This is a genomic window from Pseudomonas trutticola BRTCR10 (assembly GCF_056155105.1).
Genome location: NZ_CM149552.1, coordinates 2,263,907 through 2,320,072 on the forward strand (window position 1 = coordinate 2,263,907; position 56,166 = coordinate 2,320,072).

The following is a 56,166-nucleotide window of genomic DNA, read 5'->3' on the forward strand; positions in this document are numbered from 1 at the left end:
CAGGCGGCGCATTTTGCTGATGGTGTCTTCCAGATTCTGAATGACGATGCCTTCGGTGATTTCCAGCTTCAGCAGCGTGCAGGGCAGGCCGTGGCTGGTCATGCTGTGTTCGATGCGTTCGACGAAGTCGTTCTGGCGGAACTGGCGTGGACTGATATTCACGCACAGGCTGAAGTCGAAAGGGTTGATCAGGTCTGTGGCGATCAGTTGTTTGAACGCCTCGCAGGCTTCGTCGAGGATCCAGGTGCCCACTTCCAGGATCAGGCCGCTGTCTTCCAGCACTTTGATGAACTCGGTCGGCGATTGTGCACCGAGCTCCGGGTGATTCCAGCGCACCAGGGCTTCGGCGCCGATGATGCGGTTGTCCCGTGCGTCGACCTGTGGCTGGAAATGCACCTTGAATTCGCCACGAGACAAGGCCAGGCGCAAGTCGGTCTCCATGCGCAGCCGTTCGCTGGCCGCTTTCTGCATGGTGTTGTGATACATCTGCGTGGTGTTGCGCCCGGAATCCTTGGCCCGGTACAGGGCGATGTCGGCACGCTTGAGCAGGTCGGTCGGGGTCGAGCCGTGGTCGGGAATCAGTGCCACGCCGATGCTCGGCGTCACTTGCAGGCGTTGACCGTCTAGGAACATCGGCTCCGAAAGCAATTCACGGATGGTGTCGGCCAGTTCGCGCACCTGCGCGCTGACTTCGTTGCGCGAGCCTTCCAGGCCGCTGAGCAGCACCACGAACTCATCGCCGCCCAAACGGGCGACCGTATCTTCCATGCGCACGCTGGCTTCGAGCCGTGCGGTGATGATCTTCAGCACCGTGTCACCGACCGGGTGGCCAAGCGAGTCGTTGATGTGTTTGAAATGGTCGAGGTCAAGAAACAGCAGCGCACCGCGCAGGTTGTGGCGCTTGAGCAGGGCGATCTGCTGGCTCAGGCGATCCATCAGCAGCGCACGGTTGGGCAGGTTGGTCAGCGGGTCGTGGTAGGCCAGATGGCGAATCTGTGCTTCGGCGTTTTTCAGCAGGCTGACGTCGCGGGCGGTCAGTAGCAGACATGCCGTTTCATTCAGGGTGATCGGTTCGACCGACACTTCCAGCGTCAGCAATTCCCCGCGCTTGTTGCGCCCGAGCATTTCCTGATGGTGCACGCGGCCCTTGATCTGCAGTTCGGCCAGCAGCGCAGAACGTTGTTTCTCCTCGGCCCAGATGCCGACCTGATACACGGTTTTGCCGACCACCTCATCGGCGCGATAGCCGGTGAGGCGACAGAAACCGTCGTTGACCTCCAGATAGCGTCCGGTATCGCGTTCGGTGATGGTGATTGCGTCCGGGCTTGAGTGAAAGGCCTTGGCGAACTTCTCCTCGCTGGCCTTGAGGGCGGCCTCCGAGCGTTGCTGCTGCGTGATGTCGCGCAGGGTGGTGACAATGCAGGGCTGATTGCCGACGCTGATCTGCCGGCTGGAAATCACGCAGGTCAGCGACTGGCCATCCTTGTGCTGAACAATAATCGCGACATTGCTCAGGCCTTGTTCGCGGATCACCCGTTCGATGCGTTGCAGACTTTTCGCCGAGGCGTCCCACAGGCCGATGTCTTCGGCGGTGCGGCCGATCACGTCGGCGGCGCTCCAGCCGAAGGTCTGGGTGAAGCTTGAATTGATTTCGATGAATTCGCCGCTGTCCTGCCGTGTCACGCAGATCGGGTCGGGGCTGACCTGGAACAGCGTGGCAAATTTCTCTTCGGACGCCACCAGCCGCTGTTCGCGCTCGACCTGATCGGTGATGTCCAACAGCGTGCCGGCCATGCGCAGCGGCGCACCGTTGTCGTCGCGATAGAGGCGTGCACGGCTTTCCAGATAGCGTGAGCTGCCGTCCGGCAGTTGCACACGATACGTCAGCTGGTAATTGCCCGCCGGACCTTCACGCAGGCTGCGATAGGCGTCGCGCATGCTGTCGCGCTCTTCGCCGGGCACGCCTTCGAAAAACTCGTCGAACGATTCATGAAACGGTATCGGCTCCAGCCCGTGCAATTGCGCGGCGCGCGCCGAGCCATAGAGCATGCCGCTGGGGATGTGCCAGTCCCAGGTGCCCAGCTGCGCCGAATCCAGCGCGAGGTCGAGGCGTTCCTGGCTGTCTTTCAGGGCGTGTTCGGCGGCTTTGCGCTCGGTGGTGTCGAGGAAGGTGCTGAGCAGATACGGCTGGCCTTCGAGCTCGACTTTCTGGGCGCTGAGAATGCCGTCGTGAATCTGCCCGTTACTCTCACGAAACTGCACTTCCATGCTGACCAGTTCGCCCTTGGCCTTGGTTTTCTTGACCAGTTCGGCGCGTTGCTCGGGGTGCACCCACAGGCCCAGCTCCAGAGTGGTGCGGCCAATCGCGCTCTGCACCGGCCAGCCGAACAGGCTTTCAAAATACTGGTTAGCCTCGCTGATCAGGCCGTCTTCCTGGCGGGTGAGCAAGACCATGTTCGGGCACAGGTGAAACAGGGTGGCGAAACGTTTCTCCGAGCTGCTCAGGGCCTGTTCGCGTTGACGCTGGTGGGTGATTTCGCGAATCACCCCGATCATTCGGGGGCGGCCGTTTTTGTCCGGAAGCAGGCTGCCGTTGATCTCCAGCCAATGCAGGCTGCCATCGGGCCAGCGGATGCGGTGATGCATCGCCTGTTCCAGCGGCGCGCCGGCAATCACCGCATGGAAGGCGCGGACGGTTTTCGCGCGGTCTTCCGGCGGCAGCAAATCGAGGTATTCAAGATCTTCCGGCAGCGGCTGGCGCGGATCGAAGCCGAACAATGCCTGGGTGCCCCGTGACCAACTGATCTGCCCGCGCTCGATGTCCCAATACCAGGCGCCGAGCCGAGCGCCGTTGAGCGCAGCGAGCAATTGCGGCGCGCTCTCCCAGCTCTGCTCGGAACGTCGCGGGTCAATGGCTTGAATGCGCGGCATCGGCGGAATTCGGTCAACAGATTTCGGCATCGTTAACAGGCCTTGAGCGGTGGTGGCATTTTAGGCACAGGGACAGCGGCTCTATAGGAGTAGCACAAGTTAGCCCAGAGTCCCTGGCAGATCGATTTGAGCATCCAGCAAGGCCATAAAAGCTCTTGCCGCATTCGATAGCGTCCGTTCGGTGTGCACGATATAGCCTAGCTGGCGACTGAGCTGTATGCCCGGCAAAGCGATGCTTGCCACCTGATCATCGAGCATGGTGCGCGGTAACACGCTCCAGGCCAGGCCGATGGAGACCATCATCTTGATGGTTTCCAGATAGTTGGTGCTCATGGCGATGTTCGGCGTCAGCCCCTGGGCCTCGAACAATCGTTGGACAATATGGTGTGTAAATGTGTTGCCGCCGGGGAAAACCGCCGGATGACCGGCAATGTCCGCCAGACTGACGGCGCCATTGCTGATCAGCGAATGCTCGGGGGCGACCACGAAATCCAGCGGGTCGTCCCAGACCGGCGTGGCTTTGACCAGCGTGTGCGGCTCCGGCGCCAGGGTAATGACCGCCAGCTCCGCACGGCCATGGAGAATTTCCTCGTAGGCCACTTCCGAATCGAGGAACTGAATATCCAGCGCGACTTGTGGGTAGCGGCGGGTGAATTCCCTTAATAACGGTGGCAAACGGTGCAGGCCGATGTGGTGACTGGTGGCCAGCGTCAGCCGGCCGCTGACTTCACCGGTCAGATTGGTCAGCGCCCGACGGGTGTCGTCCAGCACATTGAGAATCTGATAAGCCCGCGGCAGCAGGGCGCGGCCGGCTTCGGTCAGGCCGACTTCACGACCGAGGCGATCGAACAGTCGCACCTTCAGTTGTTGCTCCAGTCCGGCAATGCGCTTGCTGATGGCCGGTTGCGTCAGGTGCAGCCGTTCGCCGGCGCCGGAGAAGCTGCCGGTCTCGGCAATCGCGATAAAAGCGTTGAGGTTGGCCAGATCCATGGTTGTATTCCAGTTGGTTATCCAAAGCATAAAAAATATGAATTTGAGTTATTTAATCTAACCCCATAGGATCGGCCTCACAAGCCAAAGGGTTATTGATAAGCCCAGGGCATAGAAACAAGCTGATGAGGAACCGTCTGATGGCCGGCAAAACGCTCTACGACAAGCTCTGGGATTCGCATTTGGTCAAGCAGCGCGACGATGGCTCGGCGCTGATCTACATCGATCGTCACATCATCCACGAAGTGACCTCGCCGCAAGCCTTCGAAGGCCTGCGTCTGGCCGGGCGCAAGCCTTGGCGCATCGATGCCAACATCGCGACCCCGGACCACAACGTACCGACCACGCCAGAGCGCAAGGGCGGCATCGAAGCGATTGCCGATCAGGTCTCGCGTTTGCAGGTTCAGACCCTCGATGACAACTGCGATGAATACGGCATCGTCGAGTTCAAGATGAACGACATCCGCCAAGGCATCGTCCACGTGATCAGCCCGGAGCAGGGCGCAACCTTGCCGGGCATGACCGTGGTCTGCGGCGACTCGCACACCTCGACTCACGGCGCTTTCGGCGCGCTGGCTCACGGTATCGGCACTTCCGAGGTCGAGCACGTGCTCGCCACCCAGTGTCTGGTCGCCAAGAAAATGAAAAACATGCTGGTGCGCGTCGAAGGGCAATTGCCGTTCGGTGTGACCGCCAAGGACATCGTCCTCGCCGTGATCGGCAAGATCGGCACCGCCGGCGGTAACGGCCACGCCATCGAATTCGCTGGCAGCGCAATCCGCGACTTGTCTGTTGAAGGCCGCATGACCATCTGCAACATGTCCATCGAAGCTGGCGCCCGCGTCGGTCTGGTGGCCGCGGATCAGAAGACTGTCGATTACGTGAAGGGCCGTCCATTCGCCCCGAAAGGCGCGGAATGGGACATGGCCGTCGAAGCCTGGAAAGACCTGGTCTCCGACGCCGATGCCAAGTTTGACACCGTGGTTGAACTGGACGCCGCGCAGATCAAGCCGCAAGTCAGCTGGGGCACTTCCCCGGAAATGGTTCTGGCCGTTGATCAGAACGTGCCGGATCCGGCCAAAGAGATGGATCTGGTCAAACGCGACTCGATCGTCCGCGCCCTGAAATACATGGGTTTGACCGCCAATCAGGCGATCACCGACATTCAACTGGATCGCGTGTTCATCGGTTCCTGCACCAACTCGCGGATCGAAGATTTGCGCGCTGCGGCAGTCATCGCCAAGGGCCGTAAAGTCGCTTCGACCATCAAGCAAGCAATTGTGGTGCCGGGTTCGGGTCTGGTGAAAGCGCAGGCTGAAGCCGAAGGTCTGGACAAGATTTTCCTTGAGGCCGGTTTCGAATGGCGTGAGCCGGGTTGCTCGATGTGCCTGGCGATGAACCCGGACCGTTTGGAGTCTGGCGAGCATTGCGCCTCGACCTCCAACCGTAACTTCGAAGGCCGTCAGGGCGCCGGTGGCCGTACCCACCTCGTCAGCCCGGCCATGGCGGCTGCGGCAGCGGTGAACGGTCGTTTCATCGACGTTCGTGAATTGATTTAAAGGAGCGCAGCATGAAAGCTTTTACTCAGCACACTGGTCTTGTCGCGCCTTTGGATCGTGCCAACGTCGACACCGACCAAATCATTCCGAAACAGTTTTTGAAGTCGATCAAGCGCACCGGTTTCGGTCCGAACCTGTTCGACGAATGGCGTTACCTCGATGTCGGCCAGCCGTATCAGGACAACTCCAAGCGTCCGCTGAACAAGGACTTCGTGCTCAACGCCGAGCGTTACCAAGGCGCCAGCGTGTTGCTGGCCCGGGAGAACTTCGGTTGCGGCTCCAGCCGTGAACATGCGCCATGGGCGCTGGAAGAGTACGGTTTCCGCAGCATCATCGCGCCGAGCTACGCCGACATCTTCTTCAACAACAGCTTCAAGAATGGCTTGCTGCCGATCATCTTGAGCGACGCTGAAGTCGACGAGTTGTTCAAGCAGGTTGAGGCCGAGCCGGGTTATCAATTGCAGGTCGATCTGCAGGCGCAGACCGTGACCCGCCCGGATGGCAAGGTGTACAGCTTCGAGATCGACGCGTTCCGTAAGCACTGCCTGTTGAATGGTCTGGACGATATCGGTTTGACCTTGCAGGACGGTGATGCGATTGCGACGTTTGAGGCCAAACATCGGGTGAGCCAGCCGTGGTTGTTCCGCGACGCGTGATTGATTCGAGATTGATGTAGTCGGGGCCGGCCCCATCGCTGGCAAGCCAGCTCCCACAGGGATTTGCGGTGTTCACAAAACCTGTGGGAGCTGGCTTGCCAGCGATGAGGCCGGAACAGACACCACAGGATCAAAGGAAGTCCCCATGACCAGCACCGCCCAGCACAGTCAGGTTGTACAGAAGCAATTCGGTGAACAGGCCGCCGCCTACCTGAGCAGCGCCGTTCACGCTCAAGGCACCGAATTTGCGCTGCTACAGGCCGAACTGGCCGGGCAGTGCGAGGCGCGGGTGCTGGATTTGGGTTGCGGCGCCGGCCACGTGAGTTTCCACGTCGCACCGCTGGTCAAGGAAGTGGTCGCTTACGACCTGTCGCAGCAAATGCTCGACGTGGTCGCTGCCGCTGCCGTTGATCGCGGCATGAGCAACATTGTCACGGTCAACGGCGCCGTCGAGCGTCTGCCGTTTGCCGATGGCGAGTTTGATTTTGTGTTCAGCCGTTATTCGGCGCATCACTGGAGCGATCTCGGTGTGGCACTGCGCGAAGTGCGCCGGGTGCTGAAACCGGGCGGTGTGGCGGCGTTTGTTGACGTGTTGTCACCGGGTAGCCCGCTGTTCGACACTTACCTGCAAAGCGTCGAAGTGCTGCGCGACACCAGCCATGTGCGCGATTATTCCGCTGGCGAGTGGTTGCGTCAGGTCAGCGAGGCCGGGCTGCATACCCGCAGCACCACGCGGCAGCGTCTGCGCCTGGAGTACAGAAGTTGGGTCGAGCGCATGCGTACACCCGAAGTGATGCGCGCGGCGATCCGCCAGTTGCAGCAGTCGATGGGCAACGAAGTGCGCGAATATTTTGAGATTGATGCCGATGGCTCGTTCAGTACAGATGTAATCGTGCTGATGGCTGAACGCTGAAAGAATTTTTCCGGGCGTGCCGGTTAACGGCGCACCGACTGAAGACACGAGGAAAGCATGAGCAAGCAGATTCTGATTCTCCCAGGTGACGGTATTGGTCCGGAAATCATGGCCGAAGCGGTCAAGGTGCTGGAGCTGGCCAACGACAAATACAGTCTGGGCTTCGAGCTGAGCCATGACGTGATCGGTGGCGCGGCCATCGACAAGCACGGCGTGCCGCTGGCTGACGAAACCCTCGACCGTGCCCGCGCTGCCGACGCCGTGCTGCTGGGCGCGGTGGGCGGCCCGAAATGGGACACCATCGAGCGCGATATTCGTCCTGAACGCGGTCTGCTGAAAATCCGTGCGCAATTGGGTCTGTTCGGCAACCTGCGTCCGGCGATTCTCTATCCGCAACTGGCTGACGCTTCGAGCCTGAAGCCGGAAATCGTTGCCGGTCTGGATATCCTGATCGTGCGCGAGCTGACCGGCGGCATTTACTTCGGCGCGCCACGCGGCACCCGTACCCTGGAAAATGGCGAGCGTCAGTCCTACGACACCCTGCCGTACAGCGAAAGCGAAATCCGCCGCATTGCCCGCGTCGGTTTCGACATGGCCATGGTTCGCGGCAAGAAGCTGTGCTCGGTGGACAAGGCCAACGTGCTGGCGTCCAGCCAACTGTGGCGTGAAGTGGTCGAGCAAGTGGCCAAGGATTACCCGCAAGTCGAACTGAGCCACATGTACGTCGACAACGCCGCCATGCAACTGGTGCGCGCGCCGAAGCAGTTCGACGTGATCGTCACCGACAACCTGTTCGGCGACATCCTGTCCGACGAAGCGTCGATGCTCACCGGCTCCATTGGCATGCTGCCGTCGGCCTCGCTGGATTCGAACAACAAGGGCATGTATGAGCCTTGCCACGGTTCGGCGCCGGACATCGCCGGCAAAGGCATTGCCAACCCGCTGGCAACGATTCTGTCGGTGTCGATGATGCTGCGTTACAGCTTCAATCTGCACGACGCGGCCGATGCCATCGAGCGAGCCGTCAGCGTCGTACTCGACCAGGGTCTGCGCACCGGCGACATTTATTCGGCCGGTTGCACCAAAGTCGGTACGCAGGAAATGGGCGACGCAGTAGTCGCCGCGCTGCGGAATCTGTAATCTCTCGGGCCCGCTGCGAAATTCAATACAAAGCAGCGGCCCACTTTTCAAGAAGGTGTAGTTGCGATGAAACGTGTAGGTCTGATCGGTTGGCGCGGCATGGTCGGTTCCGTGCTCATGCAGCGGATGCTGGAAGAGCAGGACTTCGATCTAATCGAGCCAGTGTTTTTCACCACTTCCAATGTCGGTGGCCAAGGCCCGTCCGTGGGCAAGGACATTGCTCCGCTCAAGGACGCTTACAGCATTGAAGAGCTGAAGACCCTCGACGTGATCCTGACCTGCCAGGGCGGCGACTACACCAGCGAAGTATTCCCGAAGCTGCGCGAAGCCGGCTGGCAGGGTTACTGGATCGACGCGGCCTCGAGCCTGCGGATGAACGATGACGCGGTGATCATTCTCGATCCGGTCAACCGCAAGGTCATCGACCAGCAACTCGACGCGGGCACCAAGAACTACATCGGCGGTAACTGCACCGTCAGCCTGATGCTGATGGGCCTGGGCGGTCTGTTCGAAGCCGGTCTGGTTGAGTGGATGAGCGCCATGACCTATCAGGCGGCTTCCGGTGCCGGCGCGCAGAACATGCGTGAACTGATCAAGCAAATGGGCGCGACCCACGCCGCTGTCGCTGATCAACTGGCCGATCCGGCCAGCGCGATCCTCGACATCGACCGTCGCGTTGCCGAGGCCATGCGCAGCGATGCGTACCCGACCGAAAACTTCGGCGTACCGCTGGCCGGCAGCCTGATCCCGTGGATCGACAAGGAACTGCCGAACGGCCAGAGCCGTGAAGAGTGGAAGGCCCAGGCCGAGACCAACAAGATCCTCGGTCGCTTCAAGAGCCCAATCCCGGTCGACGGCATCTGCGTGCGCATCGGCGCCATGCGTTGCCACAGCCAGGCGCTGACCATCAAGCTGAACAAAGATGTGCCGATCGCCGATATCGAAGGGCTGATCAGCCAGCACAACCCTTGGGTCAAACTGGTGCCGAACCAGCGCGAAATCAGCATGCAGGAGCTGAGCCCGACCAAGGTCACCGGCACCCTGAATGTTCCGGTCGGCCGTCTGCGCAAGCTGAACATGGGTTCACAATTCGTCGGTGCCTTCACCGTCGGCGACCAACTGCTGTGGGGCGCGGCCGAACCGCTGCGTCGCATGCTGCGGATTTTGCTGGAGCGTTGATCGCTTGAAGCAATGAGAGAGCCCGTGCCTTGTGAGAGGTGCGGGTTTTTTTATGCCTGGGATTCTCGGGTGCCTGTACAGGCCTCATCGCTGGCAAGCCAGCTCCCACAGTGATCGGTGTTTTCCACAGATTTTATGCACACCACAAAACCTGTGGGAGCTGGCTTGCCAGCGATGAGGCCAGTAGCTGCGGCACAAATCCCCGGCAGAAATTGCCTGTGCGCCAGTCACCCGGTAAAGTGCCGCTCCCCCCGTTTCGCCAGAGGCTCGCACCATGACCCAGACCCTAGATATTGCCGTGATCGGCGCCACCGGTACTGTCGGCGAAACCCTCGTACAGATTCTTGAAGAGCGCGACTTCCCGGTCGGCAATCTGCACCTGTTGGCCAGCAGCGAATCCGCCGGCAGTTCGGTGCTGTTCCGCAACAAGAACGTGCGTGTGCGTGAAGTCGACGAGTTCGATTTCAGCAAGGTCAAACTGGTGTTCTTCGCCGCCGGCCCGGCGATCACCCTGAGTTATGCCGCGCGTGCCCATGCCGCCGGGTGCTCGCTGATTGATCTGTCGGGTGCTTTGCCGGCCGATCAGGCGCCGCAAGTGGTGCCGGAAGCCAATGCCGATGTGCTCGCTGGTTTGAAAGCGCCGTTCCAGGTCAGCAGTCCAAGCCCGTCTGCCACCACGCTCGCCGTGGTGCTGGCGCCGTTGCTCGATCTGATCGACCTGCAATACGTCAACGTCACCGCCAATCTGGCCGTTTCCGCTCAGGGTCGCGAGGCCGTCACCGAGCTGGCGCGTCAGACTGCAGAGCTGCTGAACATGCGCCCACTGGAGCCGACATTCTTTGATCGGCAGATGGCCTTCAACCTGCTGGCTCAGGTCGGTACGCCTGACGCGCAAGGCCACACGCTGCTGGAAAAGCGTCTGGTGCGCGAGCTGCGCCAAGTGCTGGCGCAGCCTTTATTAAAGATTTCCGCAACTTGTGTTCAAGCCCCGGTGTTTTTTGGCGATAGCTTTAGCGTGACCTTGCAGTCAGCGCAGGCCGTCGACCTGGAAAAGGTCAACGCCGCACTGGAAGATGCACCCGGTATCGAGCTGGTCGAAGCCGGCGATTATCCGACCGCAGTCGGTGACGCGGTAGGGCAGGACGTTGTCTATGTCGGTCGGGTGCGCAGCGGTGTCGACGACCCGGCGGAACTTAATCTGTGGCTGACGTCAGATAACGTACGCAAAGGCGCCGCCCTTAACGCTGTGCAGGTGGCCGAATTGTTGATAAAAGACCTGCTGTAAAAGATACTTGGCAACAATTTGTCGACTGATTCTAGGTGAGCGCTATGCTTGCCCGCAGCACTCGATAACGTTTCACCCTCCGGGACTTTCCGGGGCATCAAAGAAATGATCGCGCGCGACATCTGTCGTCGTCGCGCGCAATGCCTTACGGCAGCGGTATTCAACATCTTCTCGCTGGCCGAGGAACGTTCAAACAAAGGATGAGGCTATGGTTCAAGTTCGCAAACTGGTGTTAGCAATAGCGGCCGCCTCGGCGCTGTCCTCCGGTATGGCGCATGCCCTCGGGCTCGGGGAGCTGACCCTGAAGTCGACCCTGAACCAGCCGCTGGTGGCTGAAATCGAGCTGCTCGACGTCAAGGATCTCACCGCTGCCGAAGTGGTGCCGAGCCTGGCTTCCCCTGAAGATTTCGCCAAGGCCGGCGTTGATCGCCAGGCCTTCCTCAACGATCTGACCTTTACCCCGGTGCTCAACGCCAGCGGCAAAAGCGTGCTGCGCGTCACGTCGAGCAAGCCGCTGTCGGAACCGATGGTCAAATTCCTCGTGCAGGTGATGTGGCCCAACGGCCGTCTGCTGCGCGATTACAGCGTGCTGCTGGATCCATCGAAGTTCTCGCCGCAGACCGCTGATGCGGCCGCGCAACCGGCGCCGTCGCAGACTATTGCCGCGCCGACCACGGGCGCCACGCACCCGACTCAATACACCACAACGCCACGCGACACCTTGTGGGAAATCGCCGCGAAGGCGCGTACCGGCGGTTCAGTGCAGCAGACCATGCTGGCAATTCAGGCGCTGAACCCCGATGCGTTTATCGGTGGCAACATCAACCGGCTGAAAACCGGTCAGGTGCTGCGTCTGCCCGATTCGGTGCAAAGCACTGCGCTGCCGCAAACCAAGGCAATCGCTGAAGTCGCGGCGCAGAACGAAGCCTGGCGTCAGGGCCGTCGTTACGTGGCCAAACCTGGCACCGGTCAGCAGCAGCTCGACGCGACCAATCGTGGTCGCGCCAACACCGGCGCCGCGCAGAACACCAGCGACAACCTGAGCCTGGTCTCTGCCGAAAGTGCCAAGGCGCGTGGCAAAGGCCCGGCGGGCGATGCCAAGGCGTTGAGCAACAAATTGGCAGTGACTCAGGAAAGCCTCGACACGACTCGTCGTGACAACGAGGAACTGAAAAGCCGCATGTCCGATCTGCAAAGCCAGTTGGATAAGCTGCAAAAACTGATCGAGCTGAAGAACAATCAACTGGCGAAGATGCAGGCTGAAGGGGCGGGCGCTGCGCCTGCTGCGAATGCCGCTGTTGCACCGGTTCCGGCGATCACCGCTGAACTGGCCGCAACACCGCCAGCAACGCCGGCAGAAGCGGCCTCGCCGACGCCAGAATCCGCCATTGCGCCGCCGGTCGATACACCCGCTGAAACGCCGGTGGTCGAGCCCAAGCCTGTGGTCGATGACGAGAAGACGTTCAACGAGCTGCTGACCAATCCGATCCTGCTGGGTCTGATCGGCGGCGGTGCAGTGGTTCTGCTGCTCTTGCTGTTGCTGCTGGCCCGTCGTCGCAAAGCCCAGCAGGAAGCCGAGAAGCATCTGCGCATGGCTCGCGCCCTGTCTGAAGAGCAAGAGTTCTCGGCTGAACAGGATCTGCCGGAAAGCAGCTTCGAGGGTCTGGAAACTCCGGCCGCCAGCGTCAAGCTCAATACGCCGGCTCCTGCTTCAACTCCAGCTCCGATCGTTACGCCAGTGGTCATGGCTGAACCGATTGCCGCGCCACTGGTGGCCCCGGCCGCCGAGCGCTCGGATGACGTGCTGGACAAGGCTCAGTCGCACATCAATGCCGGTCGCTTGAATCAGGCTGCTGCGCTGCTGGAAGAGGGCGTCAGCCTTGAGCCGCAGCGTAGCGATCTGCGCCTGAAGCTGATGGAAGTCTACGGTCAGCAAGGCGATCGCGATGCGTTCGTCGGTCAAGAGCGTCAACTGGTTGCCAACGGCGACAACTTCGCCAAGGTCGAAGAGCTGAAAAGCCGCTTCCCGGCCATGGCTGTTGTGGCCGCTGCCGGTCTGGCTGCCGCTGCTGTCGCTGCCGAGCTGGACGCACAGTACGTCAAGGACTTGCTGCTGGATGAGCCGGAAGTAGCGGAGCCCGCTCCGGCGCCGGTCGAAGATGATCTGGACAGCGCGTTCGACCTGAGTCTGGACGATCTCGACAACATCACCCCGGTCACCCCTGAGCCCGTGGTCGAGCCGCAAGCGCCAGTCGAGCTGGACGAGTTCCCGTCGGACGATGACCTGAGCTTCGAATCGGTGCTGCAACAGCAGACCGAGATCAAAGAAAATCTTGACGATCTGTCGGACTTCGACCTGGATCTGGACCTCGGTGCCGAGCCGGCTCCAGCGGTTGATCTGGCGGACGATGACTTCCTGCTGGATCTGGACGAAGGTGTTAAGGATCTGCCGCCAGTCGAGCCGCCGGTCGTCGCTGACGTGCCGCAGGATGATCTGGAGCTGCCGGCCGACTTCGATCTGTCGCTGGCCGACGAAATGGACAGCAATCCTGCGGCTGAACCTGATGCGTTCGCTTCTGAACTGGATGACGTCAACGCTGAGCTGGATCGTCTGTCGCAAAGCATCGCCGAGCCGACCTTCACCGAAGCCGATGCGGCTATCGGTGATGATCTGGGCGAAGACGATTTTGACTTCCTTGCGGGTACTGACGAAGCCGCCACCAAGCTCGATCTGGCCCAGGCCTACATCGACATGGGCGACAACGACGGCGCGCGCGACATCCTCAACGAAGTGTTGACCGAGGGTGACGAGAAGCAGCGTGGCGAAGCCAAGGAAATGCTTTCGAATCTGGCTTGATTCAGCGGTAACAAAAAAACGGCAGCCATTGAGGCTGCCGTTTTTGTTTGGGCTGGATGCTGTTTTGCCTGAGCTATCGCAATCGCTGGCAAGCCAGCTCCCACAGTTTTGGCGGCGCACGCAATTTCCGTGGGAGCTGGCTTGCCAGCGATGGCGCCAGATCAGACGACAGAGAACTCTCTGGCATCCACTGACCACGGCCCTATAATGCTCGCCTTTGCAAAAACAGCAGGCTGTCTCACCTTGGCAAACATAGATAACCCGGCCGCCGAAATGGCGCCCGACGGCTTTTACCGCGTCGCGCTTGGCGTTGAATACAAAGGCTCGCGCTACAGCGGCTGGCAGCGTCAGTTGACCGGCGTGGCCACGGTGCAGGAAGAGCTCGAGAAAGCCTTGTCGAAAGTCGCCAACTCGCCGGTCTCGCTGCAGTGCGCCGGGCGTACCGACGCTGGTGTGCACGCCTGCGGCCAAGTGGTGCATTTCGATACAACGGTTGATCGTTCGCTGAAAGCCTGGGTCATGGGTGCCAATATCAATTTGCCCCACGACATCAGCGTCAGTTGGGCGCGAGTGATGCCGGCGCATTTTCATGCTCGGTTCAAGGCCATCGCCCGGCGTTATCGCTACGTGATCTACAACGATCAGATTCGTCCGGCGCACCTCAACGAAGAAATCACCTGGAACCACCGCCCGCTGGATGTCGAGCGCATGGCCGAGGCCGCGCAATATCTGATCGGGACCCATGATTTCAGCGCCTTCCGTGCCGGTCAGTGCCAGGCCAAGTCACCGATCAAGAAGATGCACCACCTGCGCGTGACCCGCCACGGCAAGATGATCGTGCTCGATATTCGCGCCAACGCCTTCCTGCATCACATGGTGCGTAACATCGCCGGCGTGCTGATGACCATTGGTGCCGGCGAGCGACCGGTCGAGTGGATGAAAGAGGTGCTGGAGAGTCGCGAGCGCCGCTCCGGGGGTGTAACAGCGCATCCTTACGGGTTGTATCTGGTGCAGGTCGAGTATCACGACGAATTCCCGTTGCCCGAGCGTTTTATCGGGCCACATTTCCTTACGGGTTTCTCCGAACTTGACGGCTGACGCCCTCGAACGCTTTTGTTACCATCCGGGACTTTCCCGGATTTTACCTTGGAGTTTTTCTCGACATGTCAGCCGTTCGCAGCAAGATCTGCGGGATTACCCGCATAGAAGATGCGCTGGCAGCCGTCGAAGCCGGGGCTGATGCGATCGGGTTCGTGTTCTACGCCAAGAGTCCGCGTGCGGTAAACGTGCAGCAGGTGCGAGCGATCATCAAGGCGTTGCCGCCGTTTGTGACTACGGTGGGCCTGTTCGTCAACGCCAGTCGCTGTGAGTTGGGCGAGATTCTCGATGCCGTGCCACTGGATCTGTTGCAGTTCCACGGTGATGAATCGGCAGAGGAGTGCGAAGGCTGGCATCGTCCGTACATCAAGGCGCTGCGAGTCAAGGCCGGCGATGACATCGCTGCGTCCGTCGATGCATACCCAAGCGCCAGTGGCGTGCTGCTCGACACTTATGTCGAAGGCGTGCCCGGCGGAACCGGCGAGGCCTTCGACTGGTCTTTGATTCCGCAAGGTTTGAGCAAGCCATTGATTCTGGCGGGCGGTCTGACCCCGGAAAATGTCGCAGACGCTGTGGCCCGGGTGAAACCCTACGCCGTCGACGTCAGTGGCGGGGTAGAAGCGAGTAAAGGCATCAAGGATCACGTGAAGGTTCGGGCGTTCATCGACGCCGTACGCAAAGCTCCATATTGATGTGACGGCTGGCAGTCTGCCGCCGTCCATCAATGCACTTGCACAAAGCAGGCGCGGCTGAGGGTTTGTGAGCAGTACGCAGGTCATGTTTCGCGCTGACCGTGGCTGTTCACCCATCATCGCCACACACATGAATTTAGCTGAAGGGCATACGCGGGGCTGCGAACCAGAGCGTTCGGGCCGCCGGTACTGGAGAAAGAAAGCATGAGCAACTGGTTAGTAGACAAACTGATCCCTTCGATCATGCGTTCGGAGGTCAAGAAGAGCTCGGTGCCTGAAGGTCTGTGGCACAAATGCCCGTCCTGCGAGGCTGTGCTGTACCGTCCGGAGCTGGAAAAGACCCTGGATGTTTGCCCAAAGTGCAACCACCACATGCGCATCGGCGCACGTGCACGCATCGACATCTTCCTCGATGCCGAGGGTCGCAACGAACTGGGCGCCGATCTGGAGCCGGTTGACCGTCTGAAATTCCGCGACGGCAAGAAGTACAAGGATCGCCTGACCGCTGCCCAGAAGCAGACCGGCGAGAAAGATGCGCTGATCTCCGTCAGCGGCACTCTGCTGGGTATGCCGGTGGTGGTTTCAGCGTTCGAATTCAGCTTCATGGGCGGTTCCATGGGCGCCATCGTCGGCGAGCGCTTCGTTCGCGCTGCCAACTACGCGCTGGAAAATCGTTGCCCGATGATCTGCTTCGCCGCTTCCGGCGGTGCGCGCATGCAGGAAGCCCTGATCTCGCTGATGCAGATGGCCAAGACTTCGGCTGTGCTGGCGCGCCTGCGTGAAGAAGGCATTCCGTTCATCTCCGTGCTGACCGACCCGGTCTACGGTGGTGTTTCCGCCAGTCTGGCGATGCTCGGTGACGTGATCGTCGGTGAGCCGAAAGCCCTGATCGGCTTCGCTGGTCCGCGTGTGATCGAGCAGACCGTTCGCGAAAAACTGCCGGAAGGCTTCCAGCGCAGCGAGTTCCTGCTGGAACACGGTGCGATCGACATGATCATCCATCGTCAGGAGCTGCGTCCGCGCCTGGGTAACCTGCTGGCACAAATGACCGGCAAGCCGACGCCGAAATTCGTCGCCGCGCCGATCGAGCCGATCGTCGTTCCACCGGTGCCTGCCAACGTATGATCGAGCGCACCCTTGGCGAGTGGCTCGCCTACCTGGAGCAGTTGCATCCGTCCGCCATCGACATGGGCCTGGAGCGTTCGCAACAGGTAGCGTCCCGCATGGGGCTGGGCCAGCCGGCGCCTCGGGTGATTACGGTCACCGGCACCAACGGCAAGGGTTCGACCTGCGCGTTCGTGGCTTCATTGCTGCGCGCGCAGGGCCTGAGCGTTGGTGTCTACAATTCCCCGCACCTGCTGCGTTATAACGAGCGGGTGCAGCTCAATGGCGTCGAAGCCACTGACGCGCAGCTGTGCGAAGCCTTTGCTGCGGTCGAGGCCGGGCGCGGCGAAACCTCCCTGACTTACTTCGAAATGGGCACCCTGGCGGCGTTCTGGCTTTTCCAGCAAGCCGGACTTGACGCCGTGGTGCTGGAAGTCGGTCTGGGTGGGCGTCTGGACACGGTCAACGTGGTCGATGCCGATATCGCACTGGTTACCAGCATCGGTGTTGATCACGCCGATTATCTGGGTGATACCCGTGAATCCGTGGCTTTCGAGAAAGCCGGGATTTTCCGCCATGGCAAACCGGCCTTGTGTGGTGACCTCAATCCTCCGCAACCGTTGCTCGACAAGGCGCGGGAACTGGCTTGCCCGTTCTTCCTGCGCGGGCGTGATTTCGATCTCGGTATCACCGATCAACATTGGCAGTGGCGCGGTATCGACGCGCAGGGTCAGGTTGTCGAGCTGCACGATTTGCCGCTGCTCGATCTGCCGATGGAAAACGCCGCGCTAGCGTTGCAGGCCTATCTGTTACTCGATTTGCCATGGGAGGCGCAACAGATTATTGCGGCTCTGCAGGGGACTCGCGTAGTCGGACGTCTGGATCGCCGTTCGTTCGAATTCGAAGGCAAGCGCCTGAACCTGCTGCTGGATGTGGGTCATAACCCGCACGCGGCGGAGTATCTGGCCCGCCGTCTGGCCTCGCGACCGCCGGTCGGCAAGCGTCTGGCGGTGTTTGGTCTGCTGGCGGACAAGGATCTGGATGGTGTTGTCGGCGAATTGAATGCTAGTGTCGAGCACTGGGCCGTAGCGCCGCTGGATTCGCCGCGCGCTCGTCCGGTTGCAGAATTAGACGCTGCATTGCAGAACCTTGGCGCATCGGTCACGTCTTACGACAGTGTTGCCGCCGCTCTGGAAGGGCAGTGTGCAGTCGCAACCAGTGACGACGAGATTCTGTTGTTCGGATCATTTTATTGTGTCGCCGAGGCCCTTGAATGGTTGGCCCGGCGCTCCACGGAGGAAGCGGCAAATGGCTTTGCTGGATAAAGCGTACAAGCAGCGCATGGTCGGTGCCCTGGTGCTGGTGGCGCTGGCGGTGATCTTCCTGCCAATGCTGTTTTCCCGCCAGGATGAGCAGCGTCAGGTGACTGTCGATGCGCCCGCCGCGCCGCACGCACCTGTCGTGCCGCAAGTGCAGATGGAAACCGTGGCCGTTCCCGAGCCGCAGGCCTTGCCGCAAGAGCCGGTGCCGACGGATGAAGACGTCGCAGAAGACACTGCGCCTGCTGTCCCGGTTGCTCCGACGCCAGCGCCCGCTGCCCCCATCGCCATCGTCAAGCCTGCAGCGCCGCCTGCGGTGGCCAAGCCGATTCCGGCGCCTGCGCAGCCTATCGCCGCTGCATCGTCCAGGCCTGACACCACGCAAAGTCGCGTCGATGCCAACGGTCTGTCGGTCAGCTGGTCGGTGCAACTGGCCAGCCTGTCGAGTCGCGCCAGTGCTGAAAGCCTGCAGAAAACCCTGCGCAGCCAGGGTTATAACGCCTACATCCGTTCTGCCGATGGCAAGAACCGGGTGTTCGTTGGTCCACTGATCGAGCGCGCCGAAGCCGATCGTCTGCGTGATCTGTTGGGTCGTCAGCAGAACCTCAAGGGTTTTGTCGTGCGCTTCCAGCCCGAGCGCGGCTGAAAACTATCACTTCGATTGAAATGCACTGAAAATCGCAGCTTACCGACAGCCATGCGCTCTGCTAAAATGCGCCGCCTTATCCGTCTGTAGGCTGCACTGTGCCATTTACCTGGGTTGACTGGGCGATCGTTGCAATCATCGCCATCTCCGCTTTGATCAGTTTGAGCCGCGGCTTCGTCAAGGAAGCATTATCGCTGGTGACCTGGATCATCGCAGGAGTCGTCGCCTGGATGTTCGGTGGCTCACTGTCCGAGTACCTCGCCGGATACATCGAAACCCCATCGGCTCGCGTGATCGCGGGCTGTGCCATCATGTTTGTCGCCACACTGATCGTGGGCGCAATGATCAATTATCTTATCGGCGAGTTGGTTCGCGTCACCGGGTTGTCCGGGACCGATCGATTCCTCGGCATGGCCTTCGGCGCTGCGCGTGGCGTGTTGCTGGTGGTCGTGGCGGTCGGGCTGTTGAGCCTGGGGCCGGTACAGCAGGACGGGTGGTGGAAAGAATCACAGCTCGTGCCAAAGTTTCTATTGGTCGCCGACTGGTCCAAAAACCTGATTCTCGGGTGGAGCAGTCAGTGGCTTGCCAGCGGAATCAGCGTACCCGCTGATATTCCGTTCAAGGAGCAACTCTTGCCGTCGGCCAAAACGCCTCAGTGAGTGTTGTTCAGTTCAGATCCATTAAGTAGGGGTTGCGTCGCATGTGTGGCATCGTCGGTATCGTCGGTAAGTCGAACGTCAATCAGGCGCTGTATGACGCGCTAACCGTGCTCCAGCACCGCGGCCAGGACGCTGCCGGTATCGTGACCAGCCATGATGGCCGGTTGTTCCTGCGCAAGGACAATGGCCTGGTGCGTGACGTGTTCCAGCAGCGTCACATGCAGCGTCTGGTCGGCCACATGGGTATCGGTCACGTCCGTTACCCGACCGCGGGCAGCTCGACTTCGGCCGAAGCCCAACCGTTTTACGTCAACTCGCCTTACGGCATTACCCTGGCGCACAACGGTAACCTGACCAACGTTGAACAGTTGGCCAAAGAGATCTATGAATCCGATCTGCGTCACGTCAACACCAGTTCCGACTCGGAAGTGCTGCTCAACGTGTTCGCCCACGAGCTGGCTCAGCGCGGCAAGCTGCAGCCGACCGAAGAAGACGTGTTTGCCGCCGTGACCGACGTGCACAACCGTTGCGTCGGTGGTTATGCGGTAGTGGCCATGGTCACCGGTTACGGCATCGTCGGTTTCCGCGACCCGCACGGCATCCGCCCGATCGTTTTCGGCCAGCGTCACACCGACGAAGGCGTCGAGTACATGATCGCCTCGGAAAGCGTTTCGCTGGACGTGCTCGGTTTCACCCTGATTCGCGACCTGGCACCGGGCGAAGCGGTCTACATCACTGAAGACGGCAAGCTGCACACCCGTCAGTGCGCGACCAATCCGTCCCTGACTCCATGCATCTTCGAACACGTCTACCTGGCGCGTCCGGATTCGATCATCGACGGCGTGTCGGTCTACAAGGCCCGTCTGCGCATGGGTGAGAAGCTCGCCGAGAAGATCCTGCGCGAGCGTCCGGAACACGACATCGACGTGGTCATCCCGATTCCGGACACCAGCCGCACCGCAGCGCTGGAGCTGGCCAACCATCTGGGCGTGAAATTCCGCGAAGGTTTCGTCAAGAACCGTTACATCGGCCGGACCTTCATCATGCCGGGCCAGGCCGCTCGCAAAAAGTCGGTACGCCAGAAGCTCAACGCCATCGAGCTGGAATTCCGCGGCAAGAACGTGATGCTGGTCGACGACTCGATCGTACGCGGCACCACTTGCAAGCAGATCATCCAGATGGCCCGTGAAGCCGGCGCGAAAAACGTCTACTTCTGCTCGGCGGCTCCGGCTGTACGCTTCCCGAACGTCTACGGCATCGACATGCCGAGCGCTCACGAACTGATCGCGCACAATCGTTCGACTCAGGACGTGGCGGATCTGATCGGCGCTGACTGGCTGATCTATCAGGACTTGCCTGACTTGATCGAAGCGGTGGGTGGCGGCAAGATCAAGATCGAGAACTTCGATTGCGCAGTGTTCGATGGCAAGTACGTCACCGGCGACGTCGACGAGGCTTACCTGAACAAGATCGAACAGGCACGCAACGATGCCTCGAAGGTCAAGACCCAAGCGGTCAGTGCGATCATCGATCTGTACAACAATTGAGTGATTACCGGCCCTGAGGGGCCGGTTTTGTATCTGACTTTTATTTTTCGAGAACAGGGCAAGGAGTGACAGCATGAGTCAGGAATGGGATGCCGGTCGGCTGGACAGCGACCTCGAAGGCGTAGCGTTCGATACCCTGGCCGTACGTGCCGGTCAGCACCGTACGCCGGAAGGCGAGCACGGTGATCCGATGTTCTTCACCTCCAGCTACGTGTTCCGCACCGCCGCCGATGCGGCCGCACGGTTCGCCGGCGAAGTGCCGGGCAACGTTTACTCGCGTTACACCAACCCGACCGTGCGTGCGTTCGAAGAGCGCATTGCCGCGTTGGAAAGCGCCGAGCAGGCGGTTGCTACCGCCACTGGCATGGCCGCGATCATGGCGGTAGTGATGAGCCTGTGCAGCGCCGGCGATCACGTGCTGGTCTCGCGCAGCGTGTTCGGTTCGACCATCAGCCTGTTCGAGAAGTACTTCAAGCGTTTCGGTGTGGAAGTCGATTACGTGCCTTTGGCCGATCTGTCAGGTTGGGATGCGGCAATCAAATCCAACACCAAACTGCTCTTTGTCGAGTCGCCTTCCAATCCGCTGGCTGAATTGGTGGACATCACCGCGCTGGCAGAAATCGCTCACGCCAAAGGCGCGATGCTGGTGGTCGACAACTGCTTCTGCACGCCTGCGTTGCAGCAGCCGCTGAAAATGGGCGCGGACATCGTTGTGCACTCGGCAACCAAGTTCATCGACGGCCAGGGCCGTTGCATGGGCGGCGTGGTGGCCGGTCGTAGCGAGCAGATGAAAGAAATTGTCGGTTTCCTGCGCACCGCCGGCCCGACCCTGAGCCCGTTCAATGCGTGGATCTTCCTCAAGGGTCTGGAAACCCTGAACCTGCGGATGAAGGCGCACTGCGCCAACGCTCAGCAACTGGCCGAATGGCTGGAGCAGCAGGACGGTATCGAGAAAGTGCACTACGCCGGCCTCAAGAGCCATCCGCAGCATGAACTGGCCCAGCGTCAGCAGAAAGGCTTCGGTGCCGTGGTGAGCTTTGAGGTCAAGGGCGGCAAAGAGGGCGCCTGGCGCTTTATCGATGCGACTCGTCTGATTTCGATCACCGCCAACCTCGGCGACAGCAAAACCACCATCACCCACCCGAGCACCACATCCCACGGTCGTCTGGCGCCTCAGGAGCGTGAAGCGGCGGGCATTCGCGACAGCCTGATCCGAATCGCGGTCGGTCTGGAAGACGTCGCCGACCTGCAAGCCGATCTGGCGCGCGGTCTGGCAGCGCTGTGATCGAGTTGTCCACTCCGAAAGCGGCTACCCATGGTCGCGTTGCACTGGTCACGGGTGCTGCGCGCGGTATCGGTCTGGGGATTGCGGCGTGGCTGATCAGCGAAGGCTGGCAGGTGGTGCTGACGGATCTGGATCGTGCGCGCGGGTCGAAAGTGGCGAAGGTGCTGGGCGAAAACGCCTGGTTCATCGCCATGGATGTGGCGGATGAGGGGCAGGTCGCGCTTGGCGTGGCCGAAGTGCTGGGGCAGTTTGGTCGTCTCGATGCGTTGGTGTGCAACGCAGCCGTGGCCGATCCGCATAACATCACTCTGGAAAGCCTTGATCTGGCTTACTGGAATCGAGTGCTGGCGGTGAACCTCAGTGGCCCGATGTTGCTCGCCAAGCACTGTGCGCCTTATCTGCGGGCGCACAACGGGTCGATCGTCAATCTGGCGTCGACTCGGGCCGGGCAGTCGGAGCCGGATACCGAGGCTTATGCAGCGAGCAAGGGTGGATTGTTGGCGCTGACGCATGCGTTGGCGATCAGTCTCGGGCCGGAGATTCGCGTCAATGCGGTCAGTCCGGGCTGGATCGATGCGCGGGATCCGTCGGCGCGTCGTGCCGAGCCACTGGCGGATACCGATCATGCTCAGCATCCGGCGGGCAGGGTAGGGACGGTCGAGGACGTGGCGGCGATGGTGGCGTGGTTGTTGTCGCGCAATGCCGGGTTTGTCACCGGGCAGGAGTTCGTCGTTGACGGCGGCATGACCAAGAAGATGATTTACAAGCAGTGAGAGCCAGCTGCAAGCGTCGAGCTGCAAGTTGAAGCGAGATCGCGGTGTCTCTGCTTTGGATGTTTATGCTTTTGCTTGCAGCTTGAGACTTGCCGCTAAAAACTGTTTTTGAAAAAAACTTCAATCCTGCTATTGACTTAGGTTCGCTACCTGCGTAAATTTCGCGGCCTCGGAGATGCAAACGGGTGATTAGCTCAGCTGGGAGAGCGTCTGCCTTACAAGCAGAATGTCGGCGGTTCGATCCCGTCATCACCCACCACTCCCCGAGATACTTGCGTAAGCAAGAGCGTAGGCTGAAAGTGCCTGCACCGACGCGCAGCGGTAGTTCAGTCGGTTAGAATACCGGCCTGTCACGCCGGGGGTCGCGGGTTCGAGTCCCGTCCGCTGCGCCATATTTTACGAGTCAGACTTGTCTGGCTCGCGATTGCAAAGCACCGAAGCTTTCAATCAAAACGAGTTACTTGAGCGCAAGCTCAAAGCGATACGCAGCGGTAGTTCAGTCGGTTAGAATACCGGCCTGTCACGCCGGGGGTCGCGGGTTCGAGTCCCGTCCGCTGCGCCATATCTGCTTCAAGGACCACTGAACGCCTTGAAGCACCGAAGTCAGCTTCGCTGAGTCGGATCCGATAGCAAAGACCCTGGTCGAAAGACCGGGGTTTTTTGTGTCTGAAATTTGGCTTTTCCTCTTTTCCTCCCTCCTTAATCCAGCGCAAATCTCTGTGGGAGCGAGCCTGCTCGCGAAGGCGTCGGCACGTTCAAAATCAGTATTGGCTGGAAGAACGGTTTCGCGAGCAGGCTCGCTCCCACAAGGGGGTCGATATGTTCAGCGATCTGCTGCGGTGCCACGTCGCATTGATTTTTTGATTCTTTAGTCAAATTTTTGTAACTGGTTGTTTGCTGCGAGCCCAGAAACCTTTAAAGTTAACCTTTCGGTCAGCTTTGCACTGTCAACACAGCTCTTTGCTTCGCCAGAAAGAGCTTCTGCAAGACTCGAGATTCCCAGTAGATAACCAGAAGGGCGGACGTATAACCGCCCAGAGGATGATCCATGTCCAACCGTGAAATATCCCGGCGCTCGTTCCTCCAGGGCGGGCTGGTGGCGGGTGTGAGCGTCACGCTCACGCCGCTCAGCAGTCAGGCGCTGGCTGCCTTGATGGAAAACAGCGTCACCGTGCCGTCCGAGAAGTGGCTCGGCAACAACGGCAAGGCGCGCCAGCGTAACGATGCCTTGTCGAAGGTCTGCGGCAGCAAGGTGTTTGCCCGCGACATCCGTTCCAAGGACATGCCGGGCTGGCCCGAGCAGCAAGGCCACGCCATGTTGCTGAAAACCATCAAGGCCGATCGTATCTACGACGGCTACGATTTGTCGTGGCTCGGCGCCGACTTGCAACCTGACCGCATCGTCACCGCTGCAGACCTGGACAAGGACGGTATCGTCTTCCCGGAGGAACACGCGCCGGACCCATTGCTGCCGGTCGGCAAAGTGCCGATGTTTATCGGTCACCCGGTGGCGATCCTGATCTGGAATGACTTCGAGCGTTTCCGTCAGGCCAAGAACAAACTCAAATTCAACGACAAAGCGATTCGTTACGGTGCCCAAGTGCCGTACTACGAAGGCGACCCGTATGGCAGCTTCCGCTACGTGCGCGTGGGTGGCCCGACCTCGGCCGACGAAGATGAGTTCGCCAGCCTCAAGGACTCGATCCTGTTCCCGATGCTGAAAAACCGTCGTCCGGTGTGGAATTCCCAGCCGAACCTGCACGGCAACCTGACCGAGCGCGGTTTGTTCTACGCCGACCGCATGAAGAAAGAGATCGACACGCCGCCGGACAACTGGCTGGTGTTCGACGAGCGCTACAAGACCCCGTCGATCGAACCGGCCGCGATGGAGCCGGACAACGGCAACGGCTGGTACGACCCAGCGACCAAAACCCTGCACTTCGTCGTGGCCACTCAGTGCCCATTGGAAGCGGCGACCGAGACCGCGAAAATGATCGCGCCGTCGCGCTTCGGCCTGGCCAATCTGAACATGCACCCGGGTTACACCGTGGGTTACGGATCCAAAGACCACAACATCTTTGTCTATTACGCAGCCCTCGCGGCGCTGTATGGCGCCGGTGTACCGATTCGCCTGGCGAACGACCGCTACGAGCAATTCCAGAGTGGTATCAAGCGTCACCCGTTCGACATCCGCTACCAGTTGGCCGTGGACAAGAACGATTACAGCTTCAAGATCTTCCGCGCAGAAATGAGCGTCGACGGTGGTGGCCGGATCAACTACAGCCCGTCGGTAGCCGCCGTTGGTGCCACGGCTGCGCAGTCGATCTACTACATGCCGCAGAACGATCTGCAAGTCACTGCTTACCACTCGCGTGGTGTTGAAGCCGGCTCGATGCGCGGCTACGGCACTCTGCAAAGCATGGCGTCGACCGAAATGATGGTCGACGAAATCGCCAATCGTCTGGGGGTCGACGCGATCGACCTGCGCCGCAAGAACGCCCTGCGTTCCGGCATGAAAAACACCCAGGGCGCGATCCCGGCCGGTGCGTTGCGCCTGCACGAGATCCTCGACAAAGCCTCGGTGCACGAAGTCTGGAAGAACCGCGACGCGATCAAGAAACAGCGCGAAGCCGCCGACCCGGACAACTGGTACGGCGTCGGTTTTGCCATCTGCCAGAAAGACTTCGGCACCGGTTCCGAAGCGCCGATGGCCAGCATCGAGTTCACCGCTGAAGGTCGCATCAGCCTGCGCCACATCGGTATCGAGATCGGCACCGGCATGTCCACTTCGCAAGCCTTGGTGGTCGCCGATTTCCTCGGCAACCCGGCGCACGAAGTGAAGACCGGCGAAACCGAATGGAAGGAAATGCAGCTGATCACCAGCGGCAACCCTTACATCATGACTCAGGCCGAACAGGACAACCTGCTGCGCAACCCGCGCTGGGTCGGCAAATTGGCTTCGGCCTCGTCGGCGACCAACTCGGCCTACTACTTCAGCCACGCCACCCGTGAAGCGGCGCGTGTGTTGTTCAACCACGGCTTGTGGCCGGCGGCGCTGGAGATCTGGCGTCAGGGTCCGTTCGGTGGCCAGGCCAACCCTTACGTGGTGCGTCGCGAAGATGCGCATTGGGTCGACGGCAAACTCACCGCCAACGGCATGCAGCCGCTGAGCTTCGAAGAATTGGCCAAGCGTGCTCACGAGCGCGGTCTGGTCACCGCTGCCACGGTGCACGGTTTCAACCGTTGGAGCTGGGCTGAGGCCGAATACAGCATCGACGGCGTGAAAGAGCGTCTGCCGCTCGACGGTCTGGCGGTGAAGTACGGCGATGGCGCACCAAAAGCCAAGCAAGCGCTGATGAGCACTGCCGGTTTCCACCTGCTCGATCGCCAGAACATCAGCTATCCAGCCACTCAGCTGAACAACGCTGCCGTGACTTACTACAGCCCGGTCGCGACGCTGGTCGAACTGAAGGTCAACAAAGGCTCGGCGGAAGTCGAAGTGCTCAACCACCATTCGTGGGTCGAGTGCGGCCGTGTGCTGGTCGAAGAGCTGGTCAAGGGTCAGATGGAAGGCGGTATCGCCATGGGCATCGGTCACGCCTTGATGGAAGAAATGCCGCTGTACGAAGGCGGACCGGGGGAGGGTGACTGGAACTTCAACCGTTATCGCCTGCCGATGGCGCGCCACGTTGCGGTGTGGAAACAGACGTCGGAGATTCTCCCGGCGCTGTCGCCAAGCGACCCGTCCAAAGGCATCGCCGAAGTGGTGATGATCCCGATCGTCGGTGCCATCGGTAACGCCGTGGCGCACGCCATCGGTAAACGTGTTCGCGATCTGCCTATCACTGCTACGCGCATCAAGGAGGCCCTCAATGGCTAACCGTCCGCTTCAACTGACCCTCAATGGTCAATCCGTCGGCCCGGTGGACATCCCTGATGACCTGCCGATGATCGACTACCTGCACGAATACAAGAACCTCACCGGTTCGCGCCTGGGCTGCGGCCAAGGCATCTGCCACGCCTGTGTGGTGATCGTCGATAACCCTGACGGCACCAGCGAAGAAGTGCGCACCTGCATCACCGGCGCGCATTACTTCGAAGGCAAGAAAGTCCGCACCATCGAAGGTCATGCAAGCCGCGATGAGCAGGGCCAGGTCACCGAGCTGAACCCGATCCAGCAACGCTTCGTCGACGAATTCGCTTTCCAGTGCAGCTACTGCGCGCCGGGCTTCGTCAACGCCGCGACCGTGCTGGTGGAAAAGCTGCAACGCCAGCCGATCGTCAAAAGCAAACTGGAACAAGTCATCGAGGACAGCCTCGGCCACCACGTCTGCCGTTGCACCGGGTACGTGCGTTATTACAACGCCACCCGCAACGTGCTGACCGATCTCGGCCTGGTCAAGGAGGGTTAAGCATGAAGCTATTACTGACCCGCCTGACCCTGGCGGTCGGGCTGGCTGCGCCGCTGGTATTTGCTCACGCTGATGATCAGGTCAAGCGCGGCGAGTATCTCGCTCGCGCGGCTGACTGCATGGCTTGCCATACCGCTCCGGGTGGCGCGCCATTTGCGGGTGGTCTGCCGATCGTGTCGCCGTTCGGCACGATCTACGGCACCAACATCACCCCGAGCAAAGAACACGGTATCGGTTTGTATAACGATGACGAGTTCTTCGCTGCGCTGACCGAAGGCAAGCGTCGCGATGGCGCGAACCTCTATCCGGCGATGCCGTATACCTCGTATCACCTGATGCCGCGTGCAGATTCGGATGCGATCCATGCGTACCTGAAAACCATCGAGCCGATCGAGCGCCCAGCCCCGGTCACCAGCCTGAGCTTTCCGTTCAACGTGCGTCCGGGCCTGATCGGCTGGAACATCATGTACGGCAAAGCGTTGAAACTGGAGCCGGCGGAAGGCAAAAGCGACGCCTGGAAACGCGGCCAGTACATGGTCGAAGTCCTCGGCCACTGCGGTGAATGCCACACGCCACGCGGCCTGCCGGGCGCGATGCAGTTGGATAAACGCCTCACTGGCGGCATTCTCAATGGTTATCTGGCACCAAGCCTTCTGGCCACCGATCTGGCCGCTCGCGGCTGGAATGAGCAGGATCTGAGCACGTTCCTCAAGCACGGCATGAGTGCGCAGGGGACGATGTTCAACGAGATGTTCCCGGTGTTCCACAACAGCACTCAGGGCCTGAACGATACCGATCTGGCAGCGATGGCAACTTTCCTGCTCGGCGATAAACCGCCGGCAGCCAAAGAACTCGTCGAAGTGCCCGTGGACAAGCTCAGCGCGAGTGCCCAGCGCGGCCGTCAGGAATACTTGAACGTCTGCGCCGGTTGCCACGCCGCCGGTGGCGAAGGCAAACCGCATATCGCCGTGGCCATGCGCGGCAACACCACGCTGCGCCTGGAAGATCCGCGCAACCTGCTGCGGGTGATCGAGGACGGTATCGGCGAACAGAAGTTCGCAGGCTTCGAGCACATGCAACCAATGCCGGGTTTTGCCGACAAGCTCAGTCCTGAACAGCTGACAGATCTGCTCAACTACCTGCGTCAGGGGTGGGGTGGCCAGTCTGCCGAGTTGGCGGTGAGCGAGGTGCAAAAGTTGCAGGCTGACGCACCGTCCATCGAGCACAAGGCGCACTGACATGCAGCATCTCGATCTACAGGTTGTGCGACGGGCGTTGGAGTGGTCGGTGGCGGGGCAGCGCATCTGGCTCTGCACTGTGCTGACCACCTACGGCTCGGCGCCGCGTGCGCCGGGTTCGCTGCTGGCGGTGAACGACGGCGGGCAGTGGATCGGGTCGCTGTCGGGTGGTTGCGTCGAAGAAGATTTTCTCGAGCGCGTTGCCGAAGGTGCGTTTCTCGATGCGGTCAACGTGGTGCGTTATGGGGAAGGCGATGATCCGCGCTCGCGGGTCAGCCTGCCCTGTGGCGGCATCCTCGATGTGCTGGTTGAGAAATTTGACGCTGATTGTGATGTTCAGGCGCATCTGCGTGAACTGGAGTCGGCGCTGCTCGGTCAGCGTCGCTTGATCCGTGAGGTTGATCTGGCCAGTGGTGCGCGCATTCTGTTCACTGATCGTGAGCAGGGGGCGCGCATCGAACGTGAGATCGATCGGGTGCGCATTCGTGTCGGTGCGGCGCAACGCTTGTTGCTCGCCGGGTACTCCAGTGTGGCGCAGGCGTGTGCGGAGTTTGCCGTCGGCCTCGGGTTTGAAGTGATTCTCTGCGATCCGCGCGATGAGGTGCTCGAAGGTGTGGTGCTCAATGGCGTGGAGGTGCGTCGGCAATTGCCTTCGGTATTTATTGCCGACGGTGGCTGCCATCGCGACACGGCGGTGGTGGCGCTGACCCACGATCCGCGCATCGACGATCTGGCGATGATGGAGGCGGTGCGTACCGAAGCGTTCTACATTGGCGTGATGGGCTCACAGCAAACATCGCAGAAGCGCTTCGAGCGTCTGCGGCGGATTGGTGGTCTGGGGGAGGGCGAGCTGGCGCGGATTCATGCGCCGATCGGACTGAACCTTGGCAGCAAAACGCCTGCGGAAATCGCCTTGGCGGTGCTGGCCGACATCCTGCGGATTCGTAGCGGGATTGCCCGGGACCAACTCTGATACGGGCGTATATATCTACTTGTGGCGAGGGGATTTATCCCCGATGGACTGCGCAGCAGTCCCTTCTTTAAGGGGGCGCTGCGCGACCCATCGGAGATAAATCCCCTCGCCACAGTTGTTTCACTGTCAGTCAGAAACCGAGTTTATCCCGCAACCCGTAATACCAGGCCCCCAGCGCGGCAAACGGCGTCCGCAACATCTGTCCACCCGGGAACGGGTAATGCGGTAAATCAGCAAACGCATCAAAGCGCTCAGCCTGCCCGCGCAATGCCTCGGCCAGCACCTTGCCAGCCAGATGCGTGTACGTCACGCCATGACCACTGCAACCCTGCGAGTAATAGATGTTGTCGCCCAGCCTTCCAACCTGTGGCAAACGCGACAGCGTCAGCAGGAAATTTCCGGTCCAGGCGTAATCAATCTTCACATCCTTCAACTGCGGAAACGCCTTGAGCATTTTCGGGCGGATGATCGCTTCAATGTTTGCCGGATCCCGCGCGCCATACACCACGCCGCCGCCGAAGATCAGACGCTTGTCGCCCGTCAGACGGTAGTAGTCGAGCAGGTAATTGCAGTCTTCGACGCAATAATCCTGCGGCAGCAACGTCTTGGCCAACTCATCACCCAGCGGTTCGGTGGTGATCACCTGCGTGCCGCACGGCATCGATTTGGCCGCCAGTTCCGGCACCAGATTGCCCAGGTAGGCGTTGCCGGCGACGATGATGAACTTGGCCCTGACCTTGCCTTGTGGCGTGTGCACCACCGGATTGGCCCCGCGCTCAATGCGCACGGCAGGCGATTGCTCATAGATAGTGCCGCCGAGGGATTCAACCGCCGCCGCTTCGCCAAGCGCCAGGTTCAGCGGATGAATATGCCCGCCGCTCATGTCGAGCATGCCGCCGACGTACTGATCGCACGCCACGACTTCGCGAATGCGGCGTTGGTCGAGCAATTCAAGCTGCGTATGACCGAAGCGCTCCCACAGGCGTTTCTGCGACTCCAGGTGACCCATCTGCTTGGCCGTGATGGCGGCGAAAACGCCGCCATCCTTCAGATCGCACTGGATGTTGTACTTGGCCACACGCTCACGAATGATCCGGCCGCCTTCAAAAGCCATCTGTCCGAGCAGTTGCGCTTGCTTCGGGCCGACGCTGCGCTCGATCACATCGATATCGCGGCTATAGCTGTTGACGATCTGACCGCCATTGCGACCCGATGCACCGAAGCCGACCTTGGCCGCTTCCAGCACGGTCACGCGAAAACCGTTCTCCAGCAGAAACAGCGCAGAGGACAGCCCGGTATACCCGGCGCCAATCACACAGACATCCGTCTCCACATCATCCTGCAAGGCCGGACGTGGCGGTACGGCGTTGGCCGACGCCGCGTAGTAAGACTCTGGGTAGGGGGTGTTCGCCATCCTGCAGCCTCTGTTTAATATATTTTACGAGTGCGCCGATCCTACCCGAGTTGAAAAACCTCCGCCAGCCACCGGAAAAATCTTCTTCGCTGGCCCGAAATTAAATATTTTGCATATTCATAGGGTTAGGTGAAAAAAAGGTGTTGACACCCCTCCGGAATTCCGTAGAATGCCGCCTCACAGCAGGCACGTAGCTCAGTTGGTTAGAGCACCACCTTGACATGGTGGGGGTCGTTGGTTCGAGTCCAATCGCGCCTACCAAACAAAATCCGCTCTGCTGGGCGGTGTGAAGGGGAATCCGAAAGGGTTCCCCTTTTTCTTTGCCTAAGAAAACGTTCACAAATTATAGGCTTCGTTCACACAAGGCAATGTGAACGTGGATTCTCGCCTGCCTCTGTTCACAGTCAGAATTGTGAACGACTCTCCCTAACCTATTGATACGTATGGCTCTAGCACTTTCTTGTCTAGGTGGTGGTACGTTCGCAAGCTCACTCCCTTGCCCGTTGTTCGTCCCTCACAAGGGCAGGCTTCTAACCAACTGAGCTACGTGCCTGCTGTGAGGCGATAGACGCCTATCGGCCACGCTCTACATCCCAACGCTGTGTGTTGAATCATGGACGCCTTGGATGAGCCTGTAGAAATTCCTGTGAGGGTTTCTTTAACGGGGTGGGGAAGGGGGTTGGGGGTGGGGTGCTTATGTATGCAATGTCGCTTGTGAATTTCTAGCCCAAATGGTTGTTTTCGGTCAGACACGCTGTGGTGGGAGCAGAGCGAATCCTACTCCCGGTCTATCATCAAGCGTGTTGCGTGAGCTTCCAGGTTACAGCTTTGTTGCCGTAAGGGGGAAAGCGGTTCCCTTTTGCGATCGGTGCAGTAGTGGTAGGTGTTCCGACGACCTTCCAAATTCCGCTTTCTGGACAGCTCTGACCGGTGGTCCCTGTAGTGCCAATTGGTGCCTTAGCCATTTGTTTGCTCCATATTTTCTGAAATGGCAATCTCATGATTGCTGTCAAAGCGTAGTCAATGATTTCATTTTGGCATCAGGCGTAAGCTAGGATTATTGGACGATCTGTAAGGATTAACTTCAGATGAGATGGATAGCAGCGTCGATATTGTTTTCAGCGGTACTGATGTCATACGCCATCACCCTTCCTTACCGGGAATGCGTCAATGGGTTTGTCGCTCAGAATGGTGGTGACAGTTCGGTTAGTGCAAAGAGAATGGCAGCGATTACTTGCAAAATTAAAGGCTAAGCCTTGACCGCCAGTTACGAACCGAGATAAAAACCATCACGGCAAACGGGCCTAGCACACGCGGAACTGTACGTCTCAGAGAGTGAGACGCTTCAACGTCAGTAGCGTCATAGCGAACCTTCGATGGTGTAGTGGTGATGTGAACGCTCAGAAGACCGAGCCGGTGGTTTGTAGACAGGCTGAGATGCCACCCTCAGAGGTGGAACGCTTACCCCTTCTGGCGTTATTAGGAGGGCAGGTTACTGGTAGCTGAACTATCAGGCACAGCAGGCGTAAGCCTCTGTGAAGAACGGCCAGTGTGGTAACGCATTGAGCACCCCCAAGGGGCACCTAGGAGATGCTAGGCGTAGAGCGGAACGCTCAGCTAGTCCTTGCTATGTTTTAAAAATGGATGATGTTTGCAATGGATGATGATCGGGCACGCTTGGCCTCATTGATAAAAGTCACTCCGTCTCTTCATTCCGTAGGTTTGATATGTAACGTGCTGATGGTTTCTGTCTTAATCTCTGCGTTATGTATCGCGGTATTCAAAAGCAAGATCATGGGTGCTGTTATTTTTGTAGTTGTAGCGTTGATTATTCGGTTTTTGATAATGTCGTTACTCAGGCTGTATCTGGTTAGGAAGTACCGCTAATCTGGTCGGTTGCATTAAAACTCAATACACCCCCTCTGTTTTAATAAATAATTATTCTATTTGCCGCCTACAAGACTGAGTCTCTGCACGTCAGCTTCATATTCGTCAGCAATACGTTTGCTGATCGCTACTTCACGCTCAACATCTGCTTTCCTTGGGCGTCCTACTGGTCTCACGCTACCAGTTACCTTAAGCATCTCCTTGACTGCTGCTATGTTTCCGTTGACTAGCTCCTGTTTTAATATCTCAATTGACTTGTCATGCCAATAAATACGGTGTTCTTCTTTCCATCCTTGTTCTTCAGCGTAAATGTCTAAGGTGAGCATTGTCACGCCTAGGCGTTTAGCTAGGTCGCAGTGTGAGTTGGTTTCAATATATTCGATCTTGTCTTTGTCGGTGAGATTCATGGTTTTCTCTGTCTTGTATGTTTGATTGTGATTGTTAATGTGAGTGAGTAGCAGATGATATTTAGGGCTATGGCTAGAGCGCTGTAGTTCTGCATTATCTGTAGGATTAGAAGTTGAGAATACTGAAGGCATAGCAGAAGAGTTGGGAGGTAGGTCACTGTTTAAATTGCTGGCGCTTCCTGAATTCTCTTAAAATCACATCGTGAGATATAATTAACGGCTTGTAGAGTAAGGCGATGGTTAAGAGAAATATTGTATAGCGCTTGATGGTCATTGCGCTTGTGAATGATCTCCTTGGCTAAACCTCTAGAGATAACTATATTTCTGATTGCGAATGAGGTGAGGCTGGGTAGTTTAATTGTGTCTGAATCTGACATGTTAATGATCCATTGGTAGTTTGTCTTAACGTCACTGCGTGACAGAAGCAAGAGCACGCCACGGAGTGGCATACGCATAAAGAAAGATCAAGAGCGTTTCTTACAGGTGCTTCGCTTTTGATTCTCTCTTTTTAATGCGTGCTCTTTGTCGGCTGTGCCGACGTTGCTTTTGCTTTTAAGTATATTGTTATGTGAAGTGTCCACAATTCCTTAAGGATACTCTAAGAGAAAGTGGACAGTTTTATCCGTCAGTTAGTTGTCTTCAGCCATCTGGATACGATGCTTTTGCTAACGTCCATTGTTGATGCGATCTTCCTGAGTGATAAGCCTTCAGCGGATAATTCTTTGGCTTTAAGGATGTTATCCTCTAGCTTGCTGCGTGAGTTTGAGCAAGGTGCTGGTCTGGTGAAATCCTTCAGTATGTGGTGGCAACCCTTAAGGTCAAACGCAAGATGCAAACCTGATTCTTCAGTAGGAACAAAGTGAATAGTAGGTCTGTCATTGTTGAAAGTCCTGATGCTGCTACGGGTAGCACTTTGGAATATCAATTCTCTATAGCGTTCGTCTTTTATTGCTTGCTTGCCTACAGATGAGGGAATTAGCATCTTCTCTAACATCTCAGAATTATTCTGATCGTCAATAGGGTTAGGGTTTCCATGTATCAGAGAAAGAGTATGGTGTACGTCTGAATATCCATTCAAACCCCTGGCATCAAAGGGGATGCGTATTACATTAGGGTGATCGTCGAAAGGGTATTTGCACCACTCATGAACTTGAACAAGGATGGGCTCTCCTTGAACGAACTCGATAGCGTCCCGTAATAGATCATGCCCGAATACTCTATCATTCCACTCTTCAGCTACATTCCCATCAGGGAGCGTAAGTAACATGGTCTTGCTTACCTTACTGCCTCCAATCAATGGATAGATATAGCTTGCAAACTTATAGCCTCTGTATTCTGGTGTGAATTTAGAGGCTGTAATGGCGTAGCCCTTGGTGAGGGCGTGTTGATAGGCAAGGGTGCCTGTGACGTTGGCTCCTAGGATGTGTGTCTCAGAGGCGTGCTCATATATTCCGCTTAGGTCAAAGTAATCGATAACCCTGATTTGCCACTTCCACTTGTTTTCTTTCTTGCTCAGGTATTCCTTGATGAATACGTCTGCCTTGCCCCTGAGTAGTGCTCCTAGGCAAGTGGTGATAGTTGACATTCCCTTGTCATCTATTACGTCTGAATAAATGGCTCGTGCTTCTTTGGTCATTCCTCGCTTGATAGACGCTTTGGTCGAGTCATCATCAATCTCAATGAATTTCTCAAGGAAGTTAGTGTAGGCATGATCGCCAATATCTCGTGTAAGATTATTAGCGACCGATGGGACTTCATCAATGACCACAACCCAGTCTTGTAGATAGCAAGGATCGAGGTCTAGCAAGGTCTTATGCGTAATGATAAGAACCTTGGGATCATCTTCTAGAAGCGCACATTCCACAGTGTCGGTGACATGCTTGTGAGTATCGCTATTGATTACGCAAACGTGGTTGATGCCAATAGCTTGGATGCGTTTTACAACGTCCTTGGATAGAACCTTGGTAGGAACTGCATAGATGTAGCGTTTGTTAGGGTCAGCATCTAGCTCTCTGATGAATTGTTCTGTCTTGCCTGTACCCGGTGTAGCTTCGGCTACGAAAATAATCTTAGATTCACTTTGGCTCAATCAGCTTTCCTTCTCGGAGTAATTTGTTTACTTCTTTTATGAGGTAGGAGGGAGTAGTGAAGTGTCCTGAAAGTTCTTGGGGTACGGCCTTATGCCCCTTGACAGCTAGAACCTGATAGAACCCAAACGAGTTCATGCCATATTCAATGTGTTTGTAGTCGCGGATGCCTGAGATATGTCGATTCTTCTGCTCAATGCTGCAATCAATTGCCTCTAGGGCGGAGCGCCGTTCTTGTTGAGCATGCAATTCCGCTTCGTTGAGATATGTGTTGCCCATTTTTATTCTCCTTTAGTGTAGGTGGCTCGAATGGCGGTCATAAGTTCGGCTTGTTCTTTCTGTGTTGCGCCAGTCAGCATGGATTTGGTGGTGCCTATAATATTTCCAGCTTCGTCCCGCTTGATAATACTTTTCTGAGGTTGGGTGCCAAACTCTTTGTAAGTGTTATCTATATTGATAAGCTCTCTTACCAGTGGATCATTGCGATATAGCTCATCAGCTACTTTCTGTTTAGAGGCTTTCCATTGCGCTAGGGCGTCTTTAGATGAGGCGAGCGGATTGCCTTTAGGTTGAGGAGGTTCTTCTGTTAGCTGGTAGCCTTGTCCGATTAGCTCTGTCAGTACAGACATAGGGCTGTTGCCAGTACGTCGGGCCAGCTCATTAATTTCACTCATTGTAATAGTTTTCATGTTGATCCTTAGATGTCTAGAATTTTGTATTGGTATGGTGCGGTGTGGGCATCGCCTGATTTGCGACGCTCGATAATGCCAGTGTCTAACAAGTCTCTGAGAATGTAATCTACAGCCCTGCGAGTTAGCGCCGTAGCCTTTCCGAAGTCACTAACTGAAATCGTTGTCCATCCATCTTCTTTGTGGCCATTGCGAATCATTAGATAGATAAGTTTGCGTGTAAGGGTTCTCAGGCGCACATGGTGTAGCGCCACAATGTCGTCGATTGTAGTAGTCATATATGGTCTCGTTTCTTAAGGTTGATTAATAGCAGCGGCCGCATGGATTATGTAAGCTCTCAAAGTTTTCCGTTGATGCGGAAAATAGAGACCCCATGAAATCGTTGCTAATACTATCTATACTGATTTTTGGGGGTGATGGTCTACAAGGGGTAGCGAATTATTTTCTAAGGATAATCCTCAGTCTTCATCATCCCATTACTCATTTTCGCCATAAGCCCCTGTGAAAGGGGCTGCTTAGCTGGCTGGCTATGTCGATGGGTTTTCTATTTATCGTGGCTCCTATGGCTTGCAGGGCGTTTAATCAATCAAGTGGAGAACATCCTTGGCGTTCAAGTGGGAGTATCTAGCTACAGACCGAGTGTCCCGGTGTCCCGACACAATCATTATTTGAGCGTTATTAAACCCTTTCTTGGCTACGTTAGTAATGCGTGTATGTCTTAACTGATGAAGCCTAACGCTATTGTCTAAGCCTGCTTTGTTCCTTGCTAACCTGACAGCCTGTGAGACGCTATGAGGCGTCACAGTGAACAGCCTTCCCTTGTTCGCTCGGTCTGCTAATGCGAGACGCTGAGCCTCTTTCAATAACTCTATGGCTCTGATTGTTAAGGGCACAGACCTAGTGCCGTTCTTCCCATCAATCACATCCGCAATTCGTTCCTCCAGGTGAAGACAGTGAGTCGTGAGCTTGAGTATTTCTGAGCGTCTCATAGCGGTTTCATAGGCAAGCTCAACGATGAGAGCCATGGTGGGGGATAGCTTGTTGAGCAATTGTCTAAGCTCGCCTGCACTGATTACCTTGTCGCTAGATTTGTCTGGCTTAGGGAGGGCTATGTCACTTACGGGGTTGTGTATGTCGATTAGCAGGCCACGCTTGGCGAACCTGAAGAAACGGGACATGAACGCTAGCTGTATACGACAGGTAGCAGGCTTGACCGTCTGTAGACGCTTCAGCTTGAAGTCATTGACTAGCTGAGGGGTGATGTCATGGATTGACTGAGGGAATGCAGCATAGAGCTGGGCGACGATCTTGATTGCATGGTCGTAGCTACCTTTTCCCTTGAGCAGGGTTTCACAGTAGGTCATGCCCAAGGTGTAAAGCGTATGGGTTTGGTGTTCCTTGGTTACAGCTTCAAGCTGGTCAGCCCATGCTTGGGCCAGTGCTTGAGTGGGGAAAGTTTTAGATTGGGCAGGTTTCCCCTTCAAGCGTACCTGAGCGTTCCAGTTACCTGATGGGAGGGAGCGGATGTTAGCCATTGTTGACGCCTCATAATGTGAATGGGCGTTCTCTTAGGGCCTTAAGCTTCGTGGCTTAGCGCCTAGCATGGTGGCTCTTGACATGGTGGGGGTCGTTGGTTCGAGTCCAATCGCGCCTACCAAACAAAATCCGCTCTGCTGGGCGGTCTAGAAGGGCTCACCGAAAGGTGGGCCCTTTTTTGTTGTCTGTGATTTGCAAAGCTTTTGCAAAACCCCGCCTCAGAACGGCAGTTCGGCGCTGACCTCAACCTAGTCGATCGTCTCGGCGTCGTGTCCCCCTTGGTAGCACATCGTCATTTTCTCGTCCGCCAGCTTTATGGCAGTGTTAAGGCTCCAAAGGCCAGCCACAGTCAATCAGCGGCGAAGCCCGGCTCTGCGCCGGGCTCGTTAAATTAACTTCGGCGCGAATCCAGCTTTTTCACAATCTGGGCGGAGGATCTTTCTTTGCGTCTCTGCACCCAACTATGAAGGGCGTGCAGTGGGTGTAGAAAGGCTGCAAGCACGCCCAGTAGCATGATGATGAAAATGGTGATCAGCGGGATGCTTTCGTGCGAGAACATGGTGGGTTACTCCTGTAGTCACTATGTCGGAACCCGCAGACTAGACGCATATAACGATGGTTTCGATGAACGTATGTTCATCAATGGGCGCATGAATTGTGCTACGGCAGAGCTCGCCAAATTGACGAATTGTGGAAATCAGCGAGCGGTTCTCGATGGGGCTCAATGCGCGTCCATGCACCTGATGAATCATGGGCAGCTGAAATTCCAGGCATCAATAACAAGGTCCTCTGCCTCCTCGCCAATAGTCGTGATGCCCAGGCATTCCTGGTTTTTCCTGTAATGGAATTGGCAGTACTGCACGCCCTGGGTGCATCGCTCGACTTCCGTGATGCCCATATTCAGAAGTTCTACCGCAGTGCCGACAGGCTGCCTCTGAATGAGCGCATCCGGCCTCCAGCCGTTCTTGATCAATGCACTTCGCGCCGATAAAAACGGCATACCTTCTCTGATGGGTATCTCTGTAGCGCAGGCAAAGGCACTGGAGAGATAAAGCAAAATGCAAGCGCAAGGGAAGGATCTCACTTTCCGCACCCTTACTCTCTTTCGGGGCATTCGAAATTCCATGAGTAGATCTTCATGTCTTTAATCTCTTCGCCCACTGTTGCGACGCCGAGACAGGTTTGGTCTTTTAAATAGTAGAAACTGCAGAACTGAATGCCCATCGTGCAGGATTCAATTTCGATGAAGCCTTTTCTTATGAGAATATTTTCGACCCCGATCTTTTCTAAGTCGGTTGGGTTCGGTTTCCAGCCGTTTTGAATCAGGGCGTTTCTGGCGCTTGTAAATGACATCCCCTCTTTGATTGGCACCTCTGCAGCGTTTACATGAAAACTTGCACAGCATAAGAAGCCGATGAAGAGCCAAGTGCTCACGCTGCTCATGTTGAGGAGGAGTCCCTGCGGAGTTTTTGGTGGGGAGATTGCCGAGAGGGAGCGTCGTCCATGGTGGGGATGTTTCATTGCTTTGCGATCCTTGCTGGTTTTGCGTGCGAATGATCCAGTGGGGGGAGATCATGGTCAATCATTGCTGTGGGGATGGCTTTGGTTTTCAGGCGTAGAGTCACCGTCCGTCGCCATCATCCTTGGAAAAAGTGTGGATATTGAATGACTTACGCGTGTTACTAACCAGCCGGTTATCGAAAAAATGTTGTTACATGCGGGATAAATCAGTAACATCCGCCCCGCGTTCACCACCACGGTTTATGCACTTTTAAATCCCAAGCTTCCATCAGCTGCTTGGGATTTTTTTTGCCTGCGATTTGGCTGTCGCAGTACCTGTCTTTCATCCGCCGATCCTGCGCGGGCAAATCCTTGCTTTTTCGACTACTACTGACTGGCCGATTTTCAACTCTTTCCAAAGGGGTTTGTCGATGCTGGTTCACTGGTTTCTAGCGGCAATTCATCTATTGGCTTTTGCCTTGGGTTTTTGGGCGGTGCTTACACGCGGTACAGCGTTCCGCCGCTTGGCGGCCGGTACTGGAGAGGCTGGGCGAGTGTTGCTTGCCGATAACTTATGGGGCATTTCTGCATTGATCCTGCTGGTGACCGGTGGGATGCGCGCATTTGGCGGGTATGAGAAGGGCACTGACTATTACCTTCATCAGCCGCTGTTTCATCTGAAGATGACGCTGTTGGTGCTCATTCTGCTGATTGAACTCGCTCCGATGGTCACGCTGGTCAAATGGCGGATCGCATCTGCACGCGGTGCGGCACTAAATACCGGGCGTGCAAAGTTGTACGCGCGAATCAGTCATGTCGAGGCGTTGCTGCTAGTGCTGATGGTGATTGCCGCCACCGGCATGGCGCGTGGCGTGACATTCGGCTAGGAAGGCGAATTCTCTGCGCTCTATCGGAAACGTCCGACAGCCAGCCCTAAAAATGGCGGGTAATATCGCTCGGCAACGAAGGATAGGGATGCGGTAAAGCGTTGAGAGGGAGGAGGTCGCGTGTCAGGCGCCGTGCCCAACAGAGTGGGGAGCGGATGGCAATACGGCGCGTGTATCTCTAGCCAGTCATTACACGAGGCAAACGAACTGGCTACTGACTGCGGGGCGGCTCAGGGAGTTTGTGGCTTGTCCGGGGCGGTCAGGCCAGCCTGAATGCGCTGGTAAATCTCTTCACGATGCACGGCAACGTTTTTCGGAGCGTTGATGCCGATTCGTACTTGCTGGCCGCTAACGCCCAGAATGGTGATGGTGATGTCATCACCAATGTTTATGCTTTCACCGACTTTGCGGGTGAGTATCAGCATGGTCTTCTCCTTGATTGCTTTGTAGGGCACCTGATTCAGACAGTGCAGAGGTCGGTGGTACGTATAGATTAGTGCGAAGTCTCACGGTTTGGGTGCCTCTTTCTGACGCGCAGATGCGGCATTAATTCCCAGGGCGTAACTATACAGAGGCTGCAATCATCAATCTCGTTGTTTTGTGCCCATTTTGCGGGGCTCACGAAGTATTTATGAATGATAAGATCGCCGCTTTGAGATTTTCGAGGAAAGCGTTGTGCGCAAATTGGTCTGGATGGTCGCGGCACTGGCATTGGCAGGATGTGGTGAAGGCAAGGGTGTAGACGCGCAGAAACCGAAAACGACAGTCGCGAGCGCTCCTGCGGTTGCCGCCGCCCCTCAATGGGACCTTGAGGTGCGCGGTGAAACCCCTCAAGCCGTCAGTGACCTGAGCGGCTGGTTGATCGAGCATGCTTTCGTTCCGACGGTCATCAAGGATGGCAGCGGCAAAACGCGGATTCTGATTGGCCCGTTCAACTCCCAGGCCGAGGCGGAAGCTCGCAAGGTGCAGGTGGATGCTGCATTGGTGAAGGCCAAAAAGCAGAATGTTGAATCCGTGTTGGTTGAGCATCCGCTCACGCCGTAAACGATTCATCTGGTGGGGCTGCCTAAAGGTTGTCAACTGCGATTCGTTCCTATTCAAGTCGCTGATGATTTCCAGAAGGAGTTCCCCATGGCCTCCGCCAATCCCTACAAGTTGTTCGATGTCACCTTGCATCGTAAAACGCAGTTGAGCCCGCATATGATGCGGATCACCCTTTGGGGCCCGTCGGTCAATGAAATGGCGACTTGGGCGCCGGATCAAAGGGTGAAGCTGTTTTTCCCTGCCGCCGACGGGTCGCCATCACGGCTTTCTCAAGATGAAGGTTGGTTCGCTCGCTTCCGGGCGATGCTGGCGGATCGACGTCCTGCGATGCGCACCTACACAATCCGTCACCTGCGCGCTGAGCAAGGCGAGGTAGATATCGATTTCGTCCTGCATGGCGAGAGCGGCCCGGCATCGCGTTGGGCGCTACGGGCTCAACCCGGTGAGTCGATGCAGATCCTTGCGCCCGACAGTCATTTCTCGGCGCAGGATGCCGGTGGATTCGAATGGAAGCCGCCACAAATTCTCAAACAGGTTCTGCTCGTCGCCGACGCCACCGCGCTGCCGGCGGCCATGGGTATTCTCGATGAGTTGGCGGCGCTCAATAAGCCGCCTCAAGTCCAGGCATTCTTTGAGGTGGATAGCGCGCAGGACGTGCTCGCCGTTCCTGACTGGCCGGGACTGTCAGTGCGATGGCTGATTCGTGATCAGGCTAGTGAAACCGTCGCGGGAGCGCTGATGATTGAAGCGGTGCGCGGGGCAACGCTACCCGTTCATGCGTCGTCAGAGGGGCGGGCAGTCGAGTTGGCCGATGTCGATATCGACAAGGATATTCTCTGGGAAATTGCCGCTAGCGCCCCTGAAGGATTTTACGGCTGGGTCGCCGGTGAAAGTGCGGCAGTCATGAGCTTGCGCAAATACCTGATCAAGGAGTGCGGCATTCCTCGCGAGTCGCTCAATCTGATGGGGTATTGGCGTTACAACAAGTCTGGAAGCTAGCCACAAAAAAGGCCTCGAACATAACATTCGAGGCCTTTTTTTCACGCTGCGATCAGCCGCAGGCTTTCATGTTCACCGGGCCGACAAACTCATTGCCGCGCCCCATCACGCACGCCACGCTTTGATTGCGCTGGCGTTCCCAGTCTTGCACCGGATAAGTTTTGTCCCACGCTTCGTACAATTGCCGATCCTGTTTCGACAGGCGCAAGCCGTACTGCTTGCTCATGTAGAAATAGGTGCGGGCGATCATGCCGCGAATCGAAGGGCGGGGCATGACCTTCTTGGCCTTGAAGTCGACCTGGGTCAGGCACGAGCCGTACTGACCGGATTGCACCGGCAACCAGCCGTAGCTGAAGTTGCTGCGGTCGCCGTTGACCTCGCCAATACTTGGTACCAGGTTATGCAGGTCGGCTTCTGCCTTTTGATAAGTCGGATCATAACGGGTGCAGTTCTTGCGTCCGCCTTCCTGCCAGCATTGGCGCTGGTGGCCGAACTGCCAGGCCGGCACGATGTGTTCCCACTCGATGCGTGACGCACGCTTGGCATTTTTGCGCGGTACGTAACCGCACGCCTTCAGATCAACTTTGTTGCCGGTGTACTTACACCCGCAATAAAACTCGGTGGACTGCGGTGCATACAGCTTCCACGCGACCTTCTTGGCTTCTGAAAATGTGCGGGGCGCACCGGCCTGGGCGCCCATGGCGATGAACAGCAGCAGCAAAGCAAAACAGCGGACAATCATTGAATCAATCTTCCTTCGGCACAACCCAAAAAATCTGCACGCCGCCATCGTCGCGATAGGCGAGGGTGACGTTGTCGTTCTCGTCGATTTCCTCGAGCAGGCGCTCCCACTCATCCATTGGTTCGTCCGGCAAGCGGAAGATCAATGCGGCTTTGGATTTTTGCGCTGTGGGGGAGTTGATGATTTTTTGAACGCGCATACCCATGCGTTCATAAGCGTCAGGAGCATCAGGGGAGGTGGCCACGAGGTTATCCTTATTAAGCTGTACGTGCATACAGTATTTAACTGTAAGCAATTTCGCAACTGCTTAAAATTCAAGAAAATCCTCTGACAGCGGTTTTCCGATTTTGGTGTGAGGTGTGTCGATTTTTTTGTAGGGGAAATGCTTGCGTGCTGTAGGCGACGCTCCATTTGCCAGGCAGGTAAATGGAGCGAAGGTGCCCGACCGGGATTGGTCGGGCGGAGGTCAATCAGTATTCCCAGAACATCCGTTGCAGCTCTTTGCTGTCGTTGGTTTTGGTCAAAGCGACCATCGCCAGAATGCGGGCTTTTTGTGGGTTCAGGTCGTGAGCGACAACCCAGTCGTACTTGTCGTCAGGCTGTTCGGCGTTACGCAGAACGAAACCGCCAGCGTTGACGTGAGACGAGCGGATGATCTGCACGCCATCCTTGCGCAGGGCCTGCAGGGCCGGAACCACGCGGGACGACACCGAACCGTTGCCGGTGCCGGCGTGGATGATGGCTTTGGCGCCGGACTGGGCGAGTGCCTTGTAGGCGGTATCGCTTACGTTGCCGTAGGAATAGGCGATTTCTACGTCAGGAAGGCTCTTGATGTTTTTGATGTCGAATTCCGAGTCCATGGTGTGACGCTTGGCTGGCAAGCGGAACCAGTAGGACTTGCCTTCAACCACCATGCCTAGTGGGCCCCAGGCGCTCTTGAACGCCTCGGTCTTGATGTTGATCATTTTGCTGACGTCGCGACCGGACTGGATTTCATCGTTCATGGTCACCAGTACGCCTTTGCCGCGTGCTTCTTTGCTGCTGGCCACGGCCACGGCGTTATACAGGTTGAGCATGCCGTCAGCCGACATCGCAGTGCCTGGACGCATGGAGCCGACAACGATGATTGGCTTGTCGGTCTTCTCAACGAGGTTCAGGAAGTAAGCGGTTTCTTCCAGGGTGTCGGTACCGTGGGTGATGACGATGCCGTCAACGTCTTTGCTGTCGGCCAGTTCGGCAACGCGACGGCCCAGTTGCAGCAGATTGTCGTTGGTGATGCTTTCCGAGGCGATCTGCATGACTTGTTCGCCACGCACATTGGCCAGTTTGCTCAACTCGGGAATGCCGGCGATCAGTTGTTCCACGCCGACCTTGGCAGCTTGATAAGTGGCGCTGTTGGCGGCACTGGCGCCAGCTCCGGCGATGGTGCCACCCGTGGCGAGCACCACGACGTTGGCCAGTTTGGTCTGGGACTCGACTTCTTTTGCCTGAAGGGCAGTAGGCAGGAGTAAAAGGAGGGCCAAAGCGCCCGGAACGAAGTTTTTCAAAGCAGATGTCATTATTTTTCTCTCTAGTAGTGAGACGGTGCTGATGCAGGTTCATCTAGATGCGCCCCGTGCCGATCTGGGGGTGCGGTGAAGGGAGCAGGATCTGTACCAGCCGTACTTTGCGTTAGAGAAATGTTTAAGCTGATGATTTACATCAAGATTTTATGACTCGGTGAGGTTCCTGATGAATCGTTTATCCGGATTTCCGAACAATGGTCGCTTTCGCGTTCGGCTCACCGAAAAGGACTACTGCCCCTGTCGAACAGATCGGGTTGCCGGTTGTGGAATTCCTGCTAAAGAATCCTTTGCGCAGGCCGATGGGTGTTAAAGGAAATTAAAATTTAAGGAGTTCACATGTCACTGACGATCGGTATTGCAAATCCCGGTGCTGTCACCATTGGCGGTAAGACCGCAGCGACGATCAATGCAATAAATGAAGCCGAAGCGGATGCCTCCGCCGAGGCGCTGGGCACCGAGGAAGAAAGCAGTAATCAGGTCAGAACCGGTGGTCCCGCGCAGGAAGCGAGCAAGACTGAAAGCAGCGATAATCTGAGCATTACCGTCAAGATGCTGCTCAAACGCATGCAGGAATTGCAGAAGCAAATGCAGGAGCAGCAACAACAACTCGCTGCCGCGCAGGCTGCGAGCTATCCGACGCCAGAGGCCAAGTCGCAGGCAGTCATGTCCATTCAGGGGCAGATCGCGCAAACCAGCGGCGCAATGATGGAAGTATCGGCGGCGCTGCTGAAAGAGATGTCCAAGGGTTCCACCAGCGGTAACCTGGTCAGCACCACGGCATAAACAGCGACCGGGCGGATCAGCAGATTCGCCCTACAATAGATGACGATTTCTGATTGTTGACAAATGTCGGCGGGATTCGCATAGTTCGGTCTACGCAAACGTTTGCGCGACGTTCGTCGGGGCATTCTGTCATCGGCAACGTAATGTCGATTACGCCAGCGCAAGCGTTGCTCACAATAATCATAAGATCGGAGTGAACCCATGAAGCTGCCATTTGCTGGACGTCTTCTTGCTGTCGCTATGCTGGCTGCCACAGCCGCTGCACTGCCTGTCTCTTCGGCGTTCGCCGAATCCCCTGAAAAACCCAAAGTCGCACTGGTCATGAAATCTCTGGCCAACGAATTCTTCCTGACCATGGAAGACGGCGCCAAGGCCTACCAGAAAGAACACTCCGCCGATTTCGACCTGATCTCCAACGGCATCAAGGATGAAACCGACACCGCCGGCCAGACCCGCATCGTCGAGCAAATGATTCTGGCCAAAGTCAATGCGCTGGTCATCGCGCCTTCCGATTCCAAGGCCATGGTGCCAGTGATCAAGAAAGCAGTCGACGCCGGTATCACCGTGATCAACATCGACAACCAGCTTGATCCGGCAATCGTCAAAAGCAAAAACATCAGCGTGCCATTCGTAGGTCCGGACAACCGCAAAGGTGCGCGTCTGGTCGGTGAATACCTGGCCAAACAGCTCAAGGCCGGTGACGAAGTCGGCATCATTGAAGGCGTGTCGACCACGACCAACGCCCAGCAGCGTACCGCCGGTTTCAAGGATGCGATGGACGCGGCGCAAATCAAGGTTGTTTCCCTGCAGTCCGGCGACTGGGAAATCGACAAGGGCAACAAGGTTGCCGCGTCGATTCTCAGCGAATATCCGCAAGTCAAAGCGTTGCTGGCGGGTAACGACAGCATGGCCGTCGGTGCCGTTTCCGCCGTACGCGCCGCCGGCAAGGCAGGCCAAGTGCAGGTGGTCGGTTACGACAACATCAATGCCATCAAGCCAATGTTGAAGGATGGTCGCGTACTGGCGACTGCCGACCAATATGCTGCCAAACAAGCCGTGTTCGGCATCGAGACCGCGCTGAAAATCATCAAGGGCGAGAAAGTCGACAGCGGTGCCAATGGCGTGATCGAAACGCCGGTTGAGCTGGTCACCAAGTAAGTCCTCTGGCGACACAACGGCGCTCGTCCGTCCGGGCGAGCGCATGGAGATTTTTATGTCAGTTTCCGCCCCGAACGCTGTCCTCTCGGTCAGCGGTATCGGTAAGACCTATGCGCAACCGGTGCTCACCGGCATCGATTTGACGCTGATGCGCGGTGAAGTGCTGGCGCTCACTGGCGAGAATGGCGCCGGTAAAAGCACGCTTTCGAAGATCATTGGCGGTCTGGTCACTCCGACCACGGGCCATATGCAGTTTCAGGGCAAGGACTATCGCCCGGGCAGTCGTACCCAGGCAGAAGACCTTGGCGTACGCATGGTCATGCAAGAACTCAATCTGTTGCCGACGCTGTCGGTGGCGGAGAATCTGTTTCTCGATAATCTGCCAAGCAATGGTGGCTGGATCAGCCGCAAGCAGTTGCGTAAAGCCGCTATCGAAGCCATGGCGCAAGTCGGCCTCGACGCGATCGATCCGGATACGTTGGTCGGCGAGCTGGGGATCGGGCATCAGCAGATGGTCGAAATCGCCCGGAACCTGATCGGCGATTGCCATGTGCTGATTCTCGACGAACCCACCGCGATGCTGACGGCGCGTGAAGTTGAAATGCTCTTTGAGCAGATCACTCGTTTGCAGGCGCGCGGCGTCTCGATCATCTACATTTCCCACCGCCTCGAAGAGCTGTCCCGTGTTGCCCAGCGCATTGCCGTGTTGCGTGACGGCAACCTGGTCTGCGTCGAACCGATGGCCAATTACAACAGCGAGCAACTGGTCACGCTGATGGTCGGTCGTGAACTGGGTGAACACATCGACATGGGCCCGCGCAAGATTGGCGCCCCGGCGTTGACGGTCAAGGGTCTGACGCGTTCCGACAAGGTGCGCGACGTCTCGTTCGAAGTGCGCGCCGGAGAGATCTTCGGGATTTCCGGGCTGATCGGCGCAGGGCGCACGGAATTGCTGCGGCTGATTTTCGGTGCCGATGTCGCCGACAGCGGCACGATATCGTTGGGCTCGCCCGCACAAGTTGTGAGTGTGCGTTCGCCGGTCGATGCGGTACGCAATGGCATCGCGTTGATCACCGAAGACCGCAAGGGCGAAGGCTTGCTGCTCAGTCAGTCGATCAGCGCCAACATCGCGTTGGGCAACATGCCGGAAATCTCCAGTGGCGGTTTCGTCAACAATGGCGACGAGATCGCCTTGGCGCAACGGCAGATCGATGCCATGCGCATCCGCAGTTCGAGCCCGACCCAGTTGGTGTCAGAGCTTTCCGGGGGGAACCAGCAGAAGGTTGTGATTGGTCGCTGGCTGGAGCGTGATTGTTCGGTGCTGCTGTTCGATGAGCCGACTCGTGGCATCGACGTCGGCGCCAAGTTCGACATTTATGCCTTGCTCGGTGAATTGACTCGCCAGGGCAAAGCGCTGGTGGTGGTCTCCAGTGACCTGCGTGAATTGATGCTGATCTGCGACCGGATCGGCGTGCTGTCCGCAGGTCGTCTGATCGATACCTTCGAGCGCGACAGCTGGACCCAGGATGATTTGCTTGCCGCCGCGTTCGCCGGCTACCAAAAACGTGATGCGTTGCTCAACGAAGCGGCGCCTAGGGATCTCCCATGAAAACTGCATCTCCTGCCGGCAAACGTAGTGGCAATTTTTACGGGCTGGGTACTTATCTGGGGCTGGCCGGTGCCTTGCTGGCGATGGTCGCGCTGTTCTCGATCTTGAGCAGCCACTTTCTGTCCTATAACACCTTCAGCACCCTGGCCAACCAGATTCCCGATCTGATGGTGCTGGCAGTCGGCATGACCTTCGTGCTGATCATCGGCGGCATCGACCTTTCGGTGGGCTCGGTGCTGGCATTGGCGGCATCAACGGTCAGTGTCGCCATTCTCGGCTGGGGCTGGAGTGTTCTGCCGTCGGCGCTGCTGGGCATGGCGGTAGCGGCGCTGGCCGGCACCGTCACTGGTTCGATCACCGTTGCCTGGCGGATTCCATCGTTCATCGTGTCCCTCGGCGTTCTGGAAATGGCTCGCGGCCTGGCGTACCAGATGACTGGTTCGCGCACGGCTTATATCGGTGATTCTTTTGCCTGGCTGTCGAACCCGATCGCATTCGGCATCTCGCCTTCGTTCATCATTGCCTTGCTGGTGATCTTCATGGCCCAGGCGGTTTTGACTCGCACCGTGTTTGGTCGCTACCTGATCGGCATCGGCACCAACGAAGAGGCGGTAAGGCTGGCGGGGATCAATCCGAAGCCCTACAAGATTCTGGTGTTCAGCCTGATGGGGTTGTTGGCCGGTATCGCCGCGCTGTTCCAGATTTCTCGTCTGGAAGCGGCTGACCCGAACGCCGGCTCCGGTCTGGAGTTGCAAGTGATTGCTGCTGTGGTGATCGGCGGGACCAGCCTGATGGGCGGGCGCGGTTCGGTAATCAGCACATTCTTTGGGGTGTTGATCATTTCCGTTCTGGCCGCGGGTCTGGCGCAAATCGGTGCGACCGAACCGACCAAACGTATCATCACCGGTGCAGTGATTGTCATCGCGGTCGTGCTCGATACCTATCGTAGCCAGCGCGCCAGTCGGCGGGGCTGAGCCATGGCGACGATCAAGGATGTGGCGGCCCTCGCGGGGATTTCCTACACGACCGTGTCGCATGTGGTGAACAATACCCGGCCGGTCAGTCAGGAAGTGCGGCGCAAAGTCGAGGCGGCCATCAAGAGCCTCGACTATGTGCCTAGTGCGGTGGCGCGCTCGTTGAAAGCCAAGACCACGGCAACCATTGGCCTTTTGGTGCCCAACAGCCTCAACCCGTACTTCGCCGAACTGGCGCGGGGCATCGAGGATTACTGCGAGCGTAACGGCTACTGCGTGATCCTCTGCAATTCCGATGACAACCCGGAAAAGCAACGCAGCTATTTGCGCGTGTTGCTGGAAAAACGTATCGATGGGTTGATCGTCGCTTCGGCGGGCGGTGACAGTGGTTTGGCGCAAGGGTTGGCCGGGGTGAAGACGCCCATGGTGATTGTCGACCGTGGCCTCGATGGCGTGGATGCCGATCTGGTACGCATCGACCACGAATACGGCGCCTATCTCGCCACCCGCCATCTGCTGGAGCTTGGCCATCGCGATATTGCAACGATCGGCGGTCCGGCGAGCACCAGCGTGGCGCAGATGCGTCAGGCCGGATATTGCCGGGCGCTGAAAGAGGCGGGCATAGAAATACGTCAGGCGCGCATGCTGGAAAGTGATTTCACCAGTACCGGTGGTTACAACGCCGCGGCGATCCTGCTCGAGAGCAACCCGCCGAGCGCGATTTTCGCCGGTAACGACATGATTGGTATCGGTGTGCTGCGTGCAGCGGCAGAGCGTAATGTGCGGGTGCCGAGTGATCTGTCGGTGATCGGCTTCGACGATATCCAGATGAGCCGTTATGTCTATCCGGCACTCACTACCGTCGGCCAGTCAATCCTGCAGTTGGGCGAAATGGCGGCCGAGGTGCTGCTGCGAAGACTTGCTACTCCAACTCTGGGCACGGATCAAAGGATCGTGACCCCGAGTATTGTCCTGCGCGAGTCGACCGCGCCGCTGTCCGGCGTGTTCACCGAATATCGCTGAAACCGAATTGACGAGTAATGATGTATGCCAGCAAATGTAGTGGTAATAGGCAGCCTGAACATGGATCTGGTGACCCGGGCGCCACGGTTGCCCCGGGGCGGTGAAACGCTGATCGGTCACTCCTTCGCCACCGTGTCCGGCGGCAAGGGTGCCAATCAGGCAGTGGCTGCCGCGCGACTGGGTGCACAAGTGGCGATGGTCGGTTGTGTCGGCAATGACGACTATGGCGTGCAATTGCGTGATGCCTTGCTGGCTGAGCAGATTGACTGCCAGGCGGTGAGCGTCGTCGAGGATTCCAGTGGCGTGGCTTTGATCGTTGTCGATGACAACAGTCAGAACGCCATCGTGATTGTCGCCGGAGCCAACGGCGCGATGACGCCGGCGGTGATCGACCGGTTCGACGCCGTGCTACAGGCTGCCGATGTTGTCATCTGTCAGCTTGAAATTCCGGATGCGACGGTGGGCCATGCGCTCAAGCGCGCGCGTGCGCTGGGCAAGACGGTGATCCTCAACCCCGCGCCAGCCAGCCGCCCGTTGCCGTCGGATTGGTTCACGGCCATCGATTATCTGATTCCCAATGAAAGCGAAGCCGCTGCATTGAGCGGCCTGCCGGTCGATTCGCTGGAAACCGCAGAAAGCGCTGCAAGTCACTTGATCGCGATGGGTGCGGGCAAAGTCATCATCACCCTCGGCGCCGAGGGCTCATTGTTCGCCAACGGCAAAGGCTTCGAGCATTTTCCTGCCCCCAAAGTGAAAGCCGTCGATACCACGGCGGCAGGGGATACCTTTGTCGGTGGTTTTGCCGCCGCCCTGGCCGCTGGCAAGTCCGAAGCTGAAGCGATTCGCTACGGGCAGATTGCCGCTGCATTGTCAGTGACTCGCGCTGGCGCGCAGCCTTCTATCCCAACAATGTCCGACGTACAGGCCTTTAAACCCGCATGAAAAAGACTCCTCTGCTCAATGTCGCGCTGTCGCGGCTGATCGCCTCCCTGGGCCATGGCGACATGGTGGTCATCGGTGACGCCGGGTTGCCGGTGCCGCCCGGTGTCGAATTGATTGATCTGGCGCTGACCCACGGCGTCCCGGATTTCGTCACCACGTTGAAAGTGCTGCTCAGCGAAATGCAGGTGGAAAGCCACGCGTTGGCCAAAGAGATTTTCGATAAGCAGCCGACGGCGCTCACCACGCTGGAGGCGTTGAATGAAGAGGGCGCACTGGGACGTCGCGATCTGCTCAGTCACGACCAATTCAAGGTTCTCAGCCGACAGGCACGAGCGATTGTTCGTACAGGCGAATGTCAGCCGTACTGCAACATCGTTCTGGTCGCTGGGGTTACGTTCTGATTTTCGATTTCATCTGCACAAGGAATGCGCCATGCAACGCTATGCTCAAAAACTGCATCAACTGGTCCGGAGTCTGCTGCTTTTGTCCGTGATAACTGCAACCGGCGCTCATGCGGCGGAAAAAATCGACCTGATCATCGACACTGATCCGGGTGCCGACGACGTGGTCGCCTTGCTGTTCGCCCTGGCCTCGCCGGACGAACTGAATATTCGTGCGCTGACCACCGTGGCCGGCAACGTGCGCCTCGACAAGACGTCGCGTAATGCGCGTCTGGCTCGCGAGTGGGCAGGGCGCGAGGATGTACCGGTGTACGCCGGTGCGCCGAAACCGCTGATGCGTACGCCGATCTACGCCGAAAACATCCATGGCAAGGAAGGCCTGTCGGGTGTCACCGTGCATGAGCCGAAAAAAGGCCTGGCTGAAGGCAATGCGGTCAACTACCTGATCGACACCCTGAAAAAAGCCAAGCCGCACAGCATCACCATCGCCATGCTCGGTCCGCAGACCAACCTGGCGCTGGCGCTGATCCAGGAGCCCGAGATTGTTCAGGGCATCAAGGAAGTGGTGATCATGGGTGGTGCGCACTTCAACGGTGGCAACATCACCCCGGTGGCTGAATTCAACCTGTTTGCCGATCCGCAAGCGGCTGAAGTGGTACTCAAGAGCGGCGTGAAGCTGACCTACCTGCCGCTGGACGTGACCCACAAGATTCTCACCAGCGATGCGCGCCTCAAGCAGATTGCAGCGCTCAACAACAATGCGAGCAAGATTGTCGGCGACATTCTCAACGAGTACATCAAAGGGGATATGGAGCATTACGGCATCCCGGGCGGCCCGGTGCATGACGCTACCGTCATCGCTTACCTGCTGAAGCCGGAACTGTTCACCGGTCGCTCGGTTAACGTGGCTGTTGATAGCCGTGAAGGGATCACTTTCGGTCAGACCGTCGTTGATTGGTACGACGGCCTAAAACAACCGAAAAATGCATTCTGGGTCGAGAATGGTGATGCCCAAGGCTTCTTCGATCTGCTGACTGAGCGCCTGAAACGCCTGAAGTAAGGCAAAGGCCCGCAGGTGCCAGCCTGCGGGTCGCTACTCTCTCTCGGTGTCCGGCTTGCCCTTTGGGTCGTGCTGATACCTCTCGAACACTTGGGCTATAAACGTTTGCGCGCCTTGTGTTCCCATCGTTTTGACCAGCAGATCAATGCTGATCAATGCCAGCTCTTCCGAACTGCCCGGGCTGTATGAACTGTGCCCTTTCGGCCACAGGACTTTGATGTCGGCGGTGATGCTTACGGTGCTCATGAGTGCGCTCGAAAGGTCGGGAATGTCGGTGGACGAGTTAACCACTTTGTCGCTCGTTTGGCACTGCGACTTAGGCATGAGCACAACGCTATGCGACACTTGGTCTTTTCCGGCTTATCCAAGGATCGTGCTGTGCAGATCGATTTGAATACCCCTGACGGCCTTACGCTTGATGCCGTACGCCAATTGCTGGCGTCGGCCAGCGATGATGAGCACACGCAACTGCGCGTGACCAAGGGCGGTATTGCGTATATTTCTTCGGGCGTGACGGGCGGTCAGGACATTGATGGCCTGTTGTTTCGTCTGGAAACCTGGGCCAAGGGTTCAGGCTATGTGGGAAATGTCGCGGCCAGCGACGAAGTGTGGGTGATGCAGATTTTCAATGCGCTCAAAGACAACTGGCCGAATCCACCTTACGACTACATCGACGTCTACTGAGCTCGTTAATATTCAGTCACGATTGATTGATGAAGGGGTGAGGGCTGCTCAGGCAAACTCGGCGTTTTTCCGGTCGTGGGGCAGGGGGATGGCATTTGTCATGAAACCAAACGCCGCATTGGCGGTCGCACGATCTCAGCTTAATCATTTGAAAGTAAGGAGGCTTCATGCCTTTGAAGTTCGCGACACTGGGTGCACTTATGGCCGCTGCCATGTTGGCCGGTTGCAGTACGACCTCCAGCGAGTCGGCAAAGGATCCTGTGGCGCCAGAAGCTGGTAGCCGCTGTGAAGCGACGGCAGCGGAGTTCGCCATTGGCAAGAAAGCTTCGCCCGCACTATTGGAGCAGGCCCGAGCGAAAGCCGGTGCGCAAAACGCACGCTTCCTCAAGCCCGATGACATGATCACCCTGGAATACCGCTCCGATCGCTTGAACCTGAATACCGATAACGCTCTGGTGGTTACCCGCGTCAACTGCGGCTGATCGCCGAGCGCTTTTGTTTCAGGCATAAAAAACCCCGTCACATGGACGGGGTTTTTTAGTTCTGCTCAGAAATTACTCTGGGCGAACCTGTGCAGCTTGCATACCCTTTTGGCCTTTCTCAGCCACGAAAGAGACGGTCTGGCCTTCTTTCAGGCTTTTGAAACCGTCGGATTCGATAGCTTTGAAGTGTACGAACAGGTCGTCACCGCCACCTTGAGGAGTGATGAAGCCGAAGCCTTTTTCATCGTTGAACCACTTAACGGTGCCGGTTTGGCGATTAGACATGGTGTATCTCCAAGAAACATATATTTTTCAGTACTGTGCTGCTCAGGCCAACTGGGCACACCCGGGTATCATAGTCGAAATGTTCGCTTTGGTAGCCCCCCGGACGTGCTGTTTGCCAATCAGTCGTGTTTTCTTTGCTGCCTTCGTACGCTGAAAGCCCCGGTTTCAAAGGCTTTTAGCGAAAAGTAAAGACAATAAAAAAACCTGTAAAACCTGCATAAATCGTCCGAAAAGGCTCAAATTCAGCCGTTTTCAGGGGCGCTGAGCCGAGTCAGAAGTGCTTTTTACTTACTTTTTTGCCGGGGTGTTGGCTTTGCATTTGGCAATTTGGCCCAGCGCTTTCTGCTTCAATTCAGGCGTAGCCTTGTTGTCCATCAACGCCTGAATGTCGCTGGCCGGATAAGACTTGATGGCATCTGCACCACAGGCACAGTGAGATTTGGCAGCAGCGGCGCCGATTTGTGGAGTAGCCGCCTGGGTGCACTGTGCCATGTATTTCTCGCGTTCGCCCTTCGGCCAATCAGCGTGAGCGGCCAGCGGCACCAACAGAACAATAGGGGCGACTACGGCGAATAAGGTGTTCAGACGCATGCGAGGATGCTCCTTGTGGGTCAATGTCTTGTTATCTGAGGGGGTAAAGGCCTCTCAAGTTCAGCACTCTGGCATAAAAACGGACGATTTGCCTTCTGCTCAAACAGAGGCATAAGTGACCGCTCATCTGTGCTAGCATGCCGGGCTCAAGCGTTTACAGGCACCGGATGACTTTCCGTCCCGGCTGCGGTCAGCGTGCGAACATTCTGATTTGAATCCCAGTCACTCTGGTTCGGTTTTCCGGTTGGCCGCAAGGCTCCTGCCGCTGTAAGGCAGGCGTTCGTCATTGAATGGCCTGGATCGGATCTTGTACTGGCTCATCCCAACCCACGTGACCTTTGGTAGGGGTCACCACTAGGAGAGGAGGCGCCATGCCAACTATTACTCTTCCCGACGGCAGTCAACGTTCATTCGATCACCCGGTTTCCGTAGCCGAGGTCGCCGCATCCATTGGTGCAGGCCTGGCCAAAGCTACCGTGGCCGGCAAGGTCAATGGCAAGCTGGTTGACGCCAGCGACATCATCGACAGCGACGCGACGCTGCAAATCATCACGCCAAAGGATGAAGAGGGGCTGGAGATCATTCGCCACTCTTGCGCGCATCTGGTCGGCCATGCGGTCAAGCAGTTGTACCCGACTGCCAAAATGGTGATCGGGCCGGTCATCGACGAAGGCTTCTATTACGACATCGCCTTCGAGCGTCCTTTCACTCCGGACGACATGGCCGCCATCGAGCAGCGCATGCAGCAGCTGATCGAAAAAGATTACGACGTCATCAAGAAGGTCACTCCGCGCGCCGAGGTGATCGAAGTGTTCAAGGCCCGCGGCGAAGACTACAAGCTGCGTCTGGTCGAGGACATGCCGAACGAGCAGGCGATGGGCCTGTACTATCACGAAGAATACGTCGACATGTGCCGCGGTCCGCACGTGCCGAACACGCGCTTCCTGAAATCCTTCAAGCTGACCAAGCTGTCGGGCGCCTACTGGCGCGGCGACGCCAAAAACGAGCAGTTGCAGCGCGTTTACGGCACCGCTTGGGCAGACAAGAAGCAGCTCGCGGCTTACATCCAGCGCATCGAAGAAGCTGAAAAGCGCGATCACCGCAAGATCGGCAAGCGTCTGGGCCTGTTCCATACCCAGGAAGAAGCGCCGGGCATGGTGTTCTGGCACCCGAACGGCTGGACTCTGTACCAGGTGCTCGAGCAATACATGCGCAAGGTGCAGCGTGACAACGGCTACCTTGAGATCAAGACGCCGCAGGTTGTTGATCGCAGCCTTTGGGAGAAATCCGGGCACTGGGCCAACTACGCCGACAACATGTTTACCACGCAGTCGGAAAGCCGCGACTACGCCATCAAGCCGATGAACTGTCCTTGCCATGTGCAGGTGTTCAACCAAGGCCTGAAGAGCTACCGCGAGCTGCCGATGCGTCTGGCCGAGTTCGGTGCCTGCCACCGTAACGAGCCATCGGGCGCGCTGCACGGCATCATGCGCGTGCGTGGGTTCACTCAGGACGACGCCCATATCTTCTGTACTGAAGAGCAGATGCAGGCCGAATCCGCTGCGTTCATCAAGCTGACCATGGACGTATATCGCGACTTCGGCTTTACCGATGTCGAGATGAAGCTGTCCACTCGTCCGGAAAAACGCGTCGGTTCCGACGAGCTGTGGGATCGCGCTGAAGCCGCACTGGCTGCAGCCCTTGATTCTGCGGGCCTGCCGTACGATCTGCAGCCGGGTGAGGGCGCGTTCTATGGTCCGAAAATCGAATTCTCGCTGAAAGATTGCCTCGGTCGCGTCTGGCAATGTGGTACCTTGCAGCTCGATTTTAACCTGCCTGTCCGTTTGGGCGCTGAATACGTCTCCGAAGACAACAGCCGCAAACATCCAGTGATGTTGCACCGTGCGATCCTCGGTTCCTTCGAGCGTTTCGTCGGGATTCTGATCGAGCACTATGAAGGTGCATTCCCTGCGTGGCTCGCGCCAACCCAGGCGGTGATCATGAATATCACTGATAAACAGGCAGATTTTGTTGCAGAAGTAGAAAAAACTCTCAACGAAAGCGGATTTCGTGCCAAGTCCGACTTGAGAAATGAAAAGATCGGCTTTAAAATCCGCGAGCATACTTTGCTCAAGGTTCCCTATCTTTTGGTTATCGGAGA

General features: G+C 57.5%; 53 protein-coding genes and 4 tRNA genes (2 of these 57 only partly in view). 38 read left to right on the plus strand and 19 right to left on the minus strand.

Annotated features, from left to right (window positions below):
• Together ACVVH8_RS10060 and ACVVH8_RS10065 are read right to left on the minus strand one after the other, a co-directional pair.
• A protein-coding gene (locus ACVVH8_RS10060; protein WP_401299997.1) for a sensor domain-containing protein crosses the window boundary here: on the minus strand, positions 1-2,961 show its 5' portion. Its footprint begins 318 nt before the window's first position; 2,961 of the gene's 3,279 nt are visible here — the first part of the coding sequence; its start codon is at positions 2,959-2,961; the stop codon falls past the left edge of the window.
• A gap of 69 nt (positions 2,962-3,030) precedes the next feature.
• Positions 3,031-3,921, minus strand: a complete 891-nt coding sequence (locus ACVVH8_RS10065; RefSeq protein ID WP_201239074.1) for a LysR family transcriptional regulator — start codon at positions 3,919-3,921, stop codon at positions 3,031-3,033.
• A 140-nt stretch (positions 3,922-4,061) separates the two neighbouring features.
• Here ACVVH8_RS10065 and leuC point away from each other — a divergent pair, with 140 nt between their 5' ends.
• The 23 genes from leuC to ACVVH8_RS10180 all read left to right on the plus strand — a co-directional run bounded on the left by leuC (position 4,062) and on the right by ACVVH8_RS10180 (position 29,256).
• On the plus strand, positions 4,062-5,480 hold the full coding sequence (leuC, locus tag ACVVH8_RS10070) for a 3-isopropylmalate dehydratase large subunit (protein ID WP_475229799.1): 1,419 nt from the start codon (positions 4,062-4,064) through the stop codon (positions 5,478-5,480).
• 11 nt (positions 5,481-5,491) lie between these two features.
• A complete protein-coding gene (leuD, locus tag ACVVH8_RS10075) occupies positions 5,492-6,136 on the plus strand; it encodes a 3-isopropylmalate dehydratase small subunit (RefSeq protein WP_007913445.1) in 645 nt (214 codons plus the stop codon).
• A 145-nt stretch (positions 6,137-6,281) separates the two neighbouring features.
• Positions 6,282-7,049 carry a class I SAM-dependent methyltransferase gene (locus tag ACVVH8_RS10080; protein ID WP_475229801.1) on the plus strand — a complete coding sequence of 256 codons (768 nt, stop codon included), beginning with the start codon at positions 6,282-6,284 and terminating at the stop codon, positions 7,047-7,049.
• Between the two features lie 57 nt (positions 7,050-7,106).
• Positions 7,107-8,189: a 3-isopropylmalate dehydrogenase gene (gene leuB / locus ACVVH8_RS10085; protein ID WP_475229804.1), complete on the plus strand. Its 1,083-nt coding sequence runs from the start codon at positions 7,107-7,109 to the stop codon at positions 8,187-8,189.
• Positions 8,190-8,255: 66 nt separating this feature from the next.
• Positions 8,256-9,368 carry an aspartate-semialdehyde dehydrogenase gene (gene asd, locus ACVVH8_RS10090; RefSeq protein WP_007956451.1) on the plus strand — a complete coding sequence of 371 codons (1,113 nt, stop codon included), beginning with the start codon at positions 8,256-8,258 and terminating at the stop codon, positions 9,366-9,368.
• Between the two features lie 274 nt (positions 9,369-9,642).
• Positions 9,643-10,653, plus strand: coding sequence for an aspartate-semialdehyde dehydrogenase (locus ACVVH8_RS10095; protein ID WP_475229807.1), 1,011 nt, complete (start codon positions 9,643-9,645; stop codon positions 10,651-10,653).
• A 208-nt stretch (positions 10,654-10,861) separates the two neighbouring features.
• Complete coding sequence (locus tag ACVVH8_RS10100; protein WP_475229810.1) at positions 10,862-13,510, plus strand: motility hub landmark protein FimV; 2,649 nt, start codon at positions 10,862-10,864, stop codon at positions 13,508-13,510.
• A gap of 273 nt (positions 13,511-13,783) precedes the next feature.
• Positions 13,784-14,608 (plus strand): tRNA pseudouridine(38-40) synthase TruA, encoded by an 825-nt coding sequence (gene truA / locus ACVVH8_RS10105; protein ID WP_034152768.1) that lies wholly within the window; start codon positions 13,784-13,786, stop codon positions 14,606-14,608.
• 65 nt (positions 14,609-14,673) lie between these two features.
• The gene (locus ACVVH8_RS10110) at positions 14,674-15,300 is read left to right on the plus strand and encodes a phosphoribosylanthranilate isomerase (RefSeq protein ID WP_103304866.1); all 627 of its coding nucleotides are present in this window, start codon (positions 14,674-14,676) and stop codon (positions 15,298-15,300) included.
• Positions 15,301-15,504: 204 nt separating this feature from the next.
• Positions 15,505-16,425 carry an acetyl-CoA carboxylase, carboxyltransferase subunit beta gene (accD, locus tag ACVVH8_RS10115; protein ID WP_103304867.1) on the plus strand — a complete coding sequence of 307 codons (921 nt, stop codon included), beginning with the start codon at positions 15,505-15,507 and terminating at the stop codon, positions 16,423-16,425.
• Positions 16,422-17,729, plus strand: a complete 1,308-nt coding sequence (gene folC, locus ACVVH8_RS10120) for a bifunctional tetrahydrofolate synthase/dihydrofolate synthase (RefSeq protein ID WP_475229813.1) — start codon at positions 16,422-16,424, stop codon at positions 17,727-17,729. Before accD ends, folC begins: the two co-directional genes overlap by 4 nt.
• Positions 17,713-18,369, plus strand: coding sequence for an SPOR domain-containing protein (locus tag ACVVH8_RS10125; RefSeq protein ID WP_103304869.1), 657 nt, complete (start codon positions 17,713-17,715; stop codon positions 18,367-18,369). Before folC ends, ACVVH8_RS10125 begins: the two co-directional genes overlap by 17 nt.
• 98 nt (positions 18,370-18,467) lie before the next feature.
• Positions 18,468-19,028 (plus strand): CvpA family protein, encoded by a 561-nt coding sequence (locus ACVVH8_RS10130; RefSeq protein WP_007913461.1) that lies wholly within the window; start codon positions 18,468-18,470, stop codon positions 19,026-19,028.
• 41 nt (positions 19,029-19,069) lie between these two features.
• Positions 19,070-20,575, plus strand: a complete 1,506-nt coding sequence (purF, locus tag ACVVH8_RS10135; protein WP_007956466.1) for an amidophosphoribosyltransferase — start codon at positions 19,070-19,072, stop codon at positions 20,573-20,575.
• Between the two features lie 73 nt (positions 20,576-20,648).
• On the plus strand, positions 20,649-21,860 hold the full coding sequence (locus ACVVH8_RS10140) for an O-succinylhomoserine sulfhydrylase (RefSeq protein WP_103304870.1): 1,212 nt from the start codon (positions 20,649-20,651) through the stop codon (positions 21,858-21,860).
• Positions 21,857-22,633: an SDR family oxidoreductase gene (locus tag ACVVH8_RS10145; RefSeq protein WP_475229817.1), complete on the plus strand. Its 777-nt coding sequence runs from the start codon at positions 21,857-21,859 to the stop codon at positions 22,631-22,633. The genes ACVVH8_RS10140 and ACVVH8_RS10145 overlap by 4 nt, the downstream gene beginning before the upstream one ends.
• 183 nt (positions 22,634-22,816) lie before the next feature.
• Positions 22,817-22,892: transfer RNA gene (locus ACVVH8_RS10150), tRNA-Val, on the plus strand.
• Between the two features lie 56 nt (positions 22,893-22,948).
• Positions 22,949-23,025 (plus strand) — tRNA-Asp (locus ACVVH8_RS10155).
• A gap of 93 nt (positions 23,026-23,118) precedes the next feature.
• Positions 23,119-23,195: transfer RNA gene (locus tag ACVVH8_RS10160), tRNA-Asp, on the plus strand.
• A 486-nt stretch (positions 23,196-23,681) separates the two neighbouring features.
• Positions 23,682-26,513 (plus strand): xanthine dehydrogenase family protein molybdopterin-binding subunit, encoded by a 2,832-nt coding sequence (locus ACVVH8_RS10165; protein WP_103304873.1) that lies wholly within the window; start codon positions 23,682-23,684, stop codon positions 26,511-26,513.
• Positions 26,506-27,045, plus strand: coding sequence for a (2Fe-2S)-binding protein (locus tag ACVVH8_RS10170; RefSeq protein WP_201239061.1), 540 nt, complete (start codon positions 26,506-26,508; stop codon positions 27,043-27,045). The genes ACVVH8_RS10165 and ACVVH8_RS10170 overlap by 8 nt, the downstream gene beginning before the upstream one ends.
• A gap of 2 nt (positions 27,046-27,047) precedes the next feature.
• A complete protein-coding gene (locus ACVVH8_RS10175) occupies positions 27,048-28,283 on the plus strand; it encodes a c-type cytochrome (RefSeq protein WP_475229820.1) in 1,236 nt (411 codons plus the stop codon).
• A 1-nt stretch (position 28,284) separates the two neighbouring features.
• On the plus strand, positions 28,285-29,256 hold the full coding sequence (locus ACVVH8_RS10180; RefSeq protein ID WP_475229823.1) for an XdhC family protein: 972 nt from the start codon (positions 28,285-28,287) through the stop codon (positions 29,254-29,256).
• A 130-nt stretch (positions 29,257-29,386) separates the two neighbouring features.
• Here ACVVH8_RS10180 and ACVVH8_RS10185 read toward each other — a convergent pair whose 3' ends face one another.
• Positions 29,387-30,670 carry an NAD(P)/FAD-dependent oxidoreductase gene (locus ACVVH8_RS10185; protein ID WP_103304877.1) on the minus strand — a complete coding sequence of 428 codons (1,284 nt, stop codon included), beginning with the start codon at positions 30,668-30,670 and terminating at the stop codon, positions 29,387-29,389.
• Positions 30,671-30,854: 184 nt separating this feature from the next.
• Between ACVVH8_RS10185 and ACVVH8_RS10190 the strand changes: the two genes are divergently transcribed.
• Positions 30,855-30,931: transfer RNA gene (locus ACVVH8_RS10190), tRNA-Val, on the plus strand.
• Positions 30,932-32,613: 1,682 nt separating this feature from the next.
• Here ACVVH8_RS10190 and ACVVH8_RS10195 read toward each other — a convergent pair.
• From ACVVH8_RS10195 to ACVVH8_RS10235, 9 genes are all read right to left on the minus strand, one after another.
• Complete coding sequence (locus ACVVH8_RS10195; RefSeq protein WP_475229825.1) at positions 32,614-32,964, minus strand: hypothetical protein; 351 nt, start codon at positions 32,962-32,964, stop codon at positions 32,614-32,616.
• A gap of 625 nt (positions 32,965-33,589) precedes the next feature.
• On the minus strand, positions 33,590-35,053 hold the full coding sequence (locus ACVVH8_RS10200) for a DEAD/DEAH box helicase (protein ID WP_475229828.1): 1,464 nt from the start codon (positions 35,051-35,053) through the stop codon (positions 33,590-33,592).
• The gene (locus ACVVH8_RS10205; protein ID WP_475229831.1) at positions 35,040-35,330 is read right to left on the minus strand and encodes a hypothetical protein; all 291 of its coding nucleotides are present in this window, start codon (positions 35,328-35,330) and stop codon (positions 35,040-35,042) included. Before ACVVH8_RS10205 ends, ACVVH8_RS10200 begins: the two co-directional genes overlap by 14 nt.
• Positions 35,331-35,332: 2 nt before the next feature.
• On the minus strand, positions 35,333-35,740 hold the full coding sequence (locus tag ACVVH8_RS10210; RefSeq protein ID WP_475229833.1) for a hypothetical protein: 408 nt from the start codon (positions 35,738-35,740) through the stop codon (positions 35,333-35,335).
• An 8-nt stretch (positions 35,741-35,748) separates the two neighbouring features.
• Positions 35,749-36,018: a hypothetical protein gene (locus tag ACVVH8_RS10215; protein ID WP_475229836.1), complete on the minus strand. Its 270-nt coding sequence runs from the start codon at positions 36,016-36,018 to the stop codon at positions 35,749-35,751.
• 300 nt (positions 36,019-36,318) lie between these two features.
• Positions 36,319-37,275 (minus strand): tyrosine-type recombinase/integrase, encoded by a 957-nt coding sequence (locus ACVVH8_RS10220; RefSeq protein WP_475229839.1) that lies wholly within the window; start codon positions 37,273-37,275, stop codon positions 36,319-36,321.
• Between the two features lie 392 nt (positions 37,276-37,667).
• Positions 37,668-37,835, minus strand: coding sequence for a hypothetical protein (locus tag ACVVH8_RS10225; RefSeq protein WP_177431417.1), 168 nt, complete (start codon positions 37,833-37,835; stop codon positions 37,668-37,670).
• Between the two features lie 189 nt (positions 37,836-38,024).
• Entirely contained in the window at positions 38,025-38,276 is a 252-nt protein-coding gene (locus ACVVH8_RS10230) for a hypothetical protein (protein WP_103304936.1), read from the minus strand.
• 95 nt (positions 38,277-38,371) lie between these two features.
• Positions 38,372-38,797 carry a hypothetical protein gene (locus tag ACVVH8_RS10235; RefSeq protein ID WP_475229842.1) on the minus strand — a complete coding sequence of 142 codons (426 nt, stop codon included), beginning with the start codon at positions 38,795-38,797 and terminating at the stop codon, positions 38,372-38,374.
• Between the two features lie 410 nt (positions 38,798-39,207).
• Between ACVVH8_RS10235 and ACVVH8_RS10240 the strand changes: the two genes are divergently transcribed.
• Positions 39,208-39,663: a DUF2214 family protein gene (locus ACVVH8_RS10240; RefSeq protein WP_475229845.1), complete on the plus strand. Its 456-nt coding sequence runs from the start codon at positions 39,208-39,210 to the stop codon at positions 39,661-39,663.
• A 230-nt stretch (positions 39,664-39,893) separates the two neighbouring features.
• Here ACVVH8_RS10240 and csrA read toward each other — a convergent pair whose 3' ends face one another.
• The gene (gene csrA, locus ACVVH8_RS10245) at positions 39,894-40,088 is read right to left on the minus strand and encodes a carbon storage regulator CsrA (protein ID WP_003179932.1); all 195 of its coding nucleotides are present in this window, start codon (positions 40,086-40,088) and stop codon (positions 39,894-39,896) included.
• 250 nt (positions 40,089-40,338) lie between these two features.
• Between csrA and ACVVH8_RS10250 the strand changes: the two genes are divergently transcribed.
• A complete protein-coding gene (locus ACVVH8_RS10250; protein ID WP_103304879.1) occupies positions 40,339-40,707 on the plus strand; it encodes an SPOR domain-containing protein in 369 nt (122 codons plus the stop codon).
• Between the two features lie 87 nt (positions 40,708-40,794).
• Entirely contained in the window at positions 40,795-41,706 is a 912-nt protein-coding gene (locus tag ACVVH8_RS10255; protein WP_475229848.1) for a siderophore-interacting protein, read from the plus strand.
• Between the two features lie 52 nt (positions 41,707-41,758).
• Here the strand turns inward: ACVVH8_RS10255 and ACVVH8_RS10260 are convergent, their stop codons facing one another.
• The 3 genes from ACVVH8_RS10260 to ACVVH8_RS10270 form a co-directional block, all read right to left on the minus strand.
• Positions 41,759-42,448 carry an endonuclease gene (locus ACVVH8_RS10260; protein WP_103304881.1) on the minus strand — a complete coding sequence of 230 codons (690 nt, stop codon included), beginning with the start codon at positions 42,446-42,448 and terminating at the stop codon, positions 41,759-41,761.
• Between the two features lie 4 nt (positions 42,449-42,452).
• A complete protein-coding gene (locus ACVVH8_RS10265) occupies positions 42,453-42,722 on the minus strand; it encodes a DUF1654 domain-containing protein (RefSeq protein WP_103304882.1) in 270 nt (89 codons plus the stop codon).
• Between the two features lie 196 nt (positions 42,723-42,918).
• The gene (locus tag ACVVH8_RS10270; protein ID WP_213028142.1) at positions 42,919-44,007 is read right to left on the minus strand and encodes an asparaginase; all 1,089 of its coding nucleotides are present in this window, start codon (positions 44,005-44,007) and stop codon (positions 42,919-42,921) included.
• A gap of 342 nt (positions 44,008-44,349) precedes the next feature.
• Between ACVVH8_RS10270 and ACVVH8_RS10275 the strand changes: the two genes are divergently transcribed.
• From ACVVH8_RS10275 to ACVVH8_RS10310, 8 genes are all read left to right on the plus strand, one after another.
• Positions 44,350-44,796, plus strand: coding sequence for a hypothetical protein (locus ACVVH8_RS10275; protein WP_103304884.1), 447 nt, complete (start codon positions 44,350-44,352; stop codon positions 44,794-44,796).
• Between the two features lie 201 nt (positions 44,797-44,997).
• The gene (locus ACVVH8_RS10280) at positions 44,998-45,954 is read left to right on the plus strand and encodes a sugar ABC transporter substrate-binding protein (RefSeq protein ID WP_103304885.1); all 957 of its coding nucleotides are present in this window, start codon (positions 44,998-45,000) and stop codon (positions 45,952-45,954) included.
• A gap of 55 nt (positions 45,955-46,009) precedes the next feature.
• Positions 46,010-47,563 carry a sugar ABC transporter ATP-binding protein gene (locus ACVVH8_RS10285; RefSeq protein ID WP_213028143.1) on the plus strand — a complete coding sequence of 518 codons (1,554 nt, stop codon included), beginning with the start codon at positions 46,010-46,012 and terminating at the stop codon, positions 47,561-47,563.
• Positions 47,560-48,537 (plus strand): ABC transporter permease, encoded by a 978-nt coding sequence (locus ACVVH8_RS10290; RefSeq protein ID WP_103304887.1) that lies wholly within the window; start codon positions 47,560-47,562, stop codon positions 48,535-48,537. Before ACVVH8_RS10285 ends, ACVVH8_RS10290 begins: the two co-directional genes overlap by 4 nt.
• 3 nt (positions 48,538-48,540) lie before the next feature.
• Entirely contained in the window at positions 48,541-49,560 is a 1,020-nt protein-coding gene (locus tag ACVVH8_RS10295; protein WP_213028144.1) for a LacI family DNA-binding transcriptional regulator, read from the plus strand.
• A gap of 24 nt (positions 49,561-49,584) precedes the next feature.
• Positions 49,585-50,502 carry a ribokinase gene (gene rbsK / locus ACVVH8_RS10300; RefSeq protein WP_475229851.1) on the plus strand — a complete coding sequence of 306 codons (918 nt, stop codon included), beginning with the start codon at positions 49,585-49,587 and terminating at the stop codon, positions 50,500-50,502.
• Complete coding sequence (gene rbsD / locus ACVVH8_RS10305; RefSeq protein WP_103304890.1) at positions 50,499-50,903, plus strand: D-ribose pyranase; 405 nt, start codon at positions 50,499-50,501, stop codon at positions 50,901-50,903. The genes rbsK and rbsD overlap by 4 nt, the downstream gene beginning before the upstream one ends.
• A 31-nt stretch (positions 50,904-50,934) precedes the next feature.
• Positions 50,935-51,963, plus strand: coding sequence for a nucleoside hydrolase (locus tag ACVVH8_RS10310; protein ID WP_103304891.1), 1,029 nt, complete (start codon positions 50,935-50,937; stop codon positions 51,961-51,963).
• Between the two features lie 33 nt (positions 51,964-51,996).
• On the opposite strand, the gene ACVVH8_RS10315 is transcribed toward ACVVH8_RS10310, so the two are convergent.
• Entirely contained in the window at positions 51,997-52,209 is a 213-nt protein-coding gene (locus tag ACVVH8_RS10315; protein ID WP_103304938.1) for a hypothetical protein, read from the minus strand.
• A 132-nt stretch (positions 52,210-52,341) separates the two neighbouring features.
• Between ACVVH8_RS10315 and ACVVH8_RS10320 the strand changes: the two genes are divergently transcribed.
• Together ACVVH8_RS10320 and ACVVH8_RS10325 are read left to right on the plus strand one after the other, a co-directional pair.
• Positions 52,342-52,647, plus strand: coding sequence for a hypothetical protein (locus ACVVH8_RS10320; RefSeq protein WP_007913485.1), 306 nt, complete (start codon positions 52,342-52,344; stop codon positions 52,645-52,647).
• A gap of 167 nt (positions 52,648-52,814) precedes the next feature.
• The gene (locus tag ACVVH8_RS10325; RefSeq protein WP_103304892.1) at positions 52,815-53,129 is read left to right on the plus strand and encodes an I78 family peptidase inhibitor; all 315 of its coding nucleotides are present in this window, start codon (positions 52,815-52,817) and stop codon (positions 53,127-53,129) included.
• Between the two features lie 72 nt (positions 53,130-53,201).
• Here ACVVH8_RS10325 and ACVVH8_RS10330 read toward each other — a convergent pair whose 3' ends face one another.
• Positions 53,202-53,414, minus strand: a complete 213-nt coding sequence (locus ACVVH8_RS10330) for a cold-shock protein (RefSeq protein ID WP_003179963.1) — start codon at positions 53,412-53,414, stop codon at positions 53,202-53,204.
• A gap of 288 nt (positions 53,415-53,702) precedes the next feature.
• Entirely contained in the window at positions 53,703-54,005 is a 303-nt protein-coding gene (locus ACVVH8_RS10335) for a hypothetical protein (protein ID WP_213028146.1), read from the minus strand.
• Between the two features lie 371 nt (positions 54,006-54,376).
• Here ACVVH8_RS10335 and thrS point away from each other — a divergent pair, with 371 nt between their 5' ends.
• Positions 54,377-56,166, plus strand: the 5' portion of a protein-coding gene (thrS, locus tag ACVVH8_RS10340; protein WP_103304894.1) for a threonine--tRNA ligase. It continues 133 nt past the right edge of the window; the window shows 1,790 of its 1,923 coding nt (coding positions 1-1,790); its start codon is at positions 54,377-54,379; its stop codon lies beyond the right edge, outside the window.

Bases quoted from the DNA above. Each gene is read 5' to 3' on its own strand.
- ACVVH8_RS10065 (WP_201239074.1), bottom strand. From the start codon at position 3,921: ATGGATCTGGCCAACCTCAACGCTTTTATCGCGATTGCCGAGACCGGC.
- leuC (WP_475229799.1), top strand. From the start codon at position 4,062: ATGGCCGGCAAAACGCTCTACGACAAGCTCTGGGATTCGCATTTGGTC.
- leuD (WP_007913445.1), top strand. From the start codon at position 5,492: ATGAAAGCTTTTACTCAGCACACTGGTCTTGTCGCGCCTTTGGATCGT.
- ACVVH8_RS10080 (WP_475229801.1), top strand. From the start codon at position 6,282: ATGACCAGCACCGCCCAGCACAGTCAGGTTGTACAGAAGCAATTCGGT.
- leuB (WP_475229804.1), top strand. From the start codon at position 7,107: ATGAGCAAGCAGATTCTGATTCTCCCAGGTGACGGTATTGGTCCGGAA.
- asd (WP_007956451.1), top strand. From the start codon at position 8,256: ATGAAACGTGTAGGTCTGATCGGTTGGCGCGGCATGGTCGGTTCCGTG.
- ACVVH8_RS10095 (WP_475229807.1), top strand. From the start codon at position 9,643: ATGACCCAGACCCTAGATATTGCCGTGATCGGCGCCACCGGTACTGTC.
- ACVVH8_RS10100 (WP_475229810.1), top strand. From the start codon at position 10,862: ATGGTTCAAGTTCGCAAACTGGTGTTAGCAATAGCGGCCGCCTCGGCG.
- truA (WP_034152768.1), top strand. From the start codon at position 13,784: ATGGCGCCCGACGGCTTTTACCGCGTCGCGCTTGGCGTTGAATACAAA.
- ACVVH8_RS10110 (WP_103304866.1), top strand. From the start codon at position 14,674: ATGTCAGCCGTTCGCAGCAAGATCTGCGGGATTACCCGCATAGAAGAT.
- accD (WP_103304867.1), top strand. From the start codon at position 15,505: ATGAGCAACTGGTTAGTAGACAAACTGATCCCTTCGATCATGCGTTCG.
- folC (WP_475229813.1), top strand. From the start codon at position 16,422: ATGATCGAGCGCACCCTTGGCGAGTGGCTCGCCTACCTGGAGCAGTTG.
- ACVVH8_RS10125 (WP_103304869.1), top strand. From the start codon at position 17,713: ATGGCTTTGCTGGATAAAGCGTACAAGCAGCGCATGGTCGGTGCCCTG.
- purF (WP_007956466.1), top strand. From the start codon at position 19,070: ATGTGTGGCATCGTCGGTATCGTCGGTAAGTCGAACGTCAATCAGGCG.
- ACVVH8_RS10140 (WP_103304870.1), top strand. From the start codon at position 20,649: ATGAGTCAGGAATGGGATGCCGGTCGGCTGGACAGCGACCTCGAAGGC.
- ACVVH8_RS10165 (WP_103304873.1), top strand. From the start codon at position 23,682: ATGTCCAACCGTGAAATATCCCGGCGCTCGTTCCTCCAGGGCGGGCTG.
- ACVVH8_RS10170 (WP_201239061.1), top strand. From the start codon at position 26,506: ATGGCTAACCGTCCGCTTCAACTGACCCTCAATGGTCAATCCGTCGGC.
- ACVVH8_RS10175 (WP_475229820.1), top strand. From the start codon at position 27,048: ATGAAGCTATTACTGACCCGCCTGACCCTGGCGGTCGGGCTGGCTGCG.
- ACVVH8_RS10180 (WP_475229823.1), top strand. From the start codon at position 28,285: ATGCAGCATCTCGATCTACAGGTTGTGCGACGGGCGTTGGAGTGGTCG.
- ACVVH8_RS10185 (WP_103304877.1), bottom strand. From the start codon at position 30,670: ATGGCGAACACCCCCTACCCAGAGTCTTACTACGCGGCGTCGGCCAAC.
- ACVVH8_RS10195 (WP_475229825.1), bottom strand. From the start codon at position 32,964: ATGAATCTCACCGACAAAGACAAGATCGAATATATTGAAACCAACTCA.
- ACVVH8_RS10205 (WP_475229831.1), bottom strand. From the start codon at position 35,330: ATGGGCAACACATATCTCAACGAAGCGGAATTGCATGCTCAACAAGAA.
- ACVVH8_RS10210 (WP_475229833.1), bottom strand. From the start codon at position 35,740: ATGAAAACTATTACAATGAGTGAAATTAATGAGCTGGCCCGACGTACT.
- ACVVH8_RS10215 (WP_475229836.1), bottom strand. From the start codon at position 36,018: ATGACTACTACAATCGACGACATTGTGGCGCTACACCATGTGCGCCTG.
- ACVVH8_RS10220 (WP_475229839.1), bottom strand. From the start codon at position 37,275: ATGGCTAACATCCGCTCCCTCCCATCAGGTAACTGGAACGCTCAGGTA.
- ACVVH8_RS10225 (WP_177431417.1), bottom strand. From the start codon at position 37,835: ATGTTCTCGCACGAAAGCATCCCGCTGATCACCATTTTCATCATCATG.
- ACVVH8_RS10230 (WP_103304936.1), bottom strand. From the start codon at position 38,276: ATGCCGTTTTTATCGGCGCGAAGTGCATTGATCAAGAACGGCTGGAGG.
- ACVVH8_RS10235 (WP_475229842.1), bottom strand. From the start codon at position 38,797: ATGAAACATCCCCACCATGGACGACGCTCCCTCTCGGCAATCTCCCCA.
- ACVVH8_RS10240 (WP_475229845.1), top strand. From the start codon at position 39,208: ATGCTGGTTCACTGGTTTCTAGCGGCAATTCATCTATTGGCTTTTGCC.
- csrA (WP_003179932.1), bottom strand. From the start codon at position 40,088: ATGCTGATACTCACCCGCAAAGTCGGTGAAAGCATAAACATTGGTGAT.
- ACVVH8_RS10255 (WP_475229848.1), top strand. From the start codon at position 40,795: ATGGCCTCCGCCAATCCCTACAAGTTGTTCGATGTCACCTTGCATCGT.
- ACVVH8_RS10260 (WP_103304881.1), bottom strand. From the start codon at position 42,448: ATGATTGTCCGCTGTTTTGCTTTGCTGCTGCTGTTCATCGCCATGGGC.
- ACVVH8_RS10265 (WP_103304882.1), bottom strand. From the start codon at position 42,722: ATGCACGTACAGCTTAATAAGGATAACCTCGTGGCCACCTCCCCTGAT.
- ACVVH8_RS10270 (WP_213028142.1), bottom strand. From the start codon at position 44,007: ATGACATCTGCTTTGAAAAACTTCGTTCCGGGCGCTTTGGCCCTCCTT.
- ACVVH8_RS10275 (WP_103304884.1), top strand. From the start codon at position 44,350: ATGTCACTGACGATCGGTATTGCAAATCCCGGTGCTGTCACCATTGGC.
- ACVVH8_RS10280 (WP_103304885.1), top strand. From the start codon at position 44,998: ATGAAGCTGCCATTTGCTGGACGTCTTCTTGCTGTCGCTATGCTGGCT.
- ACVVH8_RS10285 (WP_213028143.1), top strand. From the start codon at position 46,010: ATGTCAGTTTCCGCCCCGAACGCTGTCCTCTCGGTCAGCGGTATCGGT.
- ACVVH8_RS10290 (WP_103304887.1), top strand. From the start codon at position 47,560: ATGAAAACTGCATCTCCTGCCGGCAAACGTAGTGGCAATTTTTACGGG.
- ACVVH8_RS10295 (WP_213028144.1), top strand. From the start codon at position 48,541: ATGGCGACGATCAAGGATGTGGCGGCCCTCGCGGGGATTTCCTACACG.
- rbsK (WP_475229851.1), top strand. From the start codon at position 49,585: ATGCCAGCAAATGTAGTGGTAATAGGCAGCCTGAACATGGATCTGGTG.
- rbsD (WP_103304890.1), top strand. From the start codon at position 50,499: ATGAAAAAGACTCCTCTGCTCAATGTCGCGCTGTCGCGGCTGATCGCC.
- ACVVH8_RS10310 (WP_103304891.1), top strand. From the start codon at position 50,935: ATGCAACGCTATGCTCAAAAACTGCATCAACTGGTCCGGAGTCTGCTG.
- ACVVH8_RS10315 (WP_103304938.1), bottom strand. From the start codon at position 52,209: ATGAGCACCGTAAGCATCACCGCCGACATCAAAGTCCTGTGGCCGAAA.
- ACVVH8_RS10325 (WP_103304892.1), top strand. From the start codon at position 52,815: ATGCCTTTGAAGTTCGCGACACTGGGTGCACTTATGGCCGCTGCCATG.
- ACVVH8_RS10330 (WP_003179963.1), bottom strand. From the start codon at position 53,414: ATGTCTAATCGCCAAACCGGCACCGTTAAGTGGTTCAACGATGAAAAA.
- ACVVH8_RS10335 (WP_213028146.1), bottom strand. From the start codon at position 54,005: ATGCGTCTGAACACCTTATTCGCCGTAGTCGCCCCTATTGTTCTGTTG.